This is a genomic window from Pseudomonas sp. UBA5666, assembly GCF_002420785.1.
GTDB classification, from domain to species: Bacteria; Pseudomonadota; Gammaproteobacteria; order Pseudomonadales; family Pseudomonadaceae; genus Aquipseudomonas; species Aquipseudomonas fulva.
The window spans coordinates 2,016-55,205 of sequence record NZ_DIIQ01000035.1 but is presented as its reverse complement, the minus strand read 5'-3'; the positions used below and the strand labels follow the sequence as shown (position 1 = coordinate 55,205).

Here is a 53,190-nt window from a genome sequence, read left to right as displayed (position 1 = left end):
GGCAACGATGGTGAGTGCCAAATGATCGGCGACATCATGGCCGAGCATGTGGAGGTGCTTCAGGAGCGTCTGGATCGCTACGAGAACGGCGTTTCGATGGAAGGCCTAGGGTCAGGTATTCCTGACCTCGATAAATTCACACAGGGCCTTAAGCCGGGCCAGATGATCGTGGTTGCTGGTCGCCCTGCCATGGGCAAGACCACGCTCGCCATGAACGTTGCCGCAGATGTGGCTATCGCCCAACAAAAGCCGGTGCTGGTGGTGAGCCTGGAGATGACCAAGACCCAGCTCATGGACCGCCTGATTGCAGCTGTCGGGGGTATCCCGCTGCCATCGCTCAAGACGGGCGTATGTGCAGCTGACTACCGGGTGGAGTTGGCGGCCGCCACGCTCAAGCTGCGTGACGCGCCGATTTGCGTCTCTGACGTTCCGGTGATGACGATGCCTCGAATCCGCTCCATTGCGCGCCGCTACGCGAACCGCATGGGTGGCCTTGGGTTGGTGGTGATCGACTACCTGGGCCTGATGGAGGGCGAGGGCAAGGGGCGAACCGAGGACGTCACCGCCATGTCGCGCCAGATCAAGCTGCTGGCTCGCGAGCTTGGGTGCCCAGTGATCGTCCTGTCTCAGCTCAACCGCGGCTGTGAAGCGCGCCCAGACAAGCGCCCAGTGCTGAGCGACCTGCGCGAATCCGGCGCCATCGAGCAGGACGCCGACATCGTGATGTTCGTTTATCGCGATGAGGTGTACCACCCAAACACCCAGGACAAGGGGATTGGGGAAATCCTGATTCGCAAAAACCGTGACGGTGAGATCGGCTGCGTGCACACCGCCTTCCAGGGTGACCGCTCCCGCTTTATGCCGCTGGCCAGCCGCGCCAAACAAGAAAACGTCGTGAGGGTGAATTTCTGATGAGAGAGCGCAGAGCGATCTACCACCACCAGGGCTACCGCCTCCGCTCCTACACAGAGTTGCTGTGGGCAAGAGTGCTGGAGGCCGCGGGCATTTTCTACCTGTACGAGCCTGATTTGGTGCGCGTTGACGACGGGTATTACCTGCCTGACTTCTGGCTGCCAAACGTGGGAATTTACCTGGAAGTTAAGGGCAAGAGCCCGACCGAAGAAGAAATCCAGAAGGCCGATGCAGTGATGGCTCGTACCGGTCGAGAAGTCATGTTCCTGGTGGGGCGGCCCGAATCCGACCGTGAGGGGCTGATGAACTGCGCGATGCTTGTCCGTGGATCGGGCGGATGGACGAACGGGCTTTGCCCTTATGACCTCCACTGCCTGGTGCGTGACCACGTTGGCTATGGGATGTGGTCACGAATCAGCGCGGCAGCCAAGGGCGACATCATGGATAGCGTCCGGCCTATCGGCGACATCCTCGAAGAGTTGTTCCTTGGCCTGGCTGACCGATCCGACATGGAACAGTGCCTGCGCGAAACGCATGCGCCGGTCAATGCCGCTCGTATGGCAACCCTGCCCGAGCCAACCATCTGTGAGAAGGCGATCAAGGCCTTCCTCGATCGTCAGCAATTTCGGACTTCCCAGCGGGGTGCCGCATGAGCCGTGCACACCTGCTGGCCAAGTTGAACATCAAGCGCCGGGCAGCCGGCCGGGGAGGGCTTATGAGCGAGCAACGCAAATTCCTGGGTCACCAGTACATCGCGCGTCGGGCTTGCGGAAAAGTCTCGGCCTCCTGCTGGGATGACAAGGGGCATGAAAAGGACACCGCCAAGTTTGTCGCCAAGTGCGTGCGCCGCGGCGACACGGTGGAGCGTATTGAGCGCCACGAAGGCGATTCGCAGCTTGAGTGGATCTGTCGGCCAGGCTGCAACGACTGCCGCAAGGAGAAGCACTGATGGACACCAACAAGATGCGCGATGCCTTCGAGGTGGCGCTGGCCAAGCAGGCAGCCGAGGACGGCTTCGCCAAGCCAAGTCTGCGCCGGAACAAGAACAACGGCGACTACGTCGATCCGTTTGAGCAGGCTGCATGGTGGGCCTGGCAGGCCTCCCGCGAGGCCGTGGTGGTGGAGCTGCCGAAATTCGAGGACTACCCGGCCAGCATGGAGCGTGACATGCGCGAATCGCTGCGTTCTGCGATCGAGGCCCAAGGCCTGAAGGTGACCCCATGAAGCGCGTATGGACCGTAATCGTCGGCCCCAAGGCCTTCCAGATGGTGCTGATGGAGCAGAGCCTGGATCGCGCTGGCGCGCTGCGTGAGGCGCAGTTGATCTGGCCTGAGTGTGAGGTGGTGGGATGAGCGTCGACAAGCAAGAAATCAAGGCCCTGGCAGATCGCGTGAAGACCGATAGACGCTTCTGCGCAGACGAGAATCACCATGTTCTGGCAGATGGTGTCCTGGCCCTGATCGCGGAGATCGAGCGACTTGGAACCTGGAGCACCGCATTCCTTGCCGAGCGCGAGGCGCAGATCCGTCAGCGCGACCAGCTCAAGGCCGAGAACGAGGCGCTGCGTAAGCGAGTTTCCGATTTGTCTCCATTCAGGGGCGCCCCTTTGGCCGGCCCAGATACGCGCTGCCTTGCATGCGGTGAGCACCATTACGGGCTGGGTGGGCTGCCTTGCCCGAAAATGACCTCGTTTGCTCTTAAAGCATCGGGCAAGGGGACTAGTCATGGCTGACCGAATCAGCGTCAACAGCACTACCAAGCTCTCCGAGGCCATCAGCAAGCTTACCAACATGTTCCGCGACAAGAAGTTTGTGGTGGTCAGCCTGCGCCCAGGCAAGGATCGCACCCTGGACCAGAACGCGCTGTGGTTCGCCTTCTACAAGCGCATCGCTGAGATGACCCAGATCGGCGACGCGGCGGACGCCCGGCGCTACTGCAAGCTGCACATCGGCGTGCAGATCCTGTTGAACGAAGACGCCGAGTTCCAGCAGGCGTGGTACCGGGTCATGCGCCACCTACCGTACGAGGAGAAGCTGGCGATGATGGGCGAGTGCAAGCTCTTCGGCCCGGACGGTTTCCCGGTGACCAGCCTGTTCAACCGCGCCCAGGGCGTGGCCTACACCGACCGCATCCTGGCCGAGTTCACGCCCAAGGGTGTCTTCTTCGGCGACTTGGTGGGCGAGGTGGCGGCATGAAGAGCCAGGAAGCAAACCTCAAGCGGAACAAGGACCAAGGCGTTTTCGCGGCGCCGGGCTGGCGGGGGCTGTATGGCCATGGCCTAACTCGGCGTGGTGTGCAGTGTGTGGTTCTCGCTGCATCAGGGAAGAGTGGTAAGCAGATCGCTCGCGAGCTCGGCATTTCGCCGGGCACGGTAACTAGCAGGATGGCTGATGCCCGCCTGCACCTGAAGGCATCCAACCGCACGGAACTTGTCGCCAAGGCAGTTGCAGCAGGGATTATCTACTCATCGGAGGCCGAGTCATGCGCGTAGCCGAGATCAAGCCGAAGAAGTGCAAGGCCCCAGGCTGCGGCCAGCGCTTCAAGCCCATGCTATCGACGCAGAAGGTATGCAGCCCGGCCTGCGCTTTGGCCATGGCCAAAGACCCGAAGCTCCAGAAGGTCGCGGCCAAGGCCATCACCAAGCAAAAGCGCCAGGACCTCCAGGAGCGCCGGGAGAAGCTCAAGACGAAGGGGGAGCACCTACGGGAGGCCCAGGCCTCGTTCAATGCCTACATCCGCGAGCGGGACCGTTTGGCGGGGTATGCGTGCATCTCCAGCGGCCGGCCTTTGGACTGGAACGGAAACGCCGTTGATGCCGGGCACTATCGCAGCACAGGCGCCGCCCCGCACCTGCGCTTCGACGAAAACAACTGCCACGCACAAAGCAAGCACGACAACCGCTACCTGTCCGGAAACGTGGCCGAGTACCGCTTGGGGCTGATCCATCGCATTGGCCTGGCCGCAGTCGAAGCGCTGGAGGCCGACCAAGCCCCGCGCCGCTACACCATTGAAGACCTACAGGCCATCAAGGTCCTTTATCGCCAGAAACTCCGTGACCTGAAGAGGGCCGCAGCATGAAATATCAGAACGTGGTATCCGCAGTAGTGCGTGCACTGGCGGCCGAAACCATCAAAAGCGCCGGCGGCTGCGACTACGAGCCGAAGGTGCAGTCCAGCAAGTTGAAAGGGGAGATTACCGGCAAGGACGCGGCGCTGCTGGCGGACTGCATCGTGCACAAGCTCCTGCACGCCCAGCTCTCGCCAAAGCACTGGCACGCACTGCTGGCCAAGTACAGCACGCACAAGGGGCGCAAATTGGATGCGATCGGCAGATTGGTACCGGTGGTGCCCACACCAGCACCAAAGCGATTCACGCAGCAAGCCGTTCTTGTTTGGGCGGTACCGGAGCAGCGCAAAGGCGTGCAGCGGGTAGCCGCCCAGATCAAGCCCGCAAAGCCGCTGGAGTGCAAAGACGATTGTGGCTGCAAAGATCGCTGCAAGCTGGAGTGGCGCAACCAGGCCGCCCAGCGCAATGTGCAGCGGGCCAACGCTCAAGCCCAGGTGGTTGCCGAGCAGCGCCCGGGTGAAATGATAGTGCTGGCAGCCTCGAACTACGACATGACCACCTGGGATGAGCAGGGGCTAACGGAGCGCACCTATCAGCGCTGGAACAAGTCCATTCGCGGGTCGCTGGAAGGCCTGGTGAACGAGGCGCTGGTAGAGGCTCAGCACATGCTCGAGGCGGTTGGAGTTCTCGCAAGCGAGGCTGCGTAAAAATTTCATAGAAAGGGCTTGCAATATCATGTCGCCATGTCGCAATATTAGCACATCCTGTCATTCCTGCGTGTGTTGAGGATTGACGAGCAGAACCCGGCCATCGCGCCGGGTTTTTTATTGCCCCGAGAGGCCCTCAAGAGTCCCGACCATTACCGATTTTGCTGAACTCCATTTTTTTCAGGACACATGGAACGAATTGATGGCATTCTGATTCTGATAGCTTGCTAAGAAAAACCCATCAGGATTCCGTGATCATGAAAAAAATCATCGCTGCTGCGGTGTTGTCCCTTTTGGCCACCGGTACACAGGCTGCTGACCTGTCTGGCGCAATCGGTGCGACTAGTCAGGGCGGTTTGACCGCTCGCGCAGCTGTAGGCTTTGACTGGGACAAGAGCTGGTTTGAAACTAGCACCGGTCGGTTAACCGGCTACTGGGATGCTGGCTACACCTATTGGGAAGCAGGAGATGCTTCTGGCGGGGCCCACTCGTTGTCCTTTGCACCTGTATTCGTTTATGAATTTGGTAGCGGTGAAGTGAAGCCGTTCATCGAAGCGGGCATTGGGCTCGCAGTGTTCTCCGGTACGTCCGCAGGGGATCAGGATTTCGGCTCGGCTTTCAACTTCGAAGACCGCATTGGCGCAGGCCTGAAGATTGGCGAAACGCAAAAGGTCGGTATCCGGGCAATTCACTACTCCAACGCTGGCATCAAACAACCGAACGACGGCATTGAATCGTACTCGCTTTTCTATAGCCACCGGATTTGATTGGTCGATCTCGTTTCGTCCGCCATGCGCGGACGTTACGGGTTTTAGGCATAGAGTGTTATGCGCACATCGGAAATGCCCAAATCTGCAACCGCCATGGCCAGTTCTTCCTGAGCGACAGGGAGCGGCACGCGCATTGCCGTCACGGGATCTCTATGAGCATGCAGCCGCAGAAGTACAGCAAGAGCGTCACTCTGGCGCAATGACGTCGGCGAATCGCAAACCCAAAATCGGGCACGTCCTTTAAGGTTGTAGTCGATTTTATATTTCATGCGATGCCCGATTTTTTCCAATGAACATCGGTAATGCCATAGCGCTCAGCCAACGGCCGCGAGATTTTTTTTAAGTCCGCCGCCCTGAACTTTGGGATTACGCTCACGCCTCCATCACAGGCGGCCCAATGCCAGGCTTCCGCGTTATCCATTTTTTCTGAACGGATGATAAAGCTGCGCGCTTCACCATGAAGCCGATATTCAATGAGGAATAGCGATTGGTTGAGCATTTCCCAGATCCGGTTAGAGGCCAGCCCGGCCATCGATTCTTTTAGCGCTTAGGTGAAGGTAAGGCAAGGGCAATCGCCCGATGCTGACTATCTATGCGCTCTACGTCATAGTTTGGAGAAAAAATGGACCCAACCGACCTCGGCCCAGGCATAGCTTGGCTGAGCGGTGCGGCAACTCAACGTCGCCGACGGCTACCTGTCTGGCCTTCACTTCATTCGCATTGAGAGGTTGAGCATGGAGTTTTTTCACCGCCTGCTCGACAAACTCGACTGGGCAATAGCGGGCTTATTGGGGGCCTTGGTTGCCACCCGCTGGCACAAAGACGACCTCACAGACCGCAAGGCCTGGATTCTTTTCCTGCTCACTGGTATGGCTTGTGCCCACTACCTTACGGGGATGGTCAGCGCGTACTTTGGCATCGTCGAACCGCGCAGTGTTGCGGGTGTAGGGTTCCTGCTGGGCACCTTCGGCGGCTCGCTCATTGCCGCCGTCACCCGTGCCATCAAGGCCGCTGATCTCTGGTCTGTCATCAGGTCCAAGTTCGGAGGGCCAAACGGATGATTCTCGAATACGTCAATGCCCTGGCTGCCGGCGTGATCGCCCTATGGGCATCCTGGGCAGTTCTGAGCGGGAAAGTGCGAGATGGGGTCATCGGCAAGATCCTCTACTCGATCATCGCCCTGAGCGGCTACGCCATCCTGGCCAGGTCGGATCGTATGTTTTTCACCCCGAACACTGCCGGTGTCACGATGCACGTCGCCTTGGCCTTGGCCGGTATCCGTCACATGTTCGTCATCACCTACTGGCCACGGGTTAAGCGCTGGATCTGCCGGCGCTTGGACTGCGACGTTTGCAAGCGGTCGAGCTGATCCGCGCCACAAAATCGACATGCGCCGTTTCGTGGCGCGGGAGTATCCATGAGCAACGTGACTCGAATCCGACACGCGCTGCCGGTGAGCCAGGACATCGCTGCTGCGGTAGCAGATCTTGACGCTGCCTTGGCGAAAGCCATCGAGGCTGCGAAGGATGCGGGGCTTCCGCAGGGCCTGCTGGTTGGCCTGCTGCATGGTCACGCCCATGCCGAGACGCACAAAATGGTGATCGAATGAAGGTGGTCGAGTTCCAGCGCGAGAACTGGCGGGATGCTGCCAAAACGCTGCGGAAGATCGCCGATCAGTTGGATAGCGGAGAGCTACCCGTTTGCAGCATCGGCGTCATGGCTATGCGCGACTCATCTGGCCAGGTTGAATTGTTCGCCTTCGGTCCGGTGGCAGACGACCTGCGGTCCTTGGCAATGTTTCGTCTCGCTGAGCAGAAGCTGATCGACGTGCTGCTAGACCCTGGTCCGTGATGGCATACTGACCCTTCGACACATCGGAGGGATGATACATGGAGTTAATCGATATTTACGGCGACACGGACCGCGAGCATTTGCTTACATATTTGGTAGAGGATCGTCAGGACATCGCCAAATATGCATCCAAGCTGATCGCCAGGCTGAGTAAAGTATGCGCAGCGCAGTCAGTCAGTCAGCGATGGGGAGTAATTTTCTCGGTCAGCGATGATGGGACTTCAGTAGCAATAGGCTCCCCATTCGGTGATGCATGGGCCGACCTCAAACTTGGTATTGAGGGTAATCAGCTTCTGGGGTTTTGGGATATCCGCAAGAAAACTGTGGACGTTCATGGTGAAGAGCGGTCGAGTTTTGTATCCACCATACGCTTCACTAAAGATGGGATGTACCTGCTTGGTAGCTCCGGTGAGAGCGCGTTGAGCGTTCATCAGCAGGGTTTTGGAGAGGACACAACGGCCTACAAAATCATGTTGTCCATTCTTTACGCTATTGGAGCCCGCTGAGGTTACGAGTTCAGATAATGACAAGTAAGCAACCCGACTGGGAGGCGATCGAACGAGCCTTCCGGGCCGGGGCGCTTTCCATCCGCACCATCGCTGACCGTAACGGGGTAAGCGACACCGCGATCAGGAAGAAGGCCAAGGCCTTGGGCTGGGAGCGGGACCTTTCCGAGCAAGTCCGCAAAGAGGTTCGCAACAAGCTGGTTCGCGGCGAGGTTCGCGAAGGCCAATGCGCGAACCCCGAGCACGACGCCGAGATCATCGAAGAGGCGGCAGAAGAGGGCGCGACGGTTGTTCGCAGCCACCGCCGCGACATTCGCAAAGCCGCGAACCTTGCGAACCTTCTGATGGATGACTTGCTCACCACCATCAAACGGCGTGAGGACATCGAAGACGAAATCGAGCGCGAGACCGCCGATGATGAGAGCGGCTTCCGCCGTAGCTCGATGCTCGCCGCCGTGGCATTGCCCAGTAATGCCAAGACTCTTTTCCAACTATCCTCTGCCATGAAGAACCTGCAAGTGCTCGAGCGTACTGCATTCGGCCTGGACGACAAGGAGCAGTCGAAAGACGCCGACGAGCTCTCGCAACTGATGGATGAACTATCGAAGGAAGCCTGACCCATGAAGCCCGAGCACATGAAGCTGCTGCGGGATCGATTCTGGCGCCTGAACAACCTGTACTTCATTACGGACAAGCAGGGCAAGAAGGTCCGCTTCCGCATGACGCAGGAGCAGATCGGCTACTTCCAGGGGATGCACACCCGCAACATCATCCTCAAGGCGCGGCAGCTGGGGTTCACCACCCTGGTCTGCATCGTCCAACTCGACGGCGCGCTGTTCGAGGCTGCCAAGTGCGCCCTGATCGCGCACACCCTGAATGACGCCAAGCGCCTGTTCCGCGAGAAGATCAAGTATGCGTATGACCACCTTCCCAAGGAGATACGGGCGGCCAACCCCGCGCGCAATGACGCTGCGGGCGAGCTGGTGTTCAGCAAGGGCGGTTCACTCTACGTGTCGACATCCTTCCGGGGCGGCACGCTGCGTTACCTGCACGTTTCCGAGTTCGGGAAGATCTGCGCCAAGTTCCCGCACAAGGCGCGGGAGATCGTCACCGGTGCGTTCGAGGCTGTTGCCGCTGAGTGCTTCGTTACCATCGAATCTACGGCAGAAGGCAGGGCGGGCTACTTCTTCGACTACAGCCAGTCTGCCGAGAAGCAGCAGCTGGCCGGTGTGCCTCTGGGCCTGCTCGACTGGAAATTCTTCTTCTTCAGCTGGTGGCGCAACCCGCTGTACTGGCTGGACCCGACCGGCGTAGTCATCCCCGACCGCCTAACCAAGTATTTCGACGACCTGAACGTCAAGCACGGCATCGCCACCAACCCAGGCCAGCGCGCTTGGTACAGCGCCAAGGAAAAGACCCTCGGCGACGACATGAAGCGCGAGTACCCTTCGATCCCTGCCGAAGCATTCCAGCAGACGATCGAAGGCGCGTACTACGCCAAGCAGTTCACCAAGCTCTACGCCGCCCAGCGCATCGGCACGCTGCCTGACAACAGCCACCTGCCGGTGCATACCTTCTGGGACATTGGCGTGGGCGACTCGACTGCGATCTGGTTCGTGCGGATCGTGGGCGAAGAATTCCACGTTATCGACTTCTACCAGAATAGCGGCGAAGGCCTGCGGCACTACATGAAGGTGCTCAAGGATAGAGGCTACGCCTACGGCGAGCACTGGGGGCCGCACGACATCGACAACAGGGAATTTGGTAGCGATGGCAAGACTCGACGAGAACTCGCGCGTGAGGGCTACGAGATCGACGGCCAGAAGTACAGCCTGACATTCAAGGTCGTCCCGAAGCTGGGAGTTGACGAGGGTATCGAGCAAGTGCGCGAAGTTCTGGCGAATTGCGCCTTCGACCAATCTAAGTGCGAAGAGGGCATCACCGCCCTGGAGAGCTACCGCAAGGAGTGGGACGACAAGCGTGGTTGCTGGAAAGACAAGCCCCTGCATGACTGGTCATCCCACCCGGCAGACGGATTTCGCTATTTCGCCGTTGCCATGGCGCGACGTAAACGCACAGGCGGCAGTCGCCGCATCGGAGGTTTGGCGTAATGCCTGTTCAATCCACCAACCCAGAGTACGACGCTCACATCGAAGAGTGGCGGATGATGGACGATGCTCTGGAAGGCGAGTGCGCCATCAAGGGCAGTCCACGTAACCTGCCCAAGCCCAGCGGCATGGTCGAGGCTGAAAAGCTGGATGGCCAGGGCAATGCCTATCTCTATCAAAATTACACGGCGCGGGCACAGTACGAACACTGGGTGCGCGATTCGCTGCGCTCGATGATGGGTCTGGTCTCCCGGCTCATTCCTGAGGTGAAGCTGCCCAGCGGACTCAAGGGCGTGGAAGAGAACGCCACCGCTGACGGGTTCGGCCTGACTCAACTCTTCCTGCGCATCGTTCGGCAGACCATCTCCCACGGGCGTGTGCCGCTTGTGGTCAACGTGGACGACCAGGGCCAGCCTTACTTTGCAACCTACGCTGCTCGGAACGGCATTAACTGGGATACCGCCGATCAAGGCGGGCGCCAGGATCTGGTGCTGGCCGTATTCCGCGAGTTCCGCAAGAAGGCGGAGGACCGCTACAGCCATGAGTGCCAGACGGTTTACCGTGAGTTCTTCATGCAGGGTCAAGTCTGCTACACGGCTGTGCGCAACGAAGCAGGCGAGCTCATCGATGATGAGCGCCCCCTTGGCACTGTTGGTGCCGGCAACCAATTGGTGCGCGGCCTCGAGTACATCCCGGTCATCTACTGCGGATCGACCGACAATTCACCGGACGTGGACGAGATCCCGCTGCTGACGATGGCCAGGGCCGCGCTGAAGTCCTACCAGCTCAGCGCCGACTACTTCACCGCGCTGCACCAGACCAGCCACCCGCAGCCGTGGGTGTCGGGCCTGGACGAGAGCGTCGAGCTGAGCGTGACCGGGCCGTCTGCAGCCTGGGATCTCGGACCCAAGGGTCAGTGCGGCTATCTGGAGTTCCAAGGGGCAGGTGTTGAGGCTGTCCGAACGGCCATGTCTGACCAGAAGAGCGCAGCCCTAGAGGCTGGCGCCAAGGTCATGGACGTGTCCGGTACCGAGTCGGGAGAGGCACGCAAGACGCGCCAGAACGACCAGCATGCCACGCTGCACAGCATCGTCATCACCGCAGCGGCAGCCATTGAGCAGGCCTTGCGGTACGCCGCCGAGTGGACTGGCTACAACCCGGACGACGTGGTCTTCACGGTCAAGCCGGAGTTCGTCATACCTGAGGTCAACGCCCAGGTGCTGGCTGAGCTGCAGAAGAGCGTCATGGCCGGCACGATCAGCGCCGAGACCTACTGGCAGTACCTCACCACCGGCAAGCTGCCCGAGCGGGCCTACGACGAAGAGGCCGGGCTGATCAGCGACGAGCGTGAGTCGGCCGGCATCAATCTGGACAAAGACGATGGCGACGAAACCGACGCAAACGGCGGACGAGATGCTGCTGGAGCAGGTCAGTCGGCACGCGGTGCTGCTGGAGCGGCTTAAAGCGGGTGAGGCCAAGAAGTTCGAGACGGTCCTGCGCCAGGTGGATACCCAAGTGCGGGACCAGCTGACCCGTAAGGAGCTCACGACCTACAGCCGAACCCGGCTTGAGGAGTTCCTGGGTCGAGTTGGCGGCAAGCTGCTGGGCATCTACCAAGCGTTTGGCGATCGCATGCAGGCAGACTTGGTGGACATCGCGCTCTACTTGGCCGCCTTCGAGAGCCGCAGCTTGTCCAAGGCGCTGCTCATTGACGCCATCATGCCGACGGACTCGCTCATTCGGGCGGCGATCAACACCCAGCCGCTGCAGGTGGCAGGCATCGACGGCGGCACCCTGCTCAAGCCCTTCCTCAAGGGCTGGACGCGAAACGAGTCGACCCGGGTCACCAACGCCATACGGCTCGGCGTGGTGCAGGGCCAGACGAATGCGCAGATCACCCAAGCTATACGCGGCACGGCCGCACAGAACTTCACCGATGGCGTGCTGGCGGTCAGTAACCGCAACGCCAGGTCGGTTGTGCACACCGCCGTGCAGCACGTGTCCGCGACGGCACGCATGGAGACGCTCGCCGCTAACGCCGAACTCGTTCCGGGCTACCGCATCGTGGCCACCCTCGACCGGAAGACCAGCCAGCAGTGCAAGAGCCTGGACGGGCGTGAGTTCGAGATAGGGAAGGGGCCGGTGCCGCCGTTCCACATCAACTGCCGCACGACCATCACGCCCATCACCAAGCTGTCAGCAGCGTTCGCGAAGGGCGCCACGCGCGCGTCTGTGGGCGCATCTGGGGGCGCGCAGGTCTCCGCCAGCCTCAGCTACTACCAGTGGCTGAAAACGCAGCCACCGGCGTTCCAGGACGCTGCGCTGGGACCGGTGCGCGCAAAGCTGTTCCGCGATGGCGGGCTTACTGCGGAGCGGTTCGCCTCGCTGCAGTTGGACAAGAACTTCAAGCCACTGACGCTCGATCAGCTCAAGGAGCTGGAGCCGTTGGCGTTCGAGAGGGCCGGTCTTAACTGACCCGCGCCACAAAACAACTAGCCACGATTTCGTGGCGCGAACTACGGCCTCGCATTGCGGGGCCTTTTTCTGCCCGCCAGGCGGGCCTACTCAGTCCCCAGGGGATAGCCACATGCCTTTTGACTTCGACCCGGCCGCCCACGGCCTGACCCTCGACGAAACCCAAACTGCCGCGCTGAAGGCAGCGCTCGGCGGCGAGGTACAGAAATTCCTGGACGGGGAGGTCTCGGGCCTCAAGTCCAAGAATCGGGAGTTGATCGACTCCAATAAGACCATCAAGACCGAACTGGACGGCCTCAAGGGCAAGTTCGAAGGCCTGGACATCGAAGCCGTCAAAGGCCTGCTGGCCAAGGCCGGCCAAGACGAAGAAACCAAGCTGATTGCCGAGGGCAAGCTGGACGAGGTCATCAGCCGCCGCACTGAGCGCCTGCGCACCGATCTGGACAAGCAGGTCAAGGCTGCCAACGAGCGTGCCGACAAGGCCGAGGCCTTTGCTGCCAAGTACAGCGACAAGGTACTGGCTGACTCCATCCGCGCTGCCGCCATCAAGGCTGGCGCGCTGCCCGAGGCTGCCGAGGACATCATCCTCCGCGCCCGCGGCACCTTCAAATTGAGCGAAGACGGCGAGCCCGTTGCCACCGACCGTGCCGGCGAAGTCGTGTACGGGAAGGACGGCAAGACCCCGCTGTCTCCCCTCGAATGGGCGGAATCGCTGCGCGAAACCGCTACCCACCTGTGGCCAAGGGCTCAGGGTGCCGGACAGACCGGCGACAACGGTGGCAAGGCCACGAAGAAATGGGGCGAGTACACCGAAGCCGAGCGCGCCGCGCTGGCCAGGGACAACCCCGATGCGTTCAAAAAACTCCAAGCCACCCAAGGAACCTAATCCATGGCCACGACCCAGCTGTCGGACATCTTCGTCCGCGATTACTACGGCGCGCTGGCGCCGGTGAACACCCCCGAAAAAACCGCCGTCTTCGAATCGGGCATCGTGACCCGCTCGCCGACGCTGGACAACATCGCCAACAACGGCCAAGGCACCTCCGAGATCAGCTACTGGCAGGACCTCGATGCCGACGAGGCGCCGAACATCTCGAACGACAACCCGGATGACCTGGGCGAGGTCGGCAAGGCCGAGCAAGGCAGCATGCGCGCGCGCACGCTGTACCTCAACAAGGGCTACGGTGTCGCTGACCTCACGGCCGAACTGGCCAATAGCGAGCCGATGCAGCACATCCGCAACCGCTTCGGCACGTACTGGACCCGTCAGTGGCAGCGCTACCTGCTCGGTGCTGCACGAGGCATCATCGCCTCGAACATCGCCAACAACGGTGGTGACATGGTCAAGGACGCTGGTGCCAGCATCAGCGCCTCCGCGTTCCAGGATGCAGCCTTCACCGCAGGCGACGCGGCCGATATGTTCGGCGCGATCGGCGTGCACTCGGTCGTCATGAACCAGATGGTCAAGCAGGACCTGATCGAGTACCTGCGCGACTCCACTGGCAAGATCATCCTGGCTACATACCTCGGCAAGCCGGTATTCATGGACGACAGCCTGACCTACGCGTCCGGCCAGTTCCTGTCGGTCTTCTTCGGTCAAGGCGCATTCGGCTACGGCGAAGGCACCCCTCACACCCCCGTCGAGATGCAACGCAAGCCTGACGGCGGTAACGGTGGTGGCGCCGAGGTTCTGTGGGAGCGCAAGACCTTCATCCTGCAGCCTGCCGGTTTCAGCTGGAAGGGCAGCAACAACCTGAACCTGAGCCCGAATGCCACCCAGTACGCCAGCGCCGCGAACTGGGAGCGAGTATTCGACCGCAAGCAGGTACCGTTCGCAGCAGTCATCAGCGGCACTGCCACCCCTTGACCCGCCAAGCGGGGCGCTGACCTAGCGCCCTGCGCAGGAGACCACCATGAAAGTCATCTACACCGACAAGCCCGGCCGTGAGCGCGGCGTTTGTTACCGACTCCTAAGCCAGTTCTTCGGAGTCATCGACGGAGCAACTCAGGTTGTTATCGAGGGTGACGCACCCGAGATCGTCGAGGCCTACGAGGCGGCCGGCATCAAGGTTGGCGAGCAATCCGGGGGCGACCAGTCTGAAACCGACCCGCACAAGATGAACGCCGCCGAACTGAAGGAGTGGCTCACCTCCAAGGGTATCGAGTTCGACGCCAGCGCGAAGAAGCCCGACCTGCAAGCCCTGATCCCGCAGGAGTAAGCGATGACCGACTTCATCACCGTTGCTGACGTCGATGCAAAGCTCGGCCAGGGCTGGGCAGGTGCCGGTGATGCGGTCCTTGCCGTGGCCATGGCCAACGCCTGGCTCACGGCCAAGATCAAGCGCGCGGTGCCTGAGGTGGTGCCGGACGCCATCAAGTCCGCCGGTGCGCAGGTGGCCAAGCTGGCCGCAGCAGGCAAGCTCTACAAAGACACCCAGCGCGAAGTGCAGAGCAAGACTGTGTCGGCCCAAGCTGGCACCTCGACCAGCAAGACCTACGTTGCGGGGTCTGTTGATCGCTCGACCGGTGAGAACTTCGCCCTCGACCTCATCGCGCCCTGGACCCGCCGCGCCGGCACCGTGATGCTCAAGAGGATCTGACCCATGGGCATGCGCGAAGAACTGCAGGCCGATTTGGCGGAAGCGTTCGATGATCCAGACGGCCTTGCCGACGCGGTGAAGCCCGTTGCCGGCAGTCGCACGGTCAAGGGCGGATATGACCCCGAGATCGGCGGCACCGTACCGGCCTCGACCATCCATTACATCGGGCGCGGCGTGTTCGGCAGCTACCTGGCCAAGGAGATCGACGGCTCACGTATCCAGACCCAGGATGTGAAGCTCCTGGTGCTGCAGAACGAATTGTTCGAAGGGCAAGCCGATGCCGTGACAGCCACCCCGGCCGTACCGAAGATCGGTGACCTGATCAGCGGGTTTCGGGCGCTCAACGTCTCCGAAGACCCAGCCAAGGCTACCTGGACCGTCCAACTGAGGAAGTGACATGCCCCGCGGATCACACATGACCCAGCGCTATGGCGGGCTTGAGGGTGGGTTCGCCGAGAGCATCCGCGCTTTCGCCGAGCAGGCCCAGGAAGCGCTGGACGCCACCTTCCGCGAGATCGTGATCGAGATTGGCAGCAGCGTAATCCGCATGTCTCCGGTGGGTAACCCGGAGATCTGGGCGGCCAACCTGGCGCACCGAGAAGCCCGCAATGCCGAGGCTGACCGCTATGACGCCAAGGTCGCAGCGCGCAATGAGGCCATCAACCAGAATCCGAGCAACTTCACCAACTCGGGCAAACTCAGGCGGGGCGTGCGTTACGCCAAGCCGCTTACCAAGACCGAGCGTGACCAGAACTTTTACGTCAATGGTCTGGTATCCGGCCAGGGCTACGTCGGTGGCCGCTTCCGGGGTAACTGGCAGTTCTCCATCGACTCGCCTGCTACTGAAGAGCTTGACCGTATCGACCCATCCGGCAGCGAGACGATTGCTGCGCTGCTGAGCCAGGTGCAGGCGCTGACCATCGGCCAGACGGCCTACATCGTGAACAATCTGGCCTACGCGGTTCCGCTGGAATACGGGCATTCAACCCAGGCCCCGGCCGGCATGGTCAGGGTCACCCTGGCTAACTTCCAGCGCATTGTCGACGAGGCCATCAGGAATAACAGCATATGAGCCATGCGCGAGCCCGTCAGGCCATCGAGATCAATCTGATGGCCTGGGCGATGGCGCGCCCGATTCGGGTCGCCAACTTCGAAGAGGGATTCGAGGCCGGGTCCGGCGAGACCTACCTTCGAGCCTACTTACTGCCGGCCAGCACCACCTGCCGATACCTGGGCGGCGACGCCTACGAATACACCGGCGTCTACCAGATCAGCATCGTTTGCCCGGCAGGCCAGCCCCTGGGCGTTGCCGAATCACTGGTCGACGAGCTGAGCAGCCTGTTCCGGGTTGATACAGAGCTAAGCCGCAGCGGCTTCGAAGGCCTGCTCACCGAGCCACTGGAGCAGGGCCCAACCATTACCGAGTCGGCGACCTATACGGTCCCGACCAGCTTCACCTACCGCGGCGTCGCGGACCAATCGCCCGTAGGGGCATAACCATCCGCCACCTGGCGAAACTTCAAGAGGAAATACCCATGGCCGCACGCTTCCCGCTGCCGAACGGCTCTGTGCTGGAAATCGCCAGCGTACTCGCCGCTGCCGTTGCCTTCACCGCTCTGACCAACGCTGCACCTCCAGTCGCCACCGCCGCAGGGCATAACATCAAGAACGGCGACGTCCTGGTCGTCAGTTCTGGCTGGTCGCTTATCAACGACCGCGCGGTCCGCGCTGCCAGTGTTGCCGCTGACAAATTCTCAATGGCTGGCCTGAATACCACCAACGCCGACAAGTACACCGCCGGCGCAGGTGTCGGGTCTGTGATCCCTGTGACCAACTGGGCTCAGATCTCGAAGGTGACCGCCTTCACCTCTTCCGGCGGCGAGCAGCAGTACCTCACCGTCGGGTACCTGGAGGACGATGACGATCGCCAGTTCCCCACCAACCGCAACCCCATCACCTTGTCGATCACTGTCGAAGATCAGCCAGCCGCTGCCTACGTGGGCCTGGTTGAAGCCTACGGCGATAGCAAAGAGCTGACGGTCGTCCGCCTCAAGCTGCCCAACGGCGACCAGATCCTCTATCCGGGCTACGTGAGCATCACCACAACCCCGACCATGGAGCGCAACAACCTGATGACCCGAACCATCAGCATCGCGCTCTCGGGTCGTCCGGTTCGCTACCTGGCTGCTGCCTAAGGAAACCTCATGGCGAAGATCAAAATCGCGCAGAACCCGACGTTTACCGCCGAGGTGCAGGTGCCTCGAATCGGTGGAGATCCAGTGCCAGTGGAATTCGAGTTCCGCTACATGGACCGGGTGACGCTGGCCGGCATGTTTGACCGCTGGAACAAAGCGCGCGACGCCTGGGCGGAGAAGGCCAAGGCCGACAACGCTACCTGGGAAGAGGTGACCGCCGGTGAGATCGCTCTGCAGGCTGAGCAACTGGGCGAAATCGTCACCGGGTGGGACCTGGAGGATAAGTTCAGCCAGAAAGCGATCCTCGAGTTGGTCCGTACCTGTACGGGGGCGCCAAAGGCCGTCATCGACGCCTTCCAGGCTGCCTACAGCCCGGCCCGATTGGGAAACTGAGGGCGGCGGCCCGGGCCTGCTACGAGCGTGGGCCCTCCGCCGAGCAACTGGCGGCGCTGGGGCTGACACTGGATGACATCGAGGAGGAGGAGGTGGAGGTCTGGCCAGATGCATGGCCAGCCTTCCGCCTGTTCGATGCCCTTGGCACCCAGTGGCGGGTGGCTTCTGGCGCCCCGTCTGGCCTGGACTACACCGCCATACCTGCAACTGCCGCGATGCTCGGCATCAAGCGCCGCGACCTCACCGACATTTTTCCCGATCTCCGCGTCATGGAGGTGGAGGCGCTCTCGGTGATGCATGATGCCCATTGAGCGTTTACTCCGCTGGTCGAATGATTGGGTGGCAATTTGACGTCGCTACTTGACTGCTGCAATATCGCGCCCCACTTTGATTGTGTATATACAAATCCAAGATGAATCGACCGCAAGGGGGCCGGATGCCTAAAAGCCTGGATGTAGCCGAATATTTCCTCCATCTGGAAGGAGATGGTGGCGAAATCTCGAATCTGAAGCTTCAGAAGCTCGTGTACTACGCCCAAGGGTTCAGCTTGGCGCTTAATGACGCGCCTTTGTTTGACGAGCCTGTCGAGGCTTGGATGCACGGACCAGTAGTGGCTAGCCTCTACCGAAAATTTCGTGACTTCGGCTCCAATCCGATTCCTCCAAACGAGTCCTTCGATCCAGAGGTGTTGAGCCGGGCGCAGCGCAGATTGATTCGAGAGGTCTACGACGTCTACGGCCAGTATTCCGCGTGGAAGCTTCGTCAGCTGACTCATGAAGAAGATCCTTGGAAGGACAATTATGAGGAAGGCAGTCATAGCCACGAGATCCCTCAAAAGGAAATGAAGGCCTACTTCCGCGAAAATTTGGTGAATTGACAGATGGCCGGGAGGAGAATCAAGGGACGAGACTCTGCTGGCAGCCATATCAAGCCTCGGACCTCGCCCGCAACTGAGGTCGATGACTCTGACACCAAGCCGCCAGTCTTCTCGTTCGAGTACCTGCAGAATGGTTGGTGCATTCAAGACTGTCAGCAAGAGGAGCGAGCGAAGATGCTTGAGCGGCTTCGCCGGATCAGTCAGCGGACATGGCGTGAGATACGGCAGCTTGATCGACACGGATACGGTACAGAGACGATACCGAGGCACATCATCAAACCTGCGCTGCCTTCGTTTATCACCGAGGACGTTAGGCTACTCGCATTCCGGGCATATGACCTTGTCGCAATGGTCGGCTACCGGAGTGGTCGAATTTTTCATGTGATCTGGGTTGACCGGGAGTTCAAGCTTTACGATCACTGAAGCGATGAGCGGCCGACTATTGAGCATGAAAAATATGCTCGGGCTGAACCCCATATATCACTAGAACCCGCTCCGGCGGGTTTTTTCATGCCCGGAGAAAAGCATGACCACCATTGCCTCCCTTGGCCTGCAGATCGACTCCGGTGATGCCGTCGAGGCCAAGGACAACCTCGACCAGCTGACGGATGCTGGCAAGCGCAGCGAGGAGTCGGCCAGCAAGACCGGTCGTGCCTGGGAGACCACCCTGGGCGGCCTGCAGGGTGACACCCGGCAGATCGTGCAGGAACTGCAGACGCTCAACGCCAAGCAGGCCGAGTTGGCGCAGCAGATGGCTACCGTGGGCCGCGCCGTTACCAGCGCATCCACGGCATTCAGCAGCGCCGCAGCGAACATGGGCTCCTTCCGGGCTGAGGCTGCGCAGGCCGGGCAAGTCCAGCAGGCGCTGACTACTGCCACGGATGCCGGTGCTCAGGCTGGGCGGCGTGCCGCTGAGTCCGCTGACGAGCAACAGGCCAGGATTCTGGCCGTGGCCAAAGCCTCTTTGGAGGCGAGCCAGTATGTTCAGACGCTCAATCGGGCCACTGAACAGAGCGTGGAGGTCACCGCCCAGGCGAACGCTGTGCTCTCAGATAGCGCTAGCCGTCAGACGGCCATCAACAGCCGAGCTCAAGCCCTCATCGCCACCGAAGAACGCCAGGCGGAGGCGGCGAGGAGAGCGGCCGGGGCCCACCGGGAGGAAGGGCAGGCACTGGACGAACTGCTGGGCAAGATTGATCCGACTGTCGCGGCATTGGGTCGGCTGGATCAGATGGAGCAGAAGCTCAAGGGCTACCGCGCCAGCGGCGCGCTGGATGCCGAGACCTTCGGTGAGTACCAGACAAAGATCGACCAGGCCCGAACTGCACTTGGAGGTGCAGACGCAGCGCTGAACAAAACCGGTATGTCGGCCAAGGCCACGGCGGCGGCGCTACGCAACGTGCCAGCTCAGTTCACCGACATCGTGGTATCGCTTCAGGGAGGGCAGGCACCGCTCACCGTGCTGCTGCAGCAGGGCGGGCAGCTCAAGGACATGTTCGGCGGCGTCGGGCCGGCCATCAAGGCCCTCGGCGGCTATGTGCTTGGCCTAGTAAACCCATTCACTGTCGCCGCAGCTGCCGTTGGCGTACTGGGCTATGCCTACTACAAGGGCAGCGAAGAGACGGTAGGCTTTCAGAAGGCGTTGATCACTACCGGCAACTCTGCGGGCACTACTGCTGACCGGTTGTCAGGAATGGCTGCTCAGGTATCAGCCACAGTGGGTACCACCGGTGCCGCCGCGGAAGTCCTGACCCAGTTAGCCGGTAGCGGGAAGGTAGCTGCCGGCAGCTTCGTCGAGATTACCGAGGCTGCGCTTGAATGGCGCGATGCTACAGGCCGCGCCGTGGAGGAGACCGTCGCCGAGTTCGTCAAGATCGGAAAGGACCCGGTCGCAGCGGCCAAGGACCTAAACGAGCAGTACAACTTCCTGACTGCCTCGACTTACTCGCAGATCGTTGCGTTGAAAGAGCAGAGCGACACCATCGGAGCCGCCAAACTGCTCACCGACACCTACGTCGATACCATTAAGAATCGCAGCAAGGAGGTCACTGAGAACCTTTCGATATGGGAACGCGGCTGGAAGGCGTTGCGTGGCGAGGTTGCTGCAACGGTTGATTCGGTCAAGAACATTGGCCGGGACCAGGATATCGCAAGCCGCATCGTCGATTTACAGCAGCAGGTGGCTGCAGCCCAGAGCGCTGTGAATGCCGACAAGGATGACAGCGATGCTCAGAAGAAGCTGACCAACGCGAATCTTGAGCTGAAGGGTCTGATTCAGCAGCGGGACACGCTAGCGGCGATCGCCAGCGCCCGCGCTCTGGACTCCCAGCAGCAACAGGCAGCTGTTGCCGCGATTGGCAAGATCGATGCCTTGGAGAAATCCGCCAGGACGAACGCTGAAAAGCGAGCCGATGCGCTGAAGGACTACTACAAGTCGCTTGAAGCCATCCGCAAGGTCAATCCGAATGATGAGCGCCTGAAGCCCGAGAACATCGCTCGGGTGCAGGGTGACATCGCCAAGCAATTCAAGGATCCAGCTGGACGAACAGGGTCGGTAGATCTCTCCGAGTTCAACGACCAGAAGAATGCGCTGAGCGCCATCCTGGCTGAATACAAGAACCACCAGAAGGAGCTTGATGCGGCGCAGAAGGCCGGCCTGATCTCTCAGGAGTCGTACGCCGCCCAGCGGGCTGCCATCATCGAGCAGCAGAAGGCAGAGGTCACAAACGCCTACGAGGCCGAAATTAAAGCTTTGGAGAGGGCCAGGGGGCGTAGCAGCACCAGCGCGCAGCAGCGAATCCAGCTTGATCAGAAGATTGCCGATGCCCGCGCTGCGATGGTCAAGGCACAGAAGGATGCCGATACCGAACTGTCCGTGCTTGCCACAAACGAGCAGGGCCGGCTGGCTAAGCAGGCTAGGGCAGTGCAGACCTATACCGATGCGCTCGGCCAGCAGGTAACAGCGCTTAGGCTTGAAGGACAGCGCTCAGCCGAGAGCCTTGGCCTCGGTGATCGCCGGCGAGGGCTCCAGGACCAGCAGTACGGCATAACTGATCGCATCAACCAGCAGCGCCTGGACCTGGCCAATCAGTATGGCGACGGATCCCGTGGCATGAGCCTTGATGAGTACAACCAGAAGCTGGCGGCCCTGAACAAGACCGAGAAGGACCTGCAGGAAACCACCATCGCCAACTACGACCAGATGACAGCCGCCCAAGGTGACTGGCGCAAGGGTGCATCATCTGCCTTCCAGACTTACTTGGAGCAGGCCCGGGATGTTGCCGGACAGACGCGATCCCTGTTCACCAATGCATTCAGTTCGATGGAGGATGCGGTTGTGAATTTTGCCATGACGGGCAAGTTCTCGTTCGCAGACTTCACTAAGTCGATCTTGGCTGACATGGTCCGGATCGAGACGCAGCGCGCTGCCTCTGGGCTGCTTGGCAGTCTGGTGAGCTGGGGCGCCACGGCGGCATCCGCCTACTTCGGCGGTGGCGGTGGTAATGGCATGGAAGCCGGGTCGGCGGGCGCGGTTTCCTCAAATCTCGGAGCCTCCCAAACTGGCTACTCGTCTGCATATGGATTCTCGGCCGGCGGCTACACCGGTGCGGGCGGCAAATATGACCCTGCCGGCATTGTGCACGCCGGCGAGTTTGTCCTGCGTCGCGAGGTTGTAAGCCAGCCTGGAATGCTCGACTACCTGTCAGCTCTCAATAGCCGCGGTTACGCAGACGGTGGCTTGGTGTCGCCAATGCCGGTTCCCCGGCAGGTATCTGGACGGTCTCACTCAGGCGCATCCATCAGCGTATCCGCACCTGTGAGCTTGGTCATGGAGGACAGAAGCAGCGAGGGCATGCAGCTCGATCAAACGCTGCTCCAGCAGAACATGCAAAAACAAATGCAGATGGCTGCCGAGAAAGCGGTCGCTGACTCATGGCGCCCTGGTGGTGTCAGCCATCGAAACACTACCGGGAGGCGCTGATGGCCATCGAGAAATTCAGCTGGCCAACCCAGCGCGGTGAAACCCCCGAGATCAGCTACCGCACCCGCGAATCCCGGTTTGGAGGTGGGTACCGGCAGGTGGTGGGCGACGGGCCCAACAACAAGGAAGACAGCTACCCCATCACCGTCACCGGAACGAAGGCCCAAGTACGCAAAGTCATGGAGTTTTTCGACAGGCACGGCGGGGCTAAGGCTTTTCTGTGGACCACGCCACTCGGAGATTTGGGGCTGTTCATTTGCAAAGACCCCAAGCCCACCCCGGTGGGAGGTGGTCGTTTCAAAGTGACCGCCACCCTCGAGCGGGCTTTTCACCCATAAGGAACCAGCATGTCACTGATCAAGGACATCCAGACTCTGGAGCCTGGCAACGAGGTGCTGCTGTTCGAACTCGACGGTTCGGACTTCGGCGCCGACACCCTGCGCTTCCATGGCCATGCGAATCCTCACACGCCCGAGGAACTGCGTGCAGCCGGCGCCAATGCCGACCAGCTGCAGGCCAAGTCCATCTGGTGGCAGGGCAACGAGTACAGCGCCTGGCCAGTGCAGATTGAAGGCATCGAGGCGAACTCCGACGGCACTGCGGTGCGGCCGACGTTCAGCGTGGGCAACGTCAATGGTCGGATCACCGCGCGGTGCTTAGCCTTCGACAACTTGCTCGAGTTCAAGCTGACCATGCGGCACACCTTCGCCGAGTACTTGGACGCTGCGAATTTTCCCGGCGGCAACCCTTCCGCAGATCCGGCGGAGGAGGCAATCGAAGTCTGGTATATCGACCAGAAGGTGTCTGAGAGTGGCACCATTGTAGCCTGGGAGCTTGCAAGCCCGGGCGATGTGGGTGGCGAGACTATTGGACGGCAGATGACTCAGCTATGCCATTGGGCGATGACGGCGGGGTACCGGGGGCCAAACTGTGGCTTCACCGGTCCCTACTACGACATGGATGGGAACCCGACCTCGGACCCGGCCAAGGACCAATGCAACGGCTGCCTGGACACTGGCTGCACGGTCCGGCATGGCCAGGGCAACGAACTTCCCTTCGGCGGCTTTCCTGCCGTCTCGCTGATCGCCCGGAGCTGACCATGCGCAAACACATCCTCGACGCCGTGCGAGCGCACGCAGCGGCTGAATACCCGCGCGAGTCTTGCGGGTTGCTGCTGCAGATAGGCCGCAGGCAGGTGTATCACCCATGCACCAACGCGTCCAACGACCCGACTGAGGAATTCCGAATTGCCCCCGAGCAGTATGCCGAAGCCGAAGATCGGGGCGAGGTGATTGGCATCGTTCACTCGCATCCCGACGCCACCAGCAGGCCGTCACCGCGCGACCTAGCCATGTGCGAGGCCACGAGCCTGCCCTGGCACATTCTGTCTTGGCCGGAGGGTGACCTGCGCACGATCACGCCAACCGGCAGCACGCCTCTGCTTGGTCGCCCGTTCGTGCATGGTGCGTGGGATTGCTGGCAAACCTGTGCTGACTGGTACAAACGTGAATGGGGGCTGGAGTTTCCCGCCTACGCCCGAGAAGAGGGCTGGTGGGAGAATGCTGACGGACCGAGCCTGTATGAGCAAGCCTATGAAGCCGCCGGCTTCTATCAGGTGAGCGAGCCACAGCGTGGTGACTTGATCGTCATGGCGGTAGGGCGCACTGCCCACCCCAACCATGCGGGCATCTACTTGGGCGCCAATGCCAAACTGCCTGGCGAGGCCGGCCAGGTCTTCGGGCCGGGCCCATTCATGCTGCACCACCTGCTGGGGCGGCCATCGGAAATCATCGTGTTTGGCGGGCCATGGCTCGACCGGACGCGCTTGGTCTTGCGTCACCTCAAGAGTCAGTGATGGTACATTCGCAGTTTTCAGGGAGGGATCACATGCGGATTTTGATCGTGGCATTGGGGACTGCTTTGCTGATGGGGTGTGCCACCTCGCCCGTTCCACTGAGTCAAGCTAAGCAAGCGCCAAGTGATCGGGTTACGGGATATCAATCCAGCGTGACTGGGGGTGGGCAGATCATCGTCACCCGTGACAGTGGATTCCCGGGTGGTGGCTGCTATGCCACTGTGTTCATCAATGGCGAGCCTGTTGCACGGCTGAACCCCAAGGAAAAGGCTTATTTCAACGTTCCGGCCGGGGAGTGGATGATCGGCGCCTCACTTGAAGGCAAAGCACTTTGTGGTATGAACGCAGAACGTCTTGAGGTAGAGGCTTCGATTAAGCCTGGCCAAACCAAGAAGTATCGTATCTACACCTCCGGAGATGGAGGTGTGAGCGTCAAGCCCACCACATTCTAAACAGCCGCCTCCGGGCGGCTTTTTCATGTCTGGAGGAAAAATGTCGGCACTCGCCCAGCATCGTGTAAACATCAAACTGTCAGGCTCACTGGCGCAGAAATTTGGCAGATCTCATCCAAAAGTTCTTGATTCGGGTAATACATGGGAGGCGTTCAAGGCTCTCAAGGTAACCCTCCCGGGATTTGAGGATGAGGTCAAAAGGCTCGATCGGTTAGGCATCAGGTTCGCCATCTTCCGAAACAGAAGAAACGTCGGTGAAAAGGAATTCGACCGAAGCGGAGCACAGGAAATCAGGATCGTCCCTGTTGTCGAGGGGCGTAAGCGCGCCGGCGTACTGCAAACGATCATTGGCATAGTTCTAATCGTTGCAGGGTTCTTTTATGCGCCCTTGATGCCGGTTGGGGTTGCAATGGTTGCAGGCGGAGTCGTTCAAATGCTCAGCCCCCAGGCCAAGGGCCTATCCCAAAGTGCGGCGCCGGAAAACCTACCGTCGTACGCCTTCGGCAGCGCCAAGAACACCACAGCAAGCGGCAACCCTGTCCCGATCTGCATCGGCGAACGACGCTGGGGTGGGGCGATTATCTCCGCCTCGATCGAGGCGCAGGACAAGGCATAGCGCCAAAAGAATGCACAGACCGCCAGTTGGCGGTTTTTTTTCGCCCGGAGGAAAGCATGGGCCCAGTAGATCACCTGGAAATTGTCGGCGCCAAGGGCGGCGAGAGCCAGCCAAAACAGGCCGTAGAGTCTCCGGATAGCCTGCGCTCAACGAACATCGCCAAGATCCTGCTGGCCGTGGGCGAAGGCGAATTCGATGGGGTGCCCACCGACCGGGACATCTACCTCGACAACACCCCGATCGCTGATGCCAGCGGCAACGTGAATTTCCCAGGTGTGAAATGGGAATGGCGCCCGGGCTCCGTTGAGCAGAGTTACATCCAGGGCATCCCGTCGGTGGAGAACGAAACTTCCGTCAACGTTGAGCTGCGCAGTGACAACCCGTTCACGCGCGCCCTGAGCAACACCCAGCTCTCGGCTGTTCGCGTGCGCATGTCCTGGCCGCGCTTGGCCAAGCAGGAGAGCAACGGCGACACCAGGGGCTATCGCATCGAGTACGCGATCGATATCGCTACAGACGGTGGCGCTTATGCCGAAGCTCACCTGGGCGCCGTGGATGGCAAGTCCACCAACGGCTACCAGCGCTCGGTGCGCGTGAATCTGCCCAAGGCAACTTCCGGGTGGATGCTGCGCGTGCGCCGACTCACGCCGAACGCAAACAGCGGTACCGTGGCCGATACCATGACCGTGGCCGGCTACACCGAGATCATCGACCAGAAGATCCGGTACCCGAACACGGCCTTGTTGTACATCGAGTTCGATGCCCAGCAGTTCCAGAACATCCCGGCGGTGACGGTCAAGTGCAAGGCCAAGCGCTGGCCGGTACCGAGCACCTATGACCCGATCACCCGCACTTACAGCGGTGTGTGGGACGGCACGTTCAAGCTGGCCTGGACCAACAACCCTGCCTTCGTGACCTATGGTCTGTGCGTGGAAGACCGTTTCGGCCTGGGCAAGCGCATCAAGCCGTGGATGGTCGACAAGTGGGAGATGTATCGCATCGCCCAGTACTGCGACCAGCTTGTGCCGAACGGTGTGGGTGGCCAAGAGCCGCGTTTCCTCTGCGACATGAACCTGCAGGGCCGTGCCGAGGCTTGGACGCTGCTGCGTGACCTTTCGGCTATCTATCGGGGCATGGTGTATTGGGCCCACGGTTCGCTGTTCATGCAGGCGGACATGCCGCGTGCGCAGGATATCGACTACGTCTTCACCCGGTCGAACGTGATCGACGGTGAGTTCGTGTATGGCGGCGCCGAGCGCAGCACGCACTACAGCCGGGCCCTAGTCAGCTACGACAACCCAGCCAACAACTACGACACCGACGTTATTCCGGTGTCCGACAACGCGCTGCAGCGCCGGTACCGGGACCGCCCAATCGAGCTCTCGGCGATTGGCTGCACCCGGGCATCCGAGGCCCAGCGCCGCGGTAAGTGGGCACTGCTGAGCAACAGCCAGGATCGCACCGTTACGTTCAAGACCGGCATGGAGGGCCGTATCCCGCTACCTGGGTTCGTTATCCCAGTGGCGGACGAGTTGGTGGCAGGGCGGCCGAACGGCGGCCGTATTTCCTCGGCTGCAGGCCGCGTCGTGACGCTGGACCGTGACACCCCGATCAAGGCCGGCGACCGGCTGATCGTGAACCTGCCCAACGGTACCGCCCAGGCGCGGACGGTGCACTCCGTCGCGGGCCGGGCGGTGACCGTCACCATCGAGTACAGCTTGCAACCCGAACCTGAATTGCAGTGGGCGATCGACTATGACGACCTGGCCATTCAGCTTTTCCGGGTGCTCAAGACCACCCGCACCCAGGAGGGCAACTACGAAATCACCGCGCTCGAGTTCAACCCGAGCAAGTTCGCCGCGATCGATACCGGAGCGAAGCTGGACGAGCGTCCGATCAGCGTCATTCCGGTGACTACCGTGGCGCCTCCGGCCAGCGTATCGCTTTCGTCTGCCCACATGATCGACCAGGGTATCGCGGTCAGTACCATGACCATCGCCTGGCCGGCAGTGGCGGGCGCTGTTGCCTACGATGTCGAGTGGCGCAAGGACAACGGCAACTGGATCCGCCTGCAGCGCACTGGTGCCGCGTCTGTGGACGTGGTCGGTATCTACGCTGGTGCATACCTAGCCCGCGTCCGTTCGGTCAGTGCATTCGACATCACCTCGATCTGGAAAAGCTCGAACCTGACCCAGCTGAACGGCAAGGAAGGTTTGCCGCCGGCGGTCACCTTCCTGGCAACCGAGAGCTTGCTGTTCGGCATCGGCATCAAGTGGGGCCTGCCTGCCGGCGCCGAAGACACCGAGCGTACTGAACTGTGGTACAGCGAAGGCACCGACCTCGGCGCGGCAACCAAACTTGCCGACCTGGCCTACCCGCAGAGCGAGCACGTCATGCAGGGTCTGCGTGCGGGTCAGCGGTTCTTCTTCTGGGCGCGCCTGGTGGATCGGTCCGGCAACGTGGGCCCGTTCTTCCCTGTGGCGCCGACCGTGGTTACCGGCATTGCGAGTGCAGACGCCAGCCCGATCCTCGAGCAGATCAAGGACCAGATCACCGAGAGCGAGCTGGGCAAGGAGCTCACCAGCAAGATCGAAAAGATCGCGCTCATTGACGGCAACGGTCCTGGCTCGGTAAACGAGCGGATCGGCACCGCCAAGACTGAGCTGGCCAAACAGATCAGCGACGTGAACAACGCCCTTGGCACTGTGAAGGGCAACCTCGAGCAGCAAATCACGGCCGTCAGCGCGGACGTTTCCGCTGCCAAGACCGAGCTGCAGCAGCAGATCGCGAACGTCTCGGCCCTGGCCGGCTCCCTGCCTTATCGCAAGGACAAGGCCTACAGCGTCGGCCAAAGCGCCCTGGGCAGCGATGGCAAGTTGTACCAGGCCCTAAAAGCGGTACCGCTGAACACGCCACCGCCGAACGCCACCTACTGGACCGATGTTGGCCAGGCGGTGGTGACTGCCAACGGCATGGCTGCGCGCGTTTCCAAGGTCGAGACCGATGTCTCCACGCTGGATGGCAAGGTGACCGCCCAGGCGTCGCAGATCAGCGGGCTGCAAGCTGGCCTGTCTACGACCAATGACAACCTGGCCAAGAAAGCCGATGCATCTGCAGTGAGTAGCCTGGGTCTGCGCGTATCGGATGCCGAGGGCAAACTCTCGTCGCAAGCCACCCGCATGGACGGCATGCAGACCAGCATCGACGGCAAGGCCAGCTCGCAGGCGCTGCAACAGGTCACTAGCCGCGTAACGGCGACCGAGGACAAGGACAAGGCCCAAGATCAGCTCATCAGCTCGCAAAGCCAAGCGCTTACATCGCTGACCGACAGCGTGAGCAAGAAGGCTGATGCCTCGGCTGTGCAGTCGCTGGGTAACCGAGTGGAAGTTGCCGAAGGGGCGATAAGCAGCCAGAGCACTGACATCACGCAGCTGAAAAACAGTGTTGGTGCCGCCCAGCCATTCGTGGCTGGCCGTGCCTGGGAGTTCACCGGCTCGACCAGGGGCTGGGTGGCGACCGCTACTAACGGGACGATAACCGCAGGCCCGTTGTTTGCTACCGTGACTGCAAACCCGAACCTTCAGTGCAATTTCACCCCAGTCGTTGCAGGCGCAGAGAACCCCTATCTGCGGATCAGGCTACGCCGACGTAATACCAGCCGGGCGGGTGCCCAGATGTACTGGGCGAATGAAGACGGCGGGTTGGCCGAGGCAAGGCGCTTTGGGTGGTTCATCAGCACCACCACCACGGATTGGCAAGACATCGAGCTTGACCTATCTGGCCATGCCGGGTGGAACGGCAAGAAAATCTACGCCATCCGCCTGGACATGATGAACTCCGGCGATACAAGCGGCGAGATCGATATCGCCTATATCGCCGTTGGTAGGCGTTCCGCCTCGGCCTCGGCAGAAGCCGTCTCCAGCCTGAGCAACGCGGTCACCGAAGCCGAAGGAAAGCTGTCCAGCCAGGGCCAGTCGATCGTGAGCTTGCAGGGTGGGCTCAATACCACCAACGGTAATGTGTCAGCCGCGCAGAAGGCTGCCCAAGACGCATACAGCCTCGCTGATGCCAAAGGCAAAGTGATCGTCCAAAATTCAGCACCCTCAGCCATCAACCAGCAGATCCAGAACCTTTGGATTGATACCACAGGGGGTGGGAACACACCCAAGCGGTGGAATGGCTCAGCATGGCAGGCAGTTTCGGACAAAGTAGCCACGGACGCCGCGGCAGCAGCGGCCAATGCCCTGAGCCAGGTAGCGACAAAGGCTGATGCATCTACCGTTCAGAGCCTCACGAATAAGGTAGAGCAACAGGGCACAGCCATCACCGCAGCTGGCGAGGCGATCACTGGCATCAATGCATCTCTCGGCCAGGTTGGCGGTGAGAACCTACTGCCTAACCCTTCGTTTGAGGTAGAGGGGCCAACTGCCGGCCTTGCTGATGGCTGGCGTGTCGGCTCCTCGTTGGCTGCACCTAACCGGCTCCTGTCGTTGGTGCCGTCAACCTTGGATCCTCGCGGCAAAGCGCAGCGTATCGATGCCAAGGGGCTGTCCGGCTCTGCGTATGTGGACGTTGCGCTACCGAACGCAAGCTGGGTATCCATGGCGCCAGGGCAGGTGCTGACAGTGTCGGCGTATGTCCGGGGAACCCAGGATCTGGTCAGCGAGATCTACCTGCAATACAAGAACAGCGGTGGGGCCACGGTCGGGACGCATGGGCCGCTTCGAACCATTCTGAGAGACGCATGGAACCGGCCAGTCTTCACGGGCGCTCCTGCCCCAGATGGCACGATTGGGGCAGACCTCCTTTTACGCGTCAGAGGGCCTTTGGGTGGTACCGCCAGTGACGGCTACTACGAGATTGATCGCGCCCAGGCTGAATTATCCACCGTGGTCAGTGCCTGGAAGGACAACGCCAAGAACGCCCAAAGCGCAGCGCAAGCAAACGCCGTAGCGATCAGCAGCGTATCCGGTCGCGTATCCAACGCTGAGGAGGGCCTGACATCAGTCAGCGGCCGGCTAACTCAGCTGGACAACTCGATCGGCGACCTAGGCGGGGAAAACCTGTTCTATAACCCAGCTTTCATAAAACTGGCTACAGGAAACAACCCTGACGGGTGGGTACCGGAAGGGACGGCAACCTATACGCCCTCAATGGTCAGTTCCTGGCTCAACGCTGCAGAAAATGCATATCGGTGCACCACCACGGGCGTTGGCACAACAGCTTCGGGCAACCCTTACACGTCGCTGGTCACAGCAAGTGAACGGGCTCCTGCCGTTGCCCCGGGTCAGACGGTGACATCGTCGATCTTTGGAAGGAAGACCTCCGATTCAGGCGATTTGGGATTGAGGATCTTCCATCAGTGGGCAAACGCCGCCGGCACCGTAATCTCTGCTCCGGCCTCGGCGGTTGTGCCCGTGTCGGTCTCCGGCGATCGCGTGTCGTACACATCGGTTGCTCCGGCTGGCGCCGCCAAGGTTAGGGTGTTCTACCGGGCCCACGCTGCGAGCGGGAGTAACGCTGCTGGGACCTTCGAGCTTGCCAGGCCACAGGTCGAATACGGTTCACGACCTACGGGCTGGCGAGACAATGGCCAGGTCAATAGCAATGCCATCGGCGCCGTATCTACAGTCGTTGACGGCCTGTCCTCGAGCGTAAGCCAACAGGGCAAAGACATAACGTCGGTGTCTAGCAGAACAACTTCTTTGGAGAACAGCGTTAATAATGGCTCGACTGGTCTGGCCAGTAAGGCGTCGACGGCTGCGTTGAACAGCGTGGCTAACCGGGTTACGGCTACGGAAACTGGTCTAAGCGCGCAGTCCACCAGCATTACCAACCTGGAGGCGAAGATAGGTAACGCCCAGCCATTTGTTGCCGGGCAGACCTGGGAGTTCGTCAATTCGGTTGAGGGCTGGAAAGCCAATACGGTTGGGGCAGCCCTGACTGCTGGCCCTCAATACGCAACTGTAGCCAAGTTCACGACCATCCAGGTTACCAACACATTCCCTGTTATCGATGGTGCCGAGAACCCGCTGATCCGCGTCAGACTGCGGCGTCGCAACACCGGCCGGGCGAGTGCGGCTATGTACTGGGCAAACGAGGATGGTGGACTCGCCGAGGCTCGTCGATTCAACTGGCCCATCAATACCTCGAGTACAGACTGGCAGGACATTGAGTTCGACCTCTCTGGCCATGCCGGCTGGAACGGGAAGAAGATTTGGGCCATCCGCCTGGACATGTACAACTCTGGTGACGCCAACGGTGAGGTGGACATTGCCTACATCGCAGCCGGTCGGAGATCGGTTGCAGCATCGGGTAGAGCGTTTGACTCGTTGAGCGTCAACGTCACCCAGCAAGGCGACAAGCTGGCGGCGGAAACGCAGCGGATCAATGGTTTGGTCACATCGGTTGGGAATGCCAGCGCCGCGATTCAGGACGAGGCCAAAACCCGGTCTGATGCTGACTCAGCACTCAGCACGCGCATCACCACTGCTCAGGCGAAAGCAGATGATGCTCTCGCAGCAGCCCAGAGCGAGGTCACGGCGCGAGCCGACGCCGACACCGCCTTGGGCAAGCGCGTTGACACTGTTCAGAGCAACCTGGGCAGCACCAACGCGTCAGTGCAGCAGATCAGCACGGCGCAAACCAGTTTGAACAACAAGGTCAACGCCTCGTACTCGGTGCGGCTCCAGGTAACAGCTGGTGGGCAATACGTGGCTGCCGGGTTTGGCTTGGGGGCGGATAACAGCAGTGGAGTGCTGCAGTCGGTCTTCGCTGTGATGGCGGATCGGTTCGCCGTGCTCAATCCGAGCGGGAACGGCTTTGTGAGCCCATTTGCCATTCAGAATGGGCAGGTGTTCTTGAACGAGGCGTTTATCTCAACCGCGACGATCCAGAAGGCGCTCGTAGGTGGTTCGATTCAGTCATCGGCCATGACCAGCTACGGGTCACCGATCATGTCTGCTGACTTCGCCAACGGGCAAATTACTGCCCGGCATCCCACCAGTTCGAACACTTATTGCTTCATGAATAGGAACGGCATTGTCGTAGTGGTAAACGGAGCCGTCCGAGTGCGCATGGGGACTTGGTAACAGGGTCAGTAGCATTTACTTGTTGGAGAGGTTTGTATGCCGCAGGGTCTGCAAGTGTTCGATGCTGCCGGTCAAGTAGTCATTGATACTTCTACAATCGTGGGTTTATTGATTGGTCGCATCGATGTGGCTGAGAATCAGCTGAGCGGTAGCATTTATAATCCAAAACTAACCAATGGGCGGCCTTTCGTAGTGCCATTTATTGGTATGATGAAATCGCCAGTTGGGTTCGGGGGTGGGCGTAATGATTTGATAACTTCATCACAGGTCAGCTTCGGCGTAAGTGGTAATACGCTTACTTGGATCAGACCTCCACGAAGCCCGCAAGAAACGTCATCGCCAGCGGGAACCATCTACTACGGGATATATTCAGGTGCCTGAAGGATTCCAAGCGGTCAACGACTACGGGACGCTGCAGATAGACAGTGACTTCACAAACCTATCTGTGTTACGCAGAGGGCAACTCACCACAGCTAACTACTCGAATGGTTCGGTCACAAACACTCGACCCACCCGAGCTAACTTAGCGATCAACGACAATGAACTGGTGGCCTTCGCCTGTACCAGTCCCACTGCGATTGTTGCCAAGGATGGCAACGAGGTCGTGTTCTCAACTGATTCACCTGCAGGGGCAGTTATCAGCTACTGGGTGTTTGGTCTTGCAGGCCCTGTATCCAATACTGGTCTTCAGGTATTTAAGGCTGATGGTTCGATAGCCTTTGATGCCGGTTGGCAGTTATTGAAGTTCCTCGGGCAGACGGCCGGGAACGGCGGCTATGGCTACCCTGGAAGAACGATAGCGGTCATCCCGCAAGTGATGTATTTGCTGACCGAGTACGCCAGTGTCGTCCAGGGGGTGGCGCCCGCAGTGTTCATTCTCGATTCCCGCAATAGCCGGATGTCTGCTGCGAGTATCAGTGGCAGTTCATTGAACATCAGCACTGCCATAGTCGATAGCTGGGGCATGACTCGAAGCTATCCAAATGAAATTGGTCCTAACGGCCAGTCTGATAACGGGGTAGTACCCTCTTATCTAGTGGTCGATGTGACCGGATATTGATTTTACCCAACCGAAAAAGGAAGTACCTATGCCATATGTAACGATCAACCTTGCCAACGATTATGACGCGGCCAACAAAACCCGCTACGCCACTCCGGAAGAAGCCGACGCCCGCGCTCGCGAGATCCTGAACCAGTTCCCGACCGCGCAGGTTTGCGTGGCCCAGGTGCTGAAGGACTACAGCGCCAAGGTATCGATCACTGCGAAGGAACCCGCAGCAGCGCCAGAGCCGGAAACCCCAGCCGCTTAGTCGAGCTGGTTTGATTCTACCCTGCCCAGCGCGGGGTTTTGCCTGGGCGCTGCTTCACGAAGCGCCTCATGCGCGAGTGGCGGTGCCTCTCATTTCCTGCCGATTTGAAACTTCAGCTTATCGGTTGGCCACCAGTTGAAAGACGGAGGTGGCTCATAGCAGCCCGGCTGATTAGCAGGCGAAGCATCACACCGCACGGTGTACCCCTTCGAGCCTACCTCCGTGAGGTCGTCGTTAGAGCTGTAGTGAGAGCAACCCGCCAGCGCCGTGAATATGAGTAATGCAGCAACACGCTTCATAAGAAATTCCTTCCATAGGTTGCACTATCGTATCGCTTAGCAGTGGCGGTTGTGGGAACAACTCCGCTCATCGACGCCTGCTTTGTTCGGCGTTGCTAGGCTCACTGTATCTGAGGTCGTCGTGCTTTCGTGACGTAGATCTCAGAGAACACCAGTGATTCAAGAAAGCGAGTCGAGCAGCTTGTTGAGGATCCCTTCCTGATACTGCCGGTTGTAGCAGCCCGGTTGATTCGGAGGAGTGTCATCGCACGCAATCTCATGCTTGTTGGTGGTGCTCCCATAGGTGCTGTTGGAGAAGTGGGAGCAACCAGTAAGCAGCCAGCTGAACAGCGCTAGTGCAAAAAATCCTTTTTTCATACCCAGTCTCGCGTATCGGATGATGCAGATTGGACGCCCGTGCAACCAATAAGGCACATCCAAGCCAGCTCAGCGGGGGCTTTTTTCGTCCGGAGAAAACCTATGACTACACCCTGCGGTGCCCGCAACAATCCAGGGAGCCGATCAAAACCCGTGCAACGCCTGGCAAAATCAGATCGACAAGGAACCGAACGGCCGATTCGCCATCTTCGACACCCCAGAGAACGGAATCCGCGCTCTGGGCAAGCTGCTGATCAACTACCGAAGCAGGAACGCCATACCCAGTGTGGGCGGAAACGGGATCGACGGTCTCTGATTTCGCCACCAATGGTGCGATTTCCGAAGTTGGCAGTCGCCTCGACACTGATTGGTATTATTAGCTCAGGCGTATCGGTATCATCCACGCTGGGGCATCAGGACCAGCGAGAGGCGTAAGGCAGCAATGGGTTTTTTGAGATTTGTACTGGCAGCTTTGGTGGTTGTCAGTCACATGGGTTACACAGTCAATGGGTTCAACCCTGGTGTATGGGCAGTTGTTGTGTTTTATCTGCTCGCTGGTCATGTGGTTGCGAGGCTTTGGTCCCAAAGGCCCTTTGAGGGAACACTTGATTCGGTCCTATGGTTTTACAAGGACCGAGCGCTGCGAATTTTCCCGCTCTATTTCGCAGCCTTAGTTTTTGGTGTGTTGGTGTGGTGGCTTGGTGCTAAAAGTTACTTCTTAAGTCTTAATCCCGGGTTGCTCCATTGGGTGAGCAACATTACCGTGATCCCGCTTAGCTACTACATGTGGAGTGGGATAGACAAGTTTACGATATTGCCCCCGGCTTGGTCTTTGGGCGTGGAGTTGCAGTTTTACCTGCTGGTGCCGCTGCTATTGCTAAGTCACAGGGTGGCTTTTATGGTCGGCTCTATCAGTGTTGCGATTTTTTCTGCTGCGCAAGTCGGTTGGCTTAACACGGATGTGTTTGGGTATAGGCTGCTCTTAGGGGTGCTCTTCATATTCCTTACCGGCGCCGTCGTTGAGTGTGGCTCAAAATCGGCAAAACATGCTGTAATTTTTGCTTGTGTCGCCATGCTTGTTTATGTGCTCGTACTGTGGGGTTTAGGGGTTCGGCGAAGTTATGATGCCGAGGTTGCTCTGGGGTACGTAGTAGGGGTCCCGTTAGTTGCTGCTCTTTCTAAAGTAAAATTTTCCGGGCGCTTAAATGTCGCGCAGCGCCATGCGGGCAGTGTTTCATACGGTCTTTTCCTATTCCATTTCCCCTTGATCTGGTTGTCGGAAATGTTTGCCGTCCCCTCAGCATTGAAGGTCTTATTCGTGATGATGTTCTCGGTAGGCTTGGCGGTAGTATGCCATCACTACATAGAGCTGCCGTTTTGGAAGCGGTTCCGGAGCTTTGTATCTCGATCTCCATCAGTGTCTTATTCAAGTTAATCGCATCAGCCCAACTCAAAGCCCGCAATATCGCGGGCTTTTTTTTCGACTGGAGAAAAGCATGGCTAGACTCACCGAATCCCAGGCCGGAGGTGCAAACTTGCTCCGGTTTCTGGACCTGATCGCCTTTTCGGAAGGCACATCTATCATCAAGGCTAGTGATGACGGCTACAACGTTTTGTACGGCGGCGGCCTGTTCCAGGGATATGCCGACCATCCCCGACGTAAACTGACGCTTCCCATTAATGGCAGGAATGTAACCAGCACTGCTGCCGGGCGGTACCAGCTGCTCGAGCGTTACTGGGGTGCGTACCGGGTCAGCCTTCGCCTGTCCGGGGGCTTCACCCCTGAGAACCAGGATCGCATAGCCCTGCAGCAGATCCGGGAGCGGCGCGCGCTGGATGACATAAAGGCTGGGCAAATTCAGCAAGCGATCGCCAAGTGCTCGAACATCTGGGCGAGCTTCCCGGGCAACGCCTATGGGCAGAACCCGCATCGCCTGGACAAGCTCCTGGGTAAATGGGTAGAGATGGGCGGGTCGTTGGCATGAACTGGCTGGCCGCTGTGCCCACCTGGTGCTGGTGGCTGATAGCTCTGGTTCTGGTCGCCGGCGGCCAGCAGTACAGGGTCGTGGTTGCCCAGGGCGACGCGTCCTACGCCCGCACCGAACTTGCCGACTACCGCCTGGAGGTGGCCGAGAACAACCGGCGCGCTGCTGCCCAGGCCCGCACCGAAGAACAACGCCGCCAGAAAGCGGCAGACGAGGAGGGTGAGCATGCACGCGAGAAACTGGAGGAGGTCACTGGCCGCGCCACTGCTGCTGAGTCTGCTGCTGGCGGGCTGCGCGGGGAAATCGCCCGACTGCGTGCCGGCCGATCTGCAACCTGCGGCGCCATCGCTGCCCAGCAGCGCCAGGCAGGAACCTCTGCCGTCGTGGTGCTCGGGGGATTGCTTGAAGAGTCTGACCGAATGGCGGGAAGCCTCGCGACAGCGCTTGAGCGAAGCCGAGTAGCGGGCCTGGCGTGCGAGTCTGTCTATAATGCCCTGACCAAATAAGGGTATCCCCGATGGACAAGGATGAATTTGCCGCTGCCATTGAGGCAGGCGAGCCTCTGATCGCACAGTCGATGGAAGCTCTCAAGCGGTACTGGGAAGCCAGGGACTTTGGCGCGCCAGCCGAGGAGGTAGAGCGTCTGCGGCTCCATTCCGAGTCCTTGGCCCAGGCGGTTTCAGACTACCAGCTTCGCACCGTCGCCAAGCTGATGGGCAGCAAACTGCCCCCTACGCACTAGCGCATCCCGCTTGTCGGCAGTTGCCGGCCCTATTGCAGGCCACTACCATACTGTTCATATATACAGTATGGAGGCTCCGCCAATGAACACCGCTCTTGACTTCGAAATCGACGACATGCCCCAGCTCAGCCTGGACGATCTGATGCAGGTGCGTGCGCCCTGGACCTACCTGGTCAAGATCGAAGGCGAGAGCATGCAGGGTATTGGGATGTATTCCGGCGACCTACTGGTCGTTGATCGAAGCGTCGAGGCCAAGCACGGCGACATCGTGATCGCGGCGGTGAACGGCGAACCGGTCTGCAAGCGCATGTGCCATGAGCACGGTGTGCTGGTCCTGCGGTCGGAGAACCCAAAGTTCCCTTCGCGGTACATCATGGAGGGCGATACATTCGAGGTTTGGGGTGTGGTCCGGTTCAGCGTACGGGATCATTCGCCTAACTGAGGTAGCACCATGTCGGCCCAGGCCTGCATCATTTCCCTACGCTGCTCGAGATAGGTGGCATGGTTGTACACGTCACGGATTGAGCTGCTGTCCGCGTGGGCCAGCTGGCGCTCAATCCAGTCCTTGTTGTAGCCGCGGCTGTTCATCTCTGTGGAAAATAGGTGGCGGAAACCATGGGGAGACTGCCGGCCGGTGTAGCCACACTTGTCCAGAAGGTTGACCGCATAGTTGATGCCGATCGGTCGAACGGCGTCGGTCCTATTAGGGAAAACGTACTTCATGCTGCCCGAGATAGGCAGCATCGACCGCAGGATCTGCACCGCCTGCCGGGAGAGCGGCACCACATGATCTCGGCGCATCTTCATCTTGCTGGCTGGAATCGACCAGGTTGCGGTATCCAGATCGATCTCCGACCATTCCGCCTTACGCACCTCTGATGGTCGGCAGGCAGTGAGGATCAGCAGCTTGGTGGCGCATTGCAGTTGCAGGGCTGACTGGCTTTCCTCAATGGATTTGATGATGGTCGGCATTTCTGAAAAGGCCAGGAACGGCCGGTTCTTGTGCGGCGCCATCTTCTCGGTGACTGCATGCATCTCAGCCGTGGGATTGATTTCAATCATGCCGATGGCCACGGCATACCTGAACACCTGACCTATCCACTGTCGCGTCTTGACGGCGGTAGTGATGGATCCCCTCCGTTCAATCCGGCGAATAAGCGTGATCACATCGGCACGCTTGATGCTGTCTATCTGGCGCTGACCGAAAACGGGTAGGGCATCCAACTCCATGGCGTTGGATATCACCTTCACCGTTGAATCCGTCAGTCCACCTCTCCTGAACTCCAGCCACTCCTCATAGACGCGGCGGAATGTCCTCTCCTGAGCGCCCAGGCGCTTGACCTTCTTCTCCCTTCTTGATTCGCGCGGGTCAATGCCCTGCGCAACCTCTTCGCGCGCCTCATCCCTCCGCGCACGCGCCTCCTTCAAACCGATCTCTGGATAAGTCCCAAGCGAAATCCTGGCCTGCTTGCCGAGCCAGGTGAACCTGAAGTGCCAGCTTTTCACCCCGGTATCAGCGATGTACAGCGAGAGCCCCAGCGAGTCCGCCAGGGTGTAGCCCTTTTCTCGGGGTTTGGCCTGCCTGGCCGCAGTGTCCGTGAGCGCCACTAGTACATTGCCTCTTGATGGTATTTTGATGTACTGGATGATGTACTACGTTTTTGGGATTGGGAAGGTATAGCTTGGTACGAGGCGATACGCCTATGGCGCCGTTATTGGGGCGCCATGGCTGGCTGTGGTATCGCTCGGTTTTCGGCGGGAATTCACTGTGGAATCTTTGAAGATTTCCACGCAGTCAAACTCTGTCTGAATCAATAATGCGCGCAGTCTACCAGCATGCCCATCACAAGGCTTGCAGTCGTTCATGCAGCCGCCCGGTGGCGACCAATTCCAGAAACTCATCGCCCAGGCGTTGGCTTTCATCGATGGCCTTGTACCAGTAGCGCTTGCGCGCCGGTGCATCGCCCATGAAGCGCTTGAAGTCGTTTCGATCGGGCAGCTTCCCGTGAGGCAGGGTTGCCAGGTAGGCCGGCGAGGGCGCCAGCAGCAGTACGTTCTGCAGGCGCCTGGCATCGCCCTTGCGCCACGGCAGGGCCTTGTCGAACCAGCCAGGGACGACCTTGTCGGTGAAGTGCGGGTAGACCACCAGGTCATCGCCCCCGTAGGGCAGGTCAAGGTGGTAGTCCAGCAGCCCGCCATCGCGGTACATACCGGAGCCGGCTCCAGGTATGTCCCGTACTCCCTCCATGACCATGGGGATCGAACCCGAGGCAAGCAGGGCATGACGCAGGTTAGCCAGGTCCAGCGGCAGGCAGCGCGTCGGGAAATCCGTCAGGGCATCAAGCGGTGGCTGGCTGCGGCTGTCGTGCAGAATCACGCGCTCGAAATGTCGGGCCAGGCGAGATCTGCCCAGCAGGTTGCTGGCGATCACCGAGCCAAGGCCCATACCCAGTCGGCCGCGATGATCGTGAGCGAGCTGGCCATGGCTTTTGACGACCAAGATGTTCAACCGGTACGCCGGGTTCGCCAGCACCTGGCCGTCACGACCCTGCAACAGGTCATCGAGCATGCGTTGGCAACTGCGCGTGATCTGGGCCGGGGTGACGCCTTTTGCAAAATCCTGCTCGGTATAGAGCACCCCCAGCCGCCGCAACCCGGCAACCGGGTCGTCAAGGCAGGCGCTTGCAAAGCGCCAGGCGCCAATCGATGCGCCGATCAGCGCGCGCGGGCGAGGGGCCGATGGCAGGAACTGGCCGAACAGCGCCAGGTCCAGGCCCTGAATGCCCAACGGTTTCGGCCCCCCTGCTGCACCTGGGAGCACGCCGACGTCGACAGCCTGCAGCCCGCGCTCTCTGATTTGGCGCAAGGCGCGATGGCCAGCCTTCAGGGTAAGGGCGGGGTACTTGACGTGTATGGCGCTCATGGTGGTCCTCTGCGGCGACGGGCGCAGCATTATAGAGTGATGCAGCAGTTCGAGGCGTGTCCGGGTGTCTGCCGGCTGCGCTATCATGCGGCCAGCTGTTTTCAGGTTGAGTTAAGGACTGCTGGTTAATGTTGATTGCGTAGACAACGTGTACAGCATTATGGAGAAACGAACGATGAAAACCTTGACTGCACTGTTCACCGCCGCTGCCCTGTCGTTGGGTGCCACTGCTGCATTCGCCAAGGATGTGCAGCCTGACGAAGTGGTCAAACTGGTCAACGACAAGACCATCAAGTCCCTGGATGAACTCAAGAAGGCCGCGATTGCCAAGCACCCGGGTTCCACCGTCAAGGACTCGGAACTTGAAGACGAATACGGCCGCTACGTGTACAAGGTCGAACTGCGCGATCCCCAGAATGTGGAGTGGGACGTGGCCTTCGATGCCAAGACCGGTGAACTGCTGAAGGATGAGCGAGACAACTGATGAACCCACCACTACGGGCAGCGCGCTATCTGGCCCTCGCCCTGCTGGCCGCGTGCTCGCTGGCCGCTGCCCGTGACCTGGACCAGGATGAGGCACTGGCTTTGCGCCAGAAGGGCGTGATTCTACCGCTAGAACACCTGCTGGAGACGGCCATGGCCCGTCACCCAGGCGCGCGTTTGCTGGAGGCAGAGCTTGAAGAAGACGACGACCGCTATGAGTACGAGGTCGAGTTGCTGACGGTTGACGGCGTAGTACGGGAAATCAAGCTCGATGCTGCTACTGGCGCCCTGCTCAAAGATGAGGAAGATGACTGAATGCGCTTGTTGCTTGTCGAGGATAACGTCCCGTTGGCAGACGAACTCACCACGGCGCTGCAGCGTCAGGGGTACGCCGTCGACTGGCTGGCCGATGGCCGTGATGCGGTCTATCAGGGCCAGTGCGAACCGTACGACCTGATCATCCTGGACCTTGGTCTGCCAGGGTTGCCTGGCCTCGAAGTCCTGGCGCAGTGGCGTGCAGGCGGTCTACTGACACCCGTACTCATCCTGACGGCACGTGGTTCCTGGGCCGAGCGCATCGAAGGCCTGAAGACCGGCGCCGACGATTACCTCAGCAAACCTTTTCACCCCGAAGAATTGCAATTACGCATCCAGGCGCTGCTGCGCCGCGCGCGTGGGCTTGCCAACCAGCCAAAGCTCGAAGCTGCCGGCTTGCATCTGGACGAGCGTCGCCAATGCGTGAGTCGCGAGGGCGTCGATATTCAGCTCACGGCTGCAGAATTTCGCCTGTTGCGCTATTTCATGTTGCATCCCCAGCAGATCTTGTCCAAAAGCCACCTGGCTGAGCACCTCTACGATGGCGAGACCGAGCGCGACTCCAACGTGCTCGAGGTTCACGTCAACCACTTGCGCCGCAAGCTTGGCCGTACGGTGATCGAGACACGGCGCGGCCAGGGCTACCTATACGCCGGGAGCGCTGCGTGAAGTCGATCCAGGCGCGGCTCAGCCTGGGCCTGATTGCCGTGCTGGTGGTAGTCGGGGTGGTACTGGCGCAGCTGACGCTATGGCTGTTCGAAGCCGGGTTGCAACGCTACCTGGAAAACGGCCTGCGCAACGAAAGCGAGAACCTGCTGGTAGCACTGGTGCGCGGGCCTGCAGGCATGCAGCTCGACGAGCAACGCATCTCGGCGGCTTATCAGCGGCCGTTTTCTGGCTACTACTTTCGCATCGACTTTGCCCAAGGCACTTGGCGTTCACGCTCCTTGTGGGACATGAACCTGCCCAAACCGTCGGCCCCTGGTCTGTCGGACCGGCACGAGCTTGGTCCTGAGGGGCAGGAGTTGCTGACGCTGCGTGCTGATTACCGGCGCCTGGGGCAGGATATATCCATCAGTGTCGCCCAAGATTACTCGCCTGTCCGCCAAGGCTTCCGGCGCCTTCAGCAAATTGGGCTGGGCATGGGCCTGGTCGCGCTGGCCCTGGTGCTGGTGCTTCAGCGCATGACCGTCACCCGCTCGCTGCGCCCACTGGAGCGGGCTCGACAGCAAATCGCCCAGTTGCAGCAGGGTCAGCGCTCCCAACTCGATGCCCAAGTACCCAGTGAGCTGGTGCCGTTGGTTGGCCAGATCAACCATTTGCTCAGCCATACCGAAGACAGCCTGCGACGCTCGCGCAATGCACTGGGCAACCTGGGCCATGCCCTGAAAACACCCCTGGCGGTACTGCTTAGCCTGGCGTCCAACGAGCGCCTGCAGGGCTTGCCTGAGGTGCGTGCACAGATGCGCGAGCAGTTGCAGCAGATCGAGCAGCGCCTGGCCCGCGAGCTCAACCGCGCACGCCTGGCAGGCGATGCGTTGCCAGGTGCGCAATTTGCCTGTGATGAGGAGTTGCCAGGGTTGCTGAGCACCTTGGGCATGATCCATGGCGAGGGCCTGGTGCTGAGCCATGCCATGCCAGCTGGCCTGCTGCTGCCCTGGGATCGCGAAGACATGCTGGAACTGCTGGGCAACCTGCTGGATAACGCCTGCAAATGGGCGGACAGTGAGGTACACCTGGGCATCGCAACCTCCGAGGACCATTACCAGCTGTGGGTCGACGACGACGGCCCTGGCATCCCCTATCAGCAACGTGTGCAAGTGCTCGAACGGGGTTCTCGCCTTGACGAGGAAGTCGATGGGCACGGTCTGGGGCTGGGCATCGTGCGTGACATCGTCCAGGCCTGGGGTGGGCAACTGCAACTGCTAGAAAGCCCGATGGGCGGATTGCGTGTGAATATCCAATTGCCGCGCCGTAGCCTGTGACCAGCGCTGAGTCCCACAGCGCGGCCCGGTTCCCCCTTCCCAGCAGGCAAACAGCTGTACTGCAAAAAAAATGCACCACTGCCACATTTTTTTGAATTAGCCCAAATCGACGTCGCTCGGCAGAATCGCTCCTCGTAGCCTTCGCTCGCCGGCGTCCAAGACAACTGTCAATACCGCGCACCACTGGCCAAGGCTTACGGTTCCTCTTTCGTCCAGACCTATACAGAACCCGAAACGACATGCCTGCCTCGCGTACCGAACGTCTTCTGCAGTGGCTATTACCCGCTCCCATGAACATCCCTCCCACCCAATGGCTGCGTGCCGGTGTCGGCGCATTGGTCGGCCTGTTCCTGGCAGGCTGGCTCACGAGCCTGGCTTATGGCCCGGATATCGCCTTGCACCTGCTCGGGCCGTTGGCAGCCTCGGCGGTGCTGGTGTTCGCCGTTCATTCAGGCCCCCTGGCACAGCCTTGGCCAGTGCTTGGCAGCTATGCCTTGGCCGGCATCGTTGGCTTGGCAATGCGGGACGGTTTTGGTCCCGGGCTTTGGGTCGCTGCCGCCGCCCTGGGTCTGTCCATCCTGGTGATGTGCTTGCTGCGCTGCCTGCACCCGCCCGGTGGCGCAGTGGCGGTCAGTGCGGTTCTGGCCGACCCAGGGCTGACCGCCCTGGGTGACCATCTGCTGGAGCCGGTACTGCTCAACGCGCTGATTCTCGTCGCGGTGGCCATCGTCTATAACCGCTTGACCGGTGTGCGCTACCCCAAAGGCGCTGCACCGCGTAAGGATTTGCACCACACTCACGACCCGCTGCCAAGTGAGCGCGTCGGCATCCGCAGTGAAGACCTGGATCAGGCGTTGGAAGAGTTGGGCGAGTTCGTCGACGTAACCCGTGACGAGTTGGAGCGCATCATCCTCGCCACCGAGCAGCACGCCCTGCAGCGCAGCCTAGGGGGCATCACGGCGGCGTCGGTGATGTCGAAGGACGTACAGTTCGTCAGCCCTGACACCACCTTGCAGCAAGCCTGGAAGCTGCTCGACAGCCATCATGTCAAGACCCTGCCGGTGGTGCGGGACGGCGCATTGGTGGGGATCGTCAGCCTGAGCGACCTGGTAGGCCCGGCCATGCAGCAGGCGTGTTTGAGCTGGCGGGGGCTGTTCGGGCGCAAGCCCGTGCGCATGGCGCAGGTGATGAGCCGCCGGGTCGTCAGTGTCAGCAGCCAACACCCGTTGGAGCGCCTGCTGCCGCTGCTGTGTGAGCAGGGGCTGCACTGCCTGCCGGTGCTCGACGGCGACGTGCTGGTAGGGGTGGTCACCCAAACTGACCTGATCGCCGGGCTCAAGCGCCAGTTGCTCAGCAGCGCCAATGCCTCAGAGCGTCGGATCCCAGCGTTGTGACCAGTCGCTGGCCTCGGCTGCGATAAGCCGGCGCAGGATGCCAAGGGCCTGTTGCAACGCGTCGCTGTCACGCTCGCGGGCGTAGACCAGAAAAGTGGGGTAGGTAAATTCCGGCGCGTGCGGTACGCGCTCGAAGACGCCACTGTCCAGGTAAGCCTGCACCACTCGCGTGCGAAAATAGCCGCTCCCGCCCTTGTCGAGGATGAACTGCAAGGCAAGCGGCCCCAGGTTAAAGCGCAGTGCGGCGCGGGCGCAGTCGGGCAGGGCGGCGTCATGTTGCCGGCGGAACGCCTCACCCCAGTCGATGTAGATGTACGGCTCCGGCCGCTCGACCCGCCGGATCCGCACCAGCTTTTCTTCCATCAGCTGCTCCACCTGCAAGCCCGGCCCGTAGATCGGCTGGTACACCAGCGCGGCGTCAAGTACGCCCATCTCCACCTTGCGCAGCAATGATTCGCCATCGCTCACTTCGCTGTGGATGCTCTGGCCAGGAAGCTCCTGGTACAGCGCAGTGACCCAGTCGAGCATCATCGGGTTGCCAAGGCTCACCTCGCCGCCAAGGTGCAGCACCTGCTGATAGCCCGGTGGCAGGGGCAGGTCGCGTCGTGCTGCCTCCCAAGTCTGCACCAGCTGGTTGGCATACCCGACGAAGGCTTCGCCGTGGCTGGTCAGGCGGGCGCCAGTCCGGCTTCTTGTGAACAGGGTGCAGCCCAGTTGCTGCTCGAGCCGCTGCAACCTGGCGGTGACTGCTGTCTGCGACACGCACAGGCGCTCTGCAGCCGCCACCAGGCTGCCACTGCGCACGACCTCCAGAAAAGTGCGGGCCTGATCGATGTCCATTGAGGTACTCACCGTAAAAACTGGTCGCTATTCTAGTGAGTTTATCGCCGCATTGAATGGCTTTTGCCCACGCTGCAAAAATGCAGGTCAGTTAGGCCATATCGCGCCTGGCGCCTGGGTGCAGGGCATCCATACTCAGCGTTCGCCCTTCAAGAACAACAACATCGGGTCAACTCACCATGAGCTATCAGCACAGTTACGCCCAATCCATTACCGACCCCGCCGCCTTCTGGGCAGAGCAGGCGCGCTCGGTGGCGTGGTACCGCGCACCCACCGTGGTTCTCGAGAACAATGCCGATGGCACTCACCGGTGGTTTCCTGACGCACGATTGAACAGTTGTTACCTGGCTCTGGATCACCAGATCGAGCAGGGTCGGGGAGATCAGTTGGCGCTGATTTACGATTCCCCGGTGACCGGCACCCAGCAGACGCTCTCCTACCTTCAGCTTCGCGAAGAAGTCGCGCGACTGGCCGGCCTGCGGCGCCAGCTTGGGGTACAAAAAGGCGATGGCGTCATCATCTACATGCCGATGGTGCCCCAGGCCGCCATGGCCATGTTGGCTTGCGCGCGCATCGGTGCTATTCACTCGGTGGTATTCGGCGGGTTTGCGGCCAATGAGCTGGCATTGCGTATCGATGATGCGCGCCCGGTGTTGCTGCTAACCGCTTCCTGTGGGCTGGAGTTCGAGCGCGTCATCGGGTACAAACCGTTGGTCGATCGCGCTCTGGAACTGGCCCAGCACCGCCCGCGCAACGTGTTGGTCTGGCAACGGCCCCATGCGCAAGCGCCGTTGCAGGCAGGCCGAGACCTGGATTGGGCTCAGGCCGTCGTCGATGCTCAGCCAGTGGCGCCGGTGGAGTTGGATGCGGCAGACCCGCTGTATATCATTTATGGATACCTGCTAACAGTTAGAAGTGATAGAGCCCCTGGAAATGCTTGCTCCTCCGCTTCCTAACAGTTTTTCGGGGTAGGTAACGATCCTGACGAACGGGCCCCTGTGTTAGCTCCCTCCCGCTCCTGTTAGCCTCCACCCATCCAGTGTTCGCTGTGTCTCCGTCCCCCAGAGCCAGTCAGCCTTTTCAGGCGTTCACGTCCGTTATGGAAGCGGCTACCTAAAGGATCATTAATTGATAACTTGTGCGCTTGTTTAACTTAAGTGGAATTAATTGTGGGTGGTTAAATCTGATCTTTCGGTCAAGCTTACTTTGCTTTTATTGTGTGTATACTAGTTCTATTGATTTATCTTAATATTGAAGGGGTTATGAAGTGGTTTTATATAGTTTTAGGGCGGAGTGTATAGGCGATGTATGCAATTATTTGGGGCTGGTCGGTGGCCGGGTCAGGATTAAGGAGTGTAAGATTCAACAGGATTCGATGTTTCCGGATATCGAAGTGAGCCTGGACGTTGACGCGGATATATTACAGCTACGAGGCCTGGCTCGCAGAATCGAGGACGGCCATGTGATCGTAGATTCCATCAGGGTGCACCGAGGAAAAACCGTGAGATTGAAATAATGAATTTCTGCTATGGGAGGGTGATAGTGCAGGCTGCTGAAATTCTGATATCAACGATTTGAATTTTTTGATGCGGCGCGCTCGGGGCTTCACTCGTAATTAAATGGCAATTTGCTAGGTAGCTATTTCGCAGCTGGTGAGCACAGTCGCGATACACATTCACGTACTTTCTAAGAATGATTACTCAGATTGTGGATGCTTAATCCGTATTTCCTTCGGACAGGCTTGGTCTGGTGTGGGTAAGCACGGATGCAGAGTCTGATGTCCATAGCTTTAAATACTTGTGATCATCCTCAATCATCCCCAGCAGACTTTGTGATGTTAGCTGGTCGTATTGCTCATATGTGAGTGCGAGCAGCGACACGGGATGGACGTTCAGCGCCCGCGCGATTGAATCAATCTTGCCCAGCGTCGGTAGCTTGAGCCCGCGCTCAAGGTCGCTCAAGTAGGTGCGCCCGCTTACCCGCTGGGATAGTTCGAGGATGGAGAGGTTGTGCCGCAGCCTCACCTGATTGAGGGCAAGCCCAAACGCTTTGGCTAAGCGTTCCTCATCGGGTGTCATCGTAAGCCCTTGCGCTCAAAAGCCTGCATGGAGCCTGATCGCATAAATCTTGACGACGGCCAATTGGCTGTTTCTTAATTTGCATATCGATGACAATCTGTTAGCCTAGAAAAACGACCTCTGTTGATGCATCGCGGAAGTGGCTAAACGTCACGCCTCCGCTGCGCACAGCTGTGCTTGAGGTTAGCCATATAATTAGATGAATAGTAGGCGTGTCAATATCATTTACCTCTCGCGACGAGGTGGTAGGAGGCTGCATGGATTTTGATGTGGAGCATGAATTGATTGCTCGTTTTTATCCTCAGTTTGGTTTCAAGGGCGAGCCATCTGACAATGCGACTTGGGGAATAAATTGCGGAAACGGCTGGAGCGCCATGATTCGCTCCATGTGCATTGCACTGGAGTATCGGGAGAAACTAACAGGTCAAAGGGTAGCTTTCACTTCCATAAAGCAGAAGATGGGTATTTTGCAATGCACGTTTGCCGGGTCTGATGAGTTCACCCGAGGCCTTGCGGAACTTGCGCATTGGATGTCTTACGTAACGTGCGAGATCTGTGGAAACAAAGGAAATATCGCTCGCGGTAATCAAGGATGGGTCAGGGTGCTCTGTCCGTCATGCCGAACGGCTAATCCTGGTTAAAAGACGTTGCCGGAATCAGTAACTAAAGCGGAGATTTCTATCATGTTTTTTACACATCCCGCCCTTGAGCGATCGTCAGCAGAGGGAGCAGCACATGCTTGGACGTTCGTGACCAGAACCTGCCTCCGGGAATGGTTCTATATCACTCATATTGTAGATGGCGAGGAAACCATCCCTCCTGAATTGAGGATGGTTCAAATTGACGATGGGTATGTGTTTCAGCGCTTCATCAATGCCGTTTGGAAGAACCGGAGCATTGGTGAAATCTATCTAATGAGCCCTGCTTGGACGTCTGACGGAAGCCGAATTCTGACATGGCGATGCGAATTGCTCTTGGAGATGAAACGCTTTTCTCAAAGGGCTGAGGGTCGGCCACGTTATGCATATCAGACAGAGTTTGGCGCTCGTTCCTCCGAGCCTTGGGATGGGCAATGGGATAGCGGTGAAGGCGAGTTGGTGTATCAGCATCCTGACATCGAGGGGAAGTCGCGGCAGATCCCACGGCGTAAAGCGAATGCCGATATTCACCATGCTAAGCAAGCGATCAACTGGGCTTGTGAACTATTCCTCGGTGACCTAAGGGCTGCTGCCCAGTGGCTTCACAGCCCTTTGGCTGAGTTGGGTAATCGCGCTCCGTGTGACATGGCGAGCGTGGAAGATAACCGACTGCTCGAAGGTGTCGTAAGCAAAATTGAGAAGTCAATGAGTAAAAATGGTGGACTCCATGTTTGAATGTCCAAATCTCTTGATGCCCAACCATCCTGACCTAGTGCAAAGGGTCAGAGAGTATCTGAACAGGTTCGACCCCCCACATAAAATTGTATACCTCAGATCTTTGGTATCAAGTCCAAGGTTGTCGGACCACTTCGTGCGCAACCTCGATTCCAGCGGCTTAGTTCTTGTGGCGGATAGCTTCCTTGCAGAGCACACAATGCTAGGGGATCACAGGCAGCGCAGCTACGGGGTATCGCTAGAGGCTTGGGGTGGAATGAAGGAGAGTGTTGAAATCGTCAAGGATTTTCACTTCACGGACATCACTGTTAGCAGGGTGCAGGTCTGGCCTTTCGACCCTTCTTCGCTGGGTCTGGATGCGATGAAAATCGCGGTGGCGATCTCCATTACAGATCTAGAGATGATCTATGAATCACGAATCTTTGGTGCAGTGAATGATCTGCTGACTGAATACAGGATTGACGCCGATCCTGATGCTTTGTGATCAAGCACTGATCGTCAATACCGCGGGGCGCGGAAAGACCCAGGTGGGAGTGGGGGAGTGATTAATGCAGACTGCCGCAGTGACCGCCCATTGAGCGTTGGTAGTACTCAGAAACGGCCTGGAAAAGCACTTCAGCCTCAATCTTGTACTGCTCAATGAGCTTTGCCGGGGCGCCTGCTTCCACCGCCTCGTGGTAGATCCTCAGTGCATCCAAAGCCTGCTTCATCAGCGGCTCATCGGAGGGCAGCGGGGGAACGAACATTTTCATCGCTTAGTCTCAGGTGGGTAAGCCGAGCTGAGCGCTGACCTCAGAGTCGGTGATGCGCTCGGCCTCAGAAGTGAATCCCATCTTCCAGGACGCCCGCATGCCCTCTCACCTGTTGGTGGTTTGGGGAGCGTACCTGCATAAGGTCAGGGGCTAGTGATGATATGCCGAGCTGCTCAACAAGGTAGGAGGGAGCAGCATTACTCCGCAGAGTATATAAGTGTCCCTTCATTCTAGCGGTTAGATTTAGATGAGCGGCGAGGGGTAGGTCGATTTCGCGGGTCTTGGTGGCGTCCATTGAGGGCCATATTGTGTTTTGATATCAATACGCTATATTGGTAAGGGGAAATTACAGGATATATCTATGGATCTTTACGGTGTCAAGCCATTATTGGAGCGAGCGAAGGAGTTACTGGGGAGAGATGATGAGTATCTCCTGCGATACGCATGTCTTGAGCTTCGCTTTTGTTTTGAGCTAATCGCATATAGGCAGCTGCAACAGTATGGGGATAAGATCCCTGGTTCCATAGTAGGGCAGTGGAAGCCTGACCAAATCATCAGACTGCTTGCTTCTTTCGATCCCTCAAGCGAGCAGAGCGGCACCTTAAGTATCGGGTTGCAAAACTCGCCTGATGAAATCCCTACAGCTTGGACAACCGTCGGTGAGTCCAAATCTATTCCGTGGCGGATCTTTAGGCGGCATTATCAATCATTAGGGTCTTATCTGCATGCCCCAATGCCTAAAAAGCAGGGTGGTAAAGCCAAAGCGATAAATAAAGACAAGCTTAGGACCATGGTGGCAGATATCGAAGATGTGATGTCCGCCACCGTCATACTGGCAATTCATCGTACTATCAATGCCACTTGCGATTGTGGTCACGTGATCTTCATAGGTGAGAAGGAATACGAAGATGGAGAGTTGGCGCGATGCTCAAACAAAATGTGTGGTCGCTATTGGCACAAAGTTACTGAGGTCGATGGCAGCCAAGTCCTGAAGCCAGCAACAACCATTCTCTTCAAATGCGAGTGCGATGCAATCATGTCTGTGCCTGTTGAGGATGTATGGAAGCGGTTCTCGTGCAGAAACTGCGTGAGTACATATCGAGTAAATCTGGGGTACTCTTCGGTTATGAAAATGAATTAAGTGACGACTGTGCCCGCTCGAACGGCCGAATTTATTGATCTCGACGGTTGCTCAGTGATAGGCGGACGGATATTTGGCTGCCGCTGCTACGCCCTCCTGGGCAGCCCTGAATGACCAAGAATTTTGATGTCCGACTTACGCTGCCGGGCTGCTCATGAGGTCAGGCAGAGCTTTCTGTGCACCTTCGTGGGCAGGGTTACATTTATACCCTTCATGCTACAGGCCCCGTGTGCCGGGCTCTATGGGATTTTATAGACGATTATAAAGTGATTATAGATCGCTCTGGGGCTGGATCTGCCCGGGGACCGCGACGGCCTTCCGGCCTAAGAAGACCCGTCCCGGTTTTGATAACCACAGAGTATCCAGGGCGTAGGGCTATTTCAGATCTGCTGGTGACCTGCGACGGGACTGCGAAGTGTAGACGGAGATATTGTTGCCCGCAAATATTTCTCCCGACAAATATGCATAGGCCGCTAACTAACCAGCCAGCTTCAACAACTGCTGCCGGTAATAAAAAGCAGCAACCAGCCAGCCACGGATCATAGGCACTCTACTGGTTCGTCAGTACTGTGTTGCAATAGCATGTCGTTATTTTCCGGCTCAACATATAGTGTAACTGTCGCGAGATCAATTAAAATAAGATAAAGTATGGTTAGTGGGGTGCTGGCCATGCAGCATCAAGTCACTTACGTCTGCTTTTGGTTGCTCATCAGGAGAGGAAATGAAGGTTCCAGAAATTCTCTATAAATACACAACTGCTGACACGGCAAAAATAGTATTAGAGTCCGGGCGTTTGAGGTGGCAAAGTCCTTGCCAGTTTAATGATGTAGGCGAACTTCAGCGGATGCCCATGTTATCTCCTGACTTCGAAGAGTCCAGGCCGATTTACCTTAAGCAGCTCGTTGATATAGCGTATTCAGATTTGAATGTCGACCTGTCTATTTATTCTCAGTGGACACAAGAAATTATTGGGTCGCTGAAAAAGTTGAAACTGCAAGGCGTATCTCCAGAAAGTGCTCTAAGGAAAATCGAATCAGTTGCTCCCCAAGGTACGCAAAGCTTGGAGAGCACTTTCAGGAAGAGTACAGAGCTGAATAACGATGGAAGCCTTCGCTGCTTCTGCCTGACTGAAAATGATTATAATGAATTGATGTGGGCGCATTACGGTGACAGTTATAAAGGTTGCATGTTGGGGTTTCAGCATGTTAACGAGCTGTCAACTCCATTCGCGGCGGCCGAGAAGGTACTATACACCGATGAAGTCCCAGTCATTGGTAGTGCTGTAGATTTCTACTTGTATGGACCCAGTTCAAAACAAAATAAAGATACGCGGCTGGCTATTTACTATACGAAGGCAAAGGTTTGGGAGTACGAAAAAGAGTGGCGTGTGATTTACAAGGTAAGCCCTATTAAAGGTGCTCTGTTTACGGATTATAAATTTTATGCCCAGGAATTGGAGTCGATTACGTTTGGTTTAAGAATTAGTCAAGAAGCCAGAGATAGTATTTTAGATCTAATATCCTCACAATATCCTCATTGCAAAATTTATTACTTAAGAAGGGCTGGCGGTGTAATTCAACGTGTGAAGTATGAGGGCTAAACAACCCTTAAGTAGTAGCGTCTTTCATGAGGGCTAACAGGAGTGTCCTTTAAATAATTTTACTTTCAGCACTATCAAGGCGGCATGAATGGTAATCCTATAAAGGGATATCGCGATTTCTATAGAGCAGGTGCAGGTAAGCCTCTGTCAATAATCATAGTGGTGAAAATATGATAGTTAGCGTTGTCTGCTTCTGGCCGATAGGCAATGCTCCGGGACGACAGCTTTGGGTCTATAGCTGCCGGTCGTAAATGACAGCTTTCGACCCATAGCGGTCACTAACGCTTGGTGAGGGCTGGGCTTTAGTTCGTCCCTGTAAGCTAAGGATCGACTTGGTTCGCTAGCTAGGTATTTTAATTTGCCCAAGGCTCAATTTCATCTTCTTCAAAACTTATGTTGAAGTACTTCTTGGGATCGTAGCCGTCACAATAAGCTACAGGTAGATTTGTTAGAAGCTCGTATTTTTCTATGTAACCCTTTGCATTCCATTTTTTTCCAAATCTAGATACTAAATTAAAAAATAAAATATAAAGCTCCGGATTAGAAAGCTGCGCCCTATAAATTTTCACAAGATTTATTTTTTCACTTTCAGATAGGTATTTATCGTTATCTACAAGCTTTATTGCATTGTACATATTCCTGAAGTAACTGCTTAGGTCTGTTTGGTTCGTCCTTCCAAGCTTCAAGTCCTCGCGAGCTTTAACCTTGCTAAGCATCATTCCAGCTATAATGCTGCCACTCTGATGAAATGATAGTTTCTGACTTATGAAATCTATCCAGGTGTCACTTTGACCATAGTAAAAGCACATATAAGCAATATCTATTTTTTGTGCGTCAGTTAGGTTGCTAGATAGTTCTTGGTCAATTTCAGGGTAAGCGGATTAAATGGTTGATCTTACCTTTGCATGAGAGTGAGACAGACCGGCATCTCATCGGATTATCTGGTTGATGCTTCACCTACTGCTGGTGCATGTTTCCTTCGCTAATTCCAGCAAGAACCCCACACGCCTCAACTTCCCGGTCATCGTTGCAACTCGCTCTCAGTGAAACGAGTTGTTTCTCAAGCGCTTGCAGAGCGGTTATCTGCGACCGCACATGAGAGATGTGATCATCGAGCAAGGCGTTGACGGCGGTACAAGGCTGATGAGGGTCGTCCT

General features: G+C 58.7%; 67 protein-coding genes and 2 pseudogenes (1 of these 69 cut by a window edge). 58 read left to right on the top strand and 11 right to left on the bottom strand.

All coding sequences use genetic code 11. The annotated features are described in order from the left end of the window. The 11 genes from dnaB to B2Y33_RS15270 all read left to right on the top strand — a co-directional run. Positions 1 to 912: the 3' portion of a replicative DNA helicase gene (dnaB, locus tag B2Y33_RS15320; protein WP_206405339.1), read on the top strand. 429 nt of this gene lie to the left of the window's left edge; the window shows 912 of its 1,341 coding nt (coding positions 430-1,341); its start codon lies beyond the left edge, outside the window; its stop codon occupies positions 910 to 912. Then, the gene (locus B2Y33_RS15315; RefSeq protein WP_096010374.1) at positions 912 to 1,565 is read left to right on the top strand and encodes a hypothetical protein; all 654 of its coding nucleotides are present in this window, start codon (positions 912 to 914) and stop codon (positions 1,563 to 1,565) included. Before dnaB ends, B2Y33_RS15315 begins: the two co-directional genes overlap by 1 nt. Continuing rightward, entirely contained in the window at positions 1,562 to 1,861 is a 300-nt protein-coding gene (locus B2Y33_RS15310; RefSeq protein WP_206405338.1) for a hypothetical protein, read from the top strand. Before B2Y33_RS15315 ends, B2Y33_RS15310 begins: the two co-directional genes overlap by 4 nt. Next, complete coding sequence (locus tag B2Y33_RS15305; protein WP_206405337.1) at positions 1,861 to 2,136, top strand: hypothetical protein; 276 nt, start codon at positions 1,861 to 1,863, stop codon at positions 2,134 to 2,136. Before B2Y33_RS15310 ends, B2Y33_RS15305 begins: the two co-directional genes overlap by 1 nt. Beyond that, positions 2,133 to 2,264 carry a hypothetical protein gene (locus B2Y33_RS15300; RefSeq protein WP_256585615.1) on the top strand — a complete coding sequence of 44 codons (132 nt, stop codon included), beginning with the start codon at positions 2,133 to 2,135 and terminating at the stop codon, positions 2,262 to 2,264. The genes B2Y33_RS15305 and B2Y33_RS15300 overlap by 4 nt, the downstream gene beginning before the upstream one ends. Further along, on the top strand, positions 2,261 to 2,644 hold the full coding sequence (locus tag B2Y33_RS15295; RefSeq protein ID WP_206405336.1) for a hypothetical protein: 384 nt from the start codon (positions 2,261 to 2,263) through the stop codon (positions 2,642 to 2,644). The genes B2Y33_RS15300 and B2Y33_RS15295 overlap by 4 nt, the downstream gene beginning before the upstream one ends. Then, positions 2,637 to 3,107, top strand: a complete 471-nt coding sequence (locus B2Y33_RS15290) for a hypothetical protein (protein WP_140174330.1) — start codon at positions 2,637 to 2,639, stop codon at positions 3,105 to 3,107. Before B2Y33_RS15295 ends, B2Y33_RS15290 begins: the two co-directional genes overlap by 8 nt. After that, positions 3,104 to 3,403, top strand: coding sequence for a response regulator transcription factor (locus B2Y33_RS15285; protein WP_140174329.1), 300 nt, complete (start codon positions 3,104 to 3,106; stop codon positions 3,401 to 3,403). Before B2Y33_RS15290 ends, B2Y33_RS15285 begins: the two co-directional genes overlap by 4 nt. Continuing rightward, a complete protein-coding gene (locus tag B2Y33_RS15280) occupies positions 3,394 to 3,990 on the top strand; it encodes a recombination protein NinG (protein ID WP_206405335.1) in 597 nt (198 codons plus the stop codon). Before B2Y33_RS15285 ends, B2Y33_RS15280 begins: the two co-directional genes overlap by 10 nt. Continuing rightward, a complete protein-coding gene (locus B2Y33_RS15275; protein WP_206405334.1) occupies positions 3,987 to 4,685 on the top strand; it encodes a hypothetical protein in 699 nt (232 codons plus the stop codon). The genes B2Y33_RS15280 and B2Y33_RS15275 overlap by 4 nt, the downstream gene beginning before the upstream one ends. 257 nt (positions 4,686 to 4,942) lie before the next feature. Beyond that, positions 4,943 to 5,452 (top strand): acyloxyacyl hydrolase, encoded by a 510-nt coding sequence (locus B2Y33_RS15270; RefSeq protein ID WP_132578465.1) that lies wholly within the window; start codon positions 4,943 to 4,945, stop codon positions 5,450 to 5,452. Between the two features lie 44 nt (positions 5,453 to 5,496). Here B2Y33_RS15270 and B2Y33_RS15265 read toward each other — a convergent pair whose 3' ends face one another. Further along, positions 5,497 to 5,724: a hypothetical protein gene (locus B2Y33_RS15265; RefSeq protein ID WP_201870882.1), complete on the bottom strand. Its 228-nt coding sequence runs from the start codon at positions 5,722 to 5,724 to the stop codon at positions 5,497 to 5,499. After that, on the bottom strand, positions 5,721 to 5,954 hold the full coding sequence (locus B2Y33_RS15260) for a DUF6555 family protein (RefSeq protein ID WP_132578461.1): 234 nt from the start codon (positions 5,952 to 5,954) through the stop codon (positions 5,721 to 5,723). The genes B2Y33_RS15265 and B2Y33_RS15260 overlap by 4 nt, the downstream gene beginning before the upstream one ends. 235 nt (positions 5,955 to 6,189) lie before the next feature. On the opposite strand from B2Y33_RS15260, the gene B2Y33_RS15255 reads away from it, so the two are divergent. The 20 genes from B2Y33_RS15255 to B2Y33_RS15160 all read left to right on the top strand — a co-directional run bounded on the left by B2Y33_RS15255 (position 6,190) and on the right by B2Y33_RS15160 (position 18,460). Beyond that, positions 6,190 to 6,516: a hypothetical protein gene (locus tag B2Y33_RS15255; RefSeq protein ID WP_027916422.1), complete on the top strand. Its 327-nt coding sequence runs from the start codon at positions 6,190 to 6,192 to the stop codon at positions 6,514 to 6,516. Further along, entirely contained in the window at positions 6,513 to 6,824 is a 312-nt protein-coding gene (locus tag B2Y33_RS15250) for a hypothetical protein (protein ID WP_206405333.1), read from the top strand. Before B2Y33_RS15255 ends, B2Y33_RS15250 begins: the two co-directional genes overlap by 4 nt. A 48-nt stretch (positions 6,825 to 6,872) precedes the next feature. After that, positions 6,873 to 7,064, top strand: coding sequence for a hypothetical protein (locus B2Y33_RS15245; protein WP_206405332.1), 192 nt, complete (start codon positions 6,873 to 6,875; stop codon positions 7,062 to 7,064). Then, positions 7,061 to 7,306, top strand: a complete 246-nt coding sequence (locus B2Y33_RS15240) for a hypothetical protein (protein WP_206405331.1) — start codon at positions 7,061 to 7,063, stop codon at positions 7,304 to 7,306. Before B2Y33_RS15245 ends, B2Y33_RS15240 begins: the two co-directional genes overlap by 4 nt. A 38-nt stretch (positions 7,307 to 7,344) precedes the next feature. Then, positions 7,345 to 7,812, top strand: coding sequence for a hypothetical protein (locus B2Y33_RS15235; protein WP_206405330.1), 468 nt, complete (start codon positions 7,345 to 7,347; stop codon positions 7,810 to 7,812). A 17-nt stretch (positions 7,813 to 7,829) separates the two neighbouring features. Continuing rightward, positions 7,830 to 8,429: a hypothetical protein gene (locus tag B2Y33_RS15230; protein WP_206405329.1), complete on the top strand. Its 600-nt coding sequence runs from the start codon at positions 7,830 to 7,832 to the stop codon at positions 8,427 to 8,429. A gap of 3 nt (positions 8,430 to 8,432) precedes the next feature. Then, positions 8,433 to 9,923 carry a terminase gene (locus B2Y33_RS15225; protein ID WP_206405328.1) on the top strand — a complete coding sequence of 497 codons (1,491 nt, stop codon included), beginning with the start codon at positions 8,433 to 8,435 and terminating at the stop codon, positions 9,921 to 9,923. Next, positions 9,923 to 11,383 (top strand): DUF4055 domain-containing protein, encoded by a 1,461-nt coding sequence (locus B2Y33_RS15220; RefSeq protein WP_206405327.1) that lies wholly within the window; start codon positions 9,923 to 9,925, stop codon positions 11,381 to 11,383. The genes B2Y33_RS15225 and B2Y33_RS15220 overlap by 1 nt, the downstream gene beginning before the upstream one ends. Then, on the top strand, positions 11,301 to 12,395 hold the full coding sequence (locus tag B2Y33_RS15215; RefSeq protein WP_241194882.1) for a minor capsid protein: 1,095 nt from the start codon (positions 11,301 to 11,303) through the stop codon (positions 12,393 to 12,395). Before B2Y33_RS15220 ends, B2Y33_RS15215 begins: the two co-directional genes overlap by 83 nt. A gap of 112 nt (positions 12,396 to 12,507) precedes the next feature. Next, complete coding sequence (locus B2Y33_RS15210) at positions 12,508 to 13,281, top strand: hypothetical protein (protein WP_132578449.1); 774 nt, start codon at positions 12,508 to 12,510, stop codon at positions 13,279 to 13,281. A gap of 3 nt (positions 13,282 to 13,284) precedes the next feature. After that, positions 13,285 to 14,262, top strand: a complete 978-nt coding sequence (locus B2Y33_RS15205; protein ID WP_132578447.1) for a major capsid protein — start codon at positions 13,285 to 13,287, stop codon at positions 14,260 to 14,262. A gap of 46 nt (positions 14,263 to 14,308) precedes the next feature. After that, entirely contained in the window at positions 14,309 to 14,614 is a 306-nt protein-coding gene (locus B2Y33_RS15200) for a HeH/LEM domain-containing protein (protein ID WP_132578445.1), read from the top strand. 3 nt (positions 14,615 to 14,617) lie between these two features. After that, positions 14,618 to 14,995 (top strand): hypothetical protein, encoded by a 378-nt coding sequence (locus B2Y33_RS15195; protein ID WP_132578443.1) that lies wholly within the window; start codon positions 14,618 to 14,620, stop codon positions 14,993 to 14,995. Between the two features lie 3 nt (positions 14,996 to 14,998). Beyond that, positions 14,999 to 15,391 carry a hypothetical protein gene (locus tag B2Y33_RS15190; RefSeq protein WP_132578441.1) on the top strand — a complete coding sequence of 131 codons (393 nt, stop codon included), beginning with the start codon at positions 14,999 to 15,001 and terminating at the stop codon, positions 15,389 to 15,391. 1 nt (position 15,392) lies between these two features. Beyond that, on the top strand, positions 15,393 to 16,067 hold the full coding sequence (locus B2Y33_RS15185; RefSeq protein WP_132578439.1) for a hypothetical protein: 675 nt from the start codon (positions 15,393 to 15,395) through the stop codon (positions 16,065 to 16,067). Then, positions 16,064 to 16,492, top strand: coding sequence for a phage tail terminator-like protein (locus B2Y33_RS15180; protein ID WP_206405325.1), 429 nt, complete (start codon positions 16,064 to 16,066; stop codon positions 16,490 to 16,492). The genes B2Y33_RS15185 and B2Y33_RS15180 overlap by 4 nt, the downstream gene beginning before the upstream one ends. Before the next feature lie 38 nt (positions 16,493 to 16,530). After that, positions 16,531 to 17,190 (top strand): phage tail protein, encoded by a 660-nt coding sequence (locus B2Y33_RS15175; RefSeq protein WP_059183913.1) that lies wholly within the window; start codon positions 16,531 to 16,533, stop codon positions 17,188 to 17,190. Positions 17,191 to 17,199: 9 nt separating this feature from the next. Beyond that, the gene (locus B2Y33_RS15170; protein ID WP_206405324.1) at positions 17,200 to 17,583 is read left to right on the top strand and encodes a phage tail assembly chaperone; all 384 of its coding nucleotides are present in this window, start codon (positions 17,200 to 17,202) and stop codon (positions 17,581 to 17,583) included. Continuing rightward, positions 17,580 to 17,894, top strand: coding sequence for a DUF1799 domain-containing protein (locus B2Y33_RS15165; protein ID WP_376743992.1), 315 nt, complete (start codon positions 17,580 to 17,582; stop codon positions 17,892 to 17,894). Before B2Y33_RS15170 ends, B2Y33_RS15165 begins: the two co-directional genes overlap by 4 nt. Positions 17,895 to 18,019: 125 nt before the next feature. Further along, positions 18,020 to 18,460, top strand: a complete 441-nt coding sequence (locus B2Y33_RS15160) for a Panacea domain-containing protein (protein WP_206405323.1) — start codon at positions 18,020 to 18,022, stop codon at positions 18,458 to 18,460. Between the two features lie 508 nt (positions 18,461 to 18,968). Here B2Y33_RS15160 and B2Y33_RS15155 read toward each other — a convergent pair. After that, the gene (locus B2Y33_RS15155) at positions 18,969 to 19,391 is read right to left on the bottom strand and encodes a hypothetical protein (protein ID WP_241194894.1); all 423 of its coding nucleotides are present in this window, start codon (positions 19,389 to 19,391) and stop codon (positions 18,969 to 18,971) included. A gap of 18 nt (positions 19,392 to 19,409) precedes the next feature. Between B2Y33_RS15155 and B2Y33_RS15150 the strand changes: the two genes are divergently transcribed. The 10 genes from B2Y33_RS15150 to B2Y33_RS15105 are packed head-to-tail and all read left to right on the top strand — an operon-like array spanning position 19,410 to position 33,766. After that, positions 19,410 to 22,442 carry a phage tail tape measure protein gene (locus tag B2Y33_RS15150; protein ID WP_288633077.1) on the top strand — a complete coding sequence of 1,011 codons (3,033 nt, stop codon included), beginning with the start codon at positions 19,410 to 19,412 and terminating at the stop codon, positions 22,440 to 22,442. After that, a complete protein-coding gene (locus B2Y33_RS15145; protein ID WP_206405321.1) occupies positions 22,442 to 22,780 on the top strand; it encodes a phage tail protein in 339 nt (112 codons plus the stop codon). The genes B2Y33_RS15150 and B2Y33_RS15145 overlap by 1 nt, the downstream gene beginning before the upstream one ends. A 9-nt stretch (positions 22,781 to 22,789) precedes the next feature. Continuing rightward, positions 22,790 to 23,539, top strand: a complete 750-nt coding sequence (locus tag B2Y33_RS15140; protein WP_206405320.1) for a phage minor tail protein L — start codon at positions 22,790 to 22,792, stop codon at positions 23,537 to 23,539. A gap of 2 nt (positions 23,540 to 23,541) precedes the next feature. Beyond that, the gene (locus B2Y33_RS15135) at positions 23,542 to 24,297 is read left to right on the top strand and encodes a C40 family peptidase (RefSeq protein ID WP_206405319.1); all 756 of its coding nucleotides are present in this window, start codon (positions 23,542 to 23,544) and stop codon (positions 24,295 to 24,297) included. Between the two features lie 32 nt (positions 24,298 to 24,329). Further along, entirely contained in the window at positions 24,330 to 24,749 is a 420-nt protein-coding gene (locus B2Y33_RS15130; RefSeq protein WP_206405318.1) for a hypothetical protein, read from the top strand. 40 nt (positions 24,750 to 24,789) lie between these two features. Then, positions 24,790 to 25,365, top strand: coding sequence for a tail assembly protein (locus B2Y33_RS15125; protein WP_206405317.1), 576 nt, complete (start codon positions 24,790 to 24,792; stop codon positions 25,363 to 25,365). A 56-nt stretch (positions 25,366 to 25,421) separates the two neighbouring features. Then, a complete protein-coding gene (locus tag B2Y33_RS15120; RefSeq protein ID WP_241194881.1) occupies positions 25,422 to 32,456 on the top strand; it encodes a phage tail protein in 7,035 nt (2,344 codons plus the stop codon). A gap of 36 nt (positions 32,457 to 32,492) precedes the next feature. After that, complete coding sequence (locus tag B2Y33_RS15115) at positions 32,493 to 32,837, top strand: hypothetical protein (protein ID WP_206405316.1); 345 nt, start codon at positions 32,493 to 32,495, stop codon at positions 32,835 to 32,837. Continuing rightward, positions 32,830 to 33,516: a hypothetical protein gene (locus B2Y33_RS15110; RefSeq protein ID WP_206405315.1), complete on the top strand. Its 687-nt coding sequence runs from the start codon at positions 32,830 to 32,832 to the stop codon at positions 33,514 to 33,516. The genes B2Y33_RS15115 and B2Y33_RS15110 overlap by 8 nt, the downstream gene beginning before the upstream one ends. 28 nt (positions 33,517 to 33,544) lie before the next feature. Further along, on the top strand, positions 33,545 to 33,766 hold the full coding sequence (locus B2Y33_RS15105; protein ID WP_206405314.1) for a hypothetical protein: 222 nt from the start codon (positions 33,545 to 33,547) through the stop codon (positions 33,764 to 33,766). A 458-nt stretch (positions 33,767 to 34,224) separates the two neighbouring features. On the opposite strand, the gene B2Y33_RS15100 is transcribed toward B2Y33_RS15105, so the two are convergent. Next, positions 34,225 to 34,422, bottom strand: coding sequence for a hypothetical protein (locus B2Y33_RS15100; RefSeq protein WP_206405313.1), 198 nt, complete (start codon positions 34,420 to 34,422; stop codon positions 34,225 to 34,227). Between the two features lie 102 nt (positions 34,423 to 34,524). On the opposite strand from B2Y33_RS15100, the pseudogene B2Y33_RS15095 reads away from it, so the two are divergent. The 6 genes and pseudogenes from B2Y33_RS15095 to B2Y33_RS15070 all read left to right on the top strand — a co-directional run. Continuing rightward, positions 34,525 to 34,729: pseudogene (locus B2Y33_RS15095) on the top strand (structural protein P5); the annotation flags it as partial. A gap of 135 nt (positions 34,730 to 34,864) precedes the next feature. Continuing rightward, positions 34,865 to 35,857: an acyltransferase family protein gene (locus tag B2Y33_RS15090; protein ID WP_206405312.1), complete on the top strand. Its 993-nt coding sequence runs from the start codon at positions 34,865 to 34,867 to the stop codon at positions 35,855 to 35,857. 61 nt (positions 35,858 to 35,918) lie between these two features. Beyond that, positions 35,919 to 36,407 (top strand): glycoside hydrolase family protein, encoded by a 489-nt coding sequence (locus B2Y33_RS15085; protein ID WP_206405311.1) that lies wholly within the window; start codon positions 35,919 to 35,921, stop codon positions 36,405 to 36,407. Then, a complete protein-coding gene (locus B2Y33_RS15080; protein ID WP_206405310.1) occupies positions 36,404 to 36,913 on the top strand; it encodes a DUF2514 family protein in 510 nt (169 codons plus the stop codon). The genes B2Y33_RS15085 and B2Y33_RS15080 overlap by 4 nt, the downstream gene beginning before the upstream one ends. Before the next feature lie 11 nt (positions 36,914 to 36,924). Continuing rightward, entirely contained in the window at positions 36,925 to 37,149 is a 225-nt protein-coding gene (locus B2Y33_RS15075; RefSeq protein WP_206405309.1) for a hypothetical protein, read from the top strand. A 67-nt stretch (positions 37,150 to 37,216) separates the two neighbouring features. Beyond that, positions 37,217 to 37,591, top strand: coding sequence for a LexA family protein (locus B2Y33_RS15070; protein WP_206405308.1), 375 nt, complete (start codon positions 37,217 to 37,219; stop codon positions 37,589 to 37,591). Here the strand turns inward: B2Y33_RS15070 and B2Y33_RS15065 are convergent. Together B2Y33_RS15065 and B2Y33_RS15060 are read right to left on the bottom strand one after the other, a co-directional pair. Beyond that, entirely contained in the window at positions 37,576 to 38,757 is a 1,182-nt protein-coding gene (locus B2Y33_RS15065) for a tyrosine-type recombinase/integrase (RefSeq protein ID WP_201870916.1), read from the bottom strand. The genes B2Y33_RS15070 and B2Y33_RS15065 overlap by 16 nt on opposite strands. A gap of 235 nt (positions 38,758 to 38,992) precedes the next feature. Beyond that, positions 38,993 to 40,072, bottom strand: a complete 1,080-nt coding sequence (locus B2Y33_RS15060) for a patatin-like phospholipase family protein (RefSeq protein ID WP_088522992.1) — start codon at positions 40,070 to 40,072, stop codon at positions 38,993 to 38,995. Positions 40,073 to 40,247: 175 nt separating this feature from the next. On the opposite strand from B2Y33_RS15060, the gene B2Y33_RS15055 reads away from it, so the two are divergent. The 5 genes from B2Y33_RS15055 to B2Y33_RS15035 all read left to right on the top strand — a co-directional run bounded on the left by B2Y33_RS15055 (position 40,248) and on the right by B2Y33_RS15035 (position 44,249). Continuing rightward, positions 40,248 to 40,556, top strand: coding sequence for a PepSY domain-containing protein (locus tag B2Y33_RS15055; protein WP_027914619.1), 309 nt, complete (start codon positions 40,248 to 40,250; stop codon positions 40,554 to 40,556). After that, a complete protein-coding gene (locus B2Y33_RS15050) occupies positions 40,556 to 40,870 on the top strand; it encodes a PepSY domain-containing protein (protein ID WP_088522991.1) in 315 nt (104 codons plus the stop codon). The genes B2Y33_RS15055 and B2Y33_RS15050 overlap by 1 nt, the downstream gene beginning before the upstream one ends. Next, positions 40,871 to 41,539 (top strand): response regulator transcription factor, encoded by a 669-nt coding sequence (locus tag B2Y33_RS15045; RefSeq protein ID WP_027914621.1) that lies wholly within the window; start codon positions 40,871 to 40,873, stop codon positions 41,537 to 41,539. It begins immediately after the preceding gene. Then, positions 41,536 to 42,855 carry a sensor histidine kinase gene (locus tag B2Y33_RS15040; RefSeq protein WP_059183129.1) on the top strand — a complete coding sequence of 440 codons (1,320 nt, stop codon included), beginning with the start codon at positions 41,536 to 41,538 and terminating at the stop codon, positions 42,853 to 42,855. The genes B2Y33_RS15045 and B2Y33_RS15040 overlap by 4 nt, the downstream gene beginning before the upstream one ends. Before the next feature lie 239 nt (positions 42,856 to 43,094). After that, positions 43,095 to 44,249 (top strand): HPP family protein, encoded by a 1,155-nt coding sequence (locus tag B2Y33_RS15035; protein ID WP_059183128.1) that lies wholly within the window; start codon positions 43,095 to 43,097, stop codon positions 44,247 to 44,249. On the opposite strand, the gene B2Y33_RS15030 is transcribed toward B2Y33_RS15035, so the two are convergent. Then, positions 44,223 to 45,089 carry a LysR family transcriptional regulator gene (locus B2Y33_RS15030; protein ID WP_028686945.1) on the bottom strand — a complete coding sequence of 289 codons (867 nt, stop codon included), beginning with the start codon at positions 45,087 to 45,089 and terminating at the stop codon, positions 44,223 to 44,225. The genes B2Y33_RS15035 and B2Y33_RS15030 overlap by 27 nt on opposite strands. Before the next feature lie 179 nt (positions 45,090 to 45,268). Here B2Y33_RS15030 and B2Y33_RS15025 point away from each other — a divergent pair. Further along, positions 45,269 to 45,982: pseudogene (locus B2Y33_RS15025) on the top strand (AMP-binding protein); the annotation flags it as partial. Between the two features lie 822 nt (positions 45,983 to 46,804). Here the strand turns inward: B2Y33_RS15025 and B2Y33_RS15020 are convergent. Beyond that, the gene (locus B2Y33_RS15020; RefSeq protein WP_087535182.1) at positions 46,805 to 47,167 is read right to left on the bottom strand and encodes a helix-turn-helix domain-containing protein; all 363 of its coding nucleotides are present in this window, start codon (positions 47,165 to 47,167) and stop codon (positions 46,805 to 46,807) included. Between the two features lie 257 nt (positions 47,168 to 47,424). Here B2Y33_RS15020 and B2Y33_RS15015 point away from each other — a divergent pair, with 257 nt between their 5' ends. The 3 genes from B2Y33_RS15015 to B2Y33_RS15005 all read left to right on the top strand — a co-directional run bounded on the left by B2Y33_RS15015 (position 47,425) and on the right by B2Y33_RS15005 (position 49,024). Continuing rightward, positions 47,425 to 47,808: a hypothetical protein gene (locus B2Y33_RS15015; RefSeq protein WP_140400459.1), complete on the top strand. Its 384-nt coding sequence runs from the start codon at positions 47,425 to 47,427 to the stop codon at positions 47,806 to 47,808. Positions 47,809 to 47,850: 42 nt separating this feature from the next. Continuing rightward, positions 47,851 to 48,540: an antitoxin Xre/MbcA/ParS toxin-binding domain-containing protein gene (locus B2Y33_RS15010; protein WP_087535181.1), complete on the top strand. Its 690-nt coding sequence runs from the start codon at positions 47,851 to 47,853 to the stop codon at positions 48,538 to 48,540. Positions 48,541 to 48,676: 136 nt separating this feature from the next. Then, positions 48,677 to 49,024, top strand: a complete 348-nt coding sequence (locus B2Y33_RS15005; RefSeq protein WP_176393454.1) for a hypothetical protein — start codon at positions 48,677 to 48,679, stop codon at positions 49,022 to 49,024. A 61-nt stretch (positions 49,025 to 49,085) separates the two neighbouring features. On the opposite strand, the gene B2Y33_RS15000 is transcribed toward B2Y33_RS15005, so the two are convergent. Beyond that, complete coding sequence (locus B2Y33_RS15000; RefSeq protein WP_236166879.1) at positions 49,086 to 49,292, bottom strand: hypothetical protein; 207 nt, start codon at positions 49,290 to 49,292, stop codon at positions 49,086 to 49,088. A 361-nt stretch (positions 49,293 to 49,653) separates the two neighbouring features. Between B2Y33_RS15000 and B2Y33_RS14995 the strand changes: the two genes are divergently transcribed. Together B2Y33_RS14995 and B2Y33_RS14990 are read left to right on the top strand one after the other, a co-directional pair. Continuing rightward, the gene (locus B2Y33_RS14995; protein WP_087535180.1) at positions 49,654 to 50,433 is read left to right on the top strand and encodes a hypothetical protein; all 780 of its coding nucleotides are present in this window, start codon (positions 49,654 to 49,656) and stop codon (positions 50,431 to 50,433) included. 721 nt (positions 50,434 to 51,154) lie between these two features. Further along, positions 51,155 to 52,033 (top strand): DUF2971 domain-containing protein, encoded by an 879-nt coding sequence (locus B2Y33_RS14990; protein WP_087535179.1) that lies wholly within the window; start codon positions 51,155 to 51,157, stop codon positions 52,031 to 52,033. Between the two features lie 353 nt (positions 52,034 to 52,386). Here B2Y33_RS14990 and B2Y33_RS14985 read toward each other — a convergent pair whose 3' ends face one another. Both B2Y33_RS14985 and B2Y33_RS14980 read right to left on the bottom strand, forming a co-directional pair. Next, a complete protein-coding gene (locus tag B2Y33_RS14985) occupies positions 52,387 to 52,752 on the bottom strand; it encodes a putative phage abortive infection protein (RefSeq protein WP_206405307.1) in 366 nt (121 codons plus the stop codon). A gap of 238 nt (positions 52,753 to 52,990) precedes the next feature. Then, positions 52,991 to 53,190: MerR family DNA-binding protein (locus B2Y33_RS14980; RefSeq protein ID WP_193285883.1), on the bottom strand; the 200-nt coding region annotated here is incomplete at its 5' end.

Excerpts from the sequence above, each read along its gene's own strand:
- B2Y33_RS15315 (WP_096010374.1), top strand. The coding sequence starts at position 912 with ATGAGAGAGCGCAGAGCGATCTACCACCACCAGGGCTACCGCCTCCGC.
- B2Y33_RS15310 (WP_206405338.1), top strand. The coding sequence starts at position 1,562 with ATGAGCCGTGCACACCTGCTGGCCAAGTTGAACATCAAGCGCCGGGCA.
- B2Y33_RS15305 (WP_206405337.1), top strand. The coding sequence starts at position 1,861 with ATGGACACCAACAAGATGCGCGATGCCTTCGAGGTGGCGCTGGCCAAG.
- B2Y33_RS15300 (WP_256585615.1), top strand. The coding sequence starts at position 2,133 with ATGAAGCGCGTATGGACCGTAATCGTCGGCCCCAAGGCCTTCCAGATG.
- B2Y33_RS15295 (WP_206405336.1), top strand. The coding sequence starts at position 2,261 with ATGAGCGTCGACAAGCAAGAAATCAAGGCCCTGGCAGATCGCGTGAAG.
- B2Y33_RS15290 (WP_140174330.1), top strand. The coding sequence starts at position 2,637 with ATGGCTGACCGAATCAGCGTCAACAGCACTACCAAGCTCTCCGAGGCC.
- B2Y33_RS15285 (WP_140174329.1), top strand. The coding sequence starts at position 3,104 with ATGAAGAGCCAGGAAGCAAACCTCAAGCGGAACAAGGACCAAGGCGTT.
- B2Y33_RS15280 (WP_206405335.1), top strand. The coding sequence starts at position 3,394 with ATGCGCGTAGCCGAGATCAAGCCGAAGAAGTGCAAGGCCCCAGGCTGC.
- B2Y33_RS15275 (WP_206405334.1), top strand. The coding sequence starts at position 3,987 with ATGAAATATCAGAACGTGGTATCCGCAGTAGTGCGTGCACTGGCGGCC.
- B2Y33_RS15270 (WP_132578465.1), top strand. The coding sequence starts at position 4,943 with ATGAAAAAAATCATCGCTGCTGCGGTGTTGTCCCTTTTGGCCACCGGT.
- B2Y33_RS15265 (WP_201870882.1), bottom strand. The coding sequence starts at position 5,724 with ATGAAATATAAAATCGACTACAACCTTAAAGGACGTGCCCGATTTTGG.
- B2Y33_RS15260 (WP_132578461.1), bottom strand. The coding sequence starts at position 5,954 with ATGCTCAACCAATCGCTATTCCTCATTGAATATCGGCTTCATGGTGAA.
- B2Y33_RS15255 (WP_027916422.1), top strand. The coding sequence starts at position 6,190 with ATGGAGTTTTTTCACCGCCTGCTCGACAAACTCGACTGGGCAATAGCG.
- B2Y33_RS15250 (WP_206405333.1), top strand. The coding sequence starts at position 6,513 with ATGATTCTCGAATACGTCAATGCCCTGGCTGCCGGCGTGATCGCCCTA.
- B2Y33_RS15245 (WP_206405332.1), top strand. The coding sequence starts at position 6,873 with ATGAGCAACGTGACTCGAATCCGACACGCGCTGCCGGTGAGCCAGGAC.
- B2Y33_RS15240 (WP_206405331.1), top strand. The coding sequence starts at position 7,061 with ATGAAGGTGGTCGAGTTCCAGCGCGAGAACTGGCGGGATGCTGCCAAA.
- B2Y33_RS15235 (WP_206405330.1), top strand. The coding sequence starts at position 7,345 with ATGGAGTTAATCGATATTTACGGCGACACGGACCGCGAGCATTTGCTT.
- B2Y33_RS15230 (WP_206405329.1), top strand. The coding sequence starts at position 7,830 with ATGACAAGTAAGCAACCCGACTGGGAGGCGATCGAACGAGCCTTCCGG.
- B2Y33_RS15225 (WP_206405328.1), top strand. The coding sequence starts at position 8,433 with ATGAAGCCCGAGCACATGAAGCTGCTGCGGGATCGATTCTGGCGCCTG.
- B2Y33_RS15220 (WP_206405327.1), top strand. The coding sequence starts at position 9,923 with ATGCCTGTTCAATCCACCAACCCAGAGTACGACGCTCACATCGAAGAG.
- B2Y33_RS15215 (WP_241194882.1), top strand. The coding sequence starts at position 11,301 with ATGGCGACGAAACCGACGCAAACGGCGGACGAGATGCTGCTGGAGCAG.
- B2Y33_RS15210 (WP_132578449.1), top strand. The coding sequence starts at position 12,508 with ATGCCTTTTGACTTCGACCCGGCCGCCCACGGCCTGACCCTCGACGAA.
- B2Y33_RS15205 (WP_132578447.1), top strand. The coding sequence starts at position 13,285 with ATGGCCACGACCCAGCTGTCGGACATCTTCGTCCGCGATTACTACGGC.
- B2Y33_RS15200 (WP_132578445.1), top strand. The coding sequence starts at position 14,309 with ATGAAAGTCATCTACACCGACAAGCCCGGCCGTGAGCGCGGCGTTTGT.
- B2Y33_RS15195 (WP_132578443.1), top strand. The coding sequence starts at position 14,618 with ATGACCGACTTCATCACCGTTGCTGACGTCGATGCAAAGCTCGGCCAG.
- B2Y33_RS15190 (WP_132578441.1), top strand. The coding sequence starts at position 14,999 with ATGGGCATGCGCGAAGAACTGCAGGCCGATTTGGCGGAAGCGTTCGAT.
- B2Y33_RS15185 (WP_132578439.1), top strand. The coding sequence starts at position 15,393 with ATGCCCCGCGGATCACACATGACCCAGCGCTATGGCGGGCTTGAGGGT.
- B2Y33_RS15180 (WP_206405325.1), top strand. The coding sequence starts at position 16,064 with ATGAGCCATGCGCGAGCCCGTCAGGCCATCGAGATCAATCTGATGGCC.
- B2Y33_RS15175 (WP_059183913.1), top strand. The coding sequence starts at position 16,531 with ATGGCCGCACGCTTCCCGCTGCCGAACGGCTCTGTGCTGGAAATCGCC.
- B2Y33_RS15170 (WP_206405324.1), top strand. The coding sequence starts at position 17,200 with ATGGCGAAGATCAAAATCGCGCAGAACCCGACGTTTACCGCCGAGGTG.
- B2Y33_RS15160 (WP_206405323.1), top strand. The coding sequence starts at position 18,020 with ATGCCTAAAAGCCTGGATGTAGCCGAATATTTCCTCCATCTGGAAGGA.
- B2Y33_RS15145 (WP_206405321.1), top strand. The coding sequence starts at position 22,442 with ATGGCCATCGAGAAATTCAGCTGGCCAACCCAGCGCGGTGAAACCCCC.
- B2Y33_RS15140 (WP_206405320.1), top strand. The coding sequence starts at position 22,790 with ATGTCACTGATCAAGGACATCCAGACTCTGGAGCCTGGCAACGAGGTG.
- B2Y33_RS15135 (WP_206405319.1), top strand. The coding sequence starts at position 23,542 with ATGCGCAAACACATCCTCGACGCCGTGCGAGCGCACGCAGCGGCTGAA.
- B2Y33_RS15130 (WP_206405318.1), top strand. The coding sequence starts at position 24,330 with ATGCGGATTTTGATCGTGGCATTGGGGACTGCTTTGCTGATGGGGTGT.
- B2Y33_RS15125 (WP_206405317.1), top strand. The coding sequence starts at position 24,790 with ATGTCGGCACTCGCCCAGCATCGTGTAAACATCAAACTGTCAGGCTCA.
- B2Y33_RS15120 (WP_241194881.1), top strand. The coding sequence starts at position 25,422 with ATGGGCCCAGTAGATCACCTGGAAATTGTCGGCGCCAAGGGCGGCGAG.
- B2Y33_RS15115 (WP_206405316.1), top strand. The coding sequence starts at position 32,493 with ATGCCGCAGGGTCTGCAAGTGTTCGATGCTGCCGGTCAAGTAGTCATT.
- B2Y33_RS15105 (WP_206405314.1), top strand. The coding sequence starts at position 33,545 with ATGCCATATGTAACGATCAACCTTGCCAACGATTATGACGCGGCCAAC.
- B2Y33_RS15100 (WP_206405313.1), bottom strand. The coding sequence starts at position 34,422 with ATGAAAAAAGGATTTTTTGCACTAGCGCTGTTCAGCTGGCTGCTTACT.
- B2Y33_RS15090 (WP_206405312.1), top strand. The coding sequence starts at position 34,865 with ATGGGTTTTTTGAGATTTGTACTGGCAGCTTTGGTGGTTGTCAGTCAC.
- B2Y33_RS15085 (WP_206405311.1), top strand. The coding sequence starts at position 35,919 with ATGGCTAGACTCACCGAATCCCAGGCCGGAGGTGCAAACTTGCTCCGG.
- B2Y33_RS15080 (WP_206405310.1), top strand. The coding sequence starts at position 36,404 with ATGAACTGGCTGGCCGCTGTGCCCACCTGGTGCTGGTGGCTGATAGCT.
- B2Y33_RS15075 (WP_206405309.1), top strand. The coding sequence starts at position 36,925 with ATGGACAAGGATGAATTTGCCGCTGCCATTGAGGCAGGCGAGCCTCTG.
- B2Y33_RS15070 (WP_206405308.1), top strand. The coding sequence starts at position 37,217 with ATGGAGGCTCCGCCAATGAACACCGCTCTTGACTTCGAAATCGACGAC.
- B2Y33_RS15060 (WP_088522992.1), bottom strand. The coding sequence starts at position 40,072 with ATGAGCGCCATACACGTCAAGTACCCCGCCCTTACCCTGAAGGCTGGC.
- B2Y33_RS15055 (WP_027914619.1), top strand. The coding sequence starts at position 40,248 with ATGAAAACCTTGACTGCACTGTTCACCGCCGCTGCCCTGTCGTTGGGT.
- B2Y33_RS15050 (WP_088522991.1), top strand. The coding sequence starts at position 40,556 with ATGAACCCACCACTACGGGCAGCGCGCTATCTGGCCCTCGCCCTGCTG.
- B2Y33_RS15045 (WP_027914621.1), top strand. The coding sequence starts at position 40,871 with ATGCGCTTGTTGCTTGTCGAGGATAACGTCCCGTTGGCAGACGAACTC.
- B2Y33_RS15035 (WP_059183128.1), top strand. The coding sequence starts at position 43,095 with ATGCCTGCCTCGCGTACCGAACGTCTTCTGCAGTGGCTATTACCCGCT.
- B2Y33_RS15030 (WP_028686945.1), bottom strand. The coding sequence starts at position 45,089 with ATGGACATCGATCAGGCCCGCACTTTTCTGGAGGTCGTGCGCAGTGGC.
- B2Y33_RS15020 (WP_087535182.1), bottom strand. The coding sequence starts at position 47,167 with ATGACACCCGATGAGGAACGCTTAGCCAAAGCGTTTGGGCTTGCCCTC.
- B2Y33_RS15015 (WP_140400459.1), top strand. The coding sequence starts at position 47,425 with ATGGATTTTGATGTGGAGCATGAATTGATTGCTCGTTTTTATCCTCAG.
- B2Y33_RS15010 (WP_087535181.1), top strand. The coding sequence starts at position 47,851 with ATGTTTTTTACACATCCCGCCCTTGAGCGATCGTCAGCAGAGGGAGCA.
- B2Y33_RS15000 (WP_236166879.1), bottom strand. The coding sequence starts at position 49,292 with ATGAAAATGTTCGTTCCCCCGCTGCCCTCCGATGAGCCGCTGATGAAG.
- B2Y33_RS14995 (WP_087535180.1), top strand. The coding sequence starts at position 49,654 with ATGGATCTTTACGGTGTCAAGCCATTATTGGAGCGAGCGAAGGAGTTA.
- B2Y33_RS14990 (WP_087535179.1), top strand. The coding sequence starts at position 51,155 with ATGAAGGTTCCAGAAATTCTCTATAAATACACAACTGCTGACACGGCA.
- B2Y33_RS14985 (WP_206405307.1), bottom strand. The coding sequence starts at position 52,752 with ATGATGCTTAGCAAGGTTAAAGCTCGCGAGGACTTGAAGCTTGGAAGG.